Annotated in this window: 58 protein-coding genes (2 of these 58 running past the window's edge); 24 read left to right on the top strand and 34 right to left on the bottom strand. The window is 64.6% G+C overall.

Features of this window, described 5'->3' with window-relative positions; all coding sequences use genetic code 11:
- From BMY84_RS07840 to BMY84_RS07805, 8 genes are all read right to left on the bottom strand, one after another.
- Positions 1–55: the start of an SGNH/GDSL hydrolase family protein gene (locus BMY84_RS07840; RefSeq protein WP_093082645.1), read on the bottom strand. The gene continues 1133 nt to the left of window position 1, outside the view; the window shows 55 of its 1188 coding nt (coding positions 1–55); its start codon is at positions 53–55; its stop codon lies beyond the left edge, outside the window.
- 14 nt (positions 56–69) lie between these two features.
- Positions 70–1581: an MFS transporter gene (locus BMY84_RS07835; protein WP_093082642.1), complete on the bottom strand. Its 1512-nt coding sequence runs from the start codon at positions 1579–1581 to the stop codon at positions 70–72.
- A 97-nt stretch (positions 1582–1678) separates the two neighbouring features.
- Positions 1679–4153, bottom strand: coding sequence for a glycosyl hydrolase 115 family protein (locus BMY84_RS07830; RefSeq protein ID WP_256215136.1), 2475 nt, complete (start codon positions 4151–4153; stop codon positions 1679–1681).
- A gap of 25 nt (positions 4154–4178) precedes the next feature.
- A complete protein-coding gene (locus BMY84_RS07825; RefSeq protein ID WP_093082638.1) occupies positions 4179–5294 on the bottom strand; it encodes a beta-galactosidase BglB in 1116 nt (371 codons plus the stop codon).
- 4 nt (positions 5295–5298) lie between these two features.
- Entirely contained in the window at positions 5299–8298 is a 3000-nt protein-coding gene (locus BMY84_RS07820; protein WP_093082635.1) for a glycoside hydrolase family 35 protein, read from the bottom strand.
- A 4-nt stretch (positions 8299–8302) separates the two neighbouring features.
- Positions 8303–8617 (bottom strand): L-rhamnose mutarotase, encoded by a 315-nt coding sequence (locus BMY84_RS07815; protein WP_093082633.1) that lies wholly within the window; start codon positions 8615–8617, stop codon positions 8303–8305.
- Between the two features lie 71 nt (positions 8618–8688).
- Positions 8689–10200 (bottom strand): rhamnogalacturonidase, encoded by a 1512-nt coding sequence (locus BMY84_RS07810; protein WP_093082798.1) that lies wholly within the window; start codon positions 10198–10200, stop codon positions 8689–8691.
- A 5-nt stretch (positions 10201–10205) separates the two neighbouring features.
- On the bottom strand, positions 10206–11414 hold the full coding sequence (locus BMY84_RS07805) for a rhamnogalacturonan acetylesterase (RefSeq protein ID WP_093082630.1): 1209 nt from the start codon (positions 11412–11414) through the stop codon (positions 10206–10208).
- A 400-nt stretch (positions 11415–11814) separates the two neighbouring features.
- Here BMY84_RS07805 and BMY84_RS07800 point away from each other — a divergent pair, with 400 nt between their 5' ends.
- A complete protein-coding gene (locus tag BMY84_RS07800; protein WP_093082628.1) occupies positions 11815–14784 on the top strand; it encodes a TonB-dependent receptor in 2970 nt (989 codons plus the stop codon).
- A gap of 199 nt (positions 14785–14983) precedes the next feature.
- Here BMY84_RS07800 and BMY84_RS07795 read toward each other — a convergent pair whose 3' ends face one another.
- From BMY84_RS07795 to BMY84_RS07765, 7 genes are all read right to left on the bottom strand, one after another.
- Positions 14984–15757, bottom strand: a complete 774-nt coding sequence (locus tag BMY84_RS07795) for an IclR family transcriptional regulator (protein ID WP_093082625.1) — start codon at positions 15755–15757, stop codon at positions 14984–14986.
- Between the two features lie 160 nt (positions 15758–15917).
- Complete coding sequence (gene pal, locus BMY84_RS07790; RefSeq protein ID WP_093082623.1) at positions 15918–16433, bottom strand: peptidoglycan-associated lipoprotein Pal; 516 nt, start codon at positions 16431–16433, stop codon at positions 15918–15920.
- Positions 16434–16528: 95 nt separating this feature from the next.
- Positions 16529–17863 (bottom strand): Tol-Pal system beta propeller repeat protein TolB, encoded by a 1335-nt coding sequence (tolB, locus tag BMY84_RS07785; RefSeq protein ID WP_093082620.1) that lies wholly within the window; start codon positions 17861–17863, stop codon positions 16529–16531.
- Positions 17860–18876, bottom strand: coding sequence for a cell envelope biogenesis protein TolA (locus tag BMY84_RS07780; protein ID WP_093082617.1), 1017 nt, complete (start codon positions 18874–18876; stop codon positions 17860–17862). The genes tolB and BMY84_RS07780 overlap by 4 nt, the downstream gene beginning before the upstream one ends.
- Positions 18877–18894: 18 nt before the next feature.
- On the bottom strand, positions 18895–19365 hold the full coding sequence (gene tolR / locus BMY84_RS07775; RefSeq protein ID WP_093018937.1) for a protein TolR: 471 nt from the start codon (positions 19363–19365) through the stop codon (positions 18895–18897).
- Positions 19365–20069, bottom strand: coding sequence for a protein TolQ (gene tolQ / locus BMY84_RS07770; RefSeq protein ID WP_093082615.1), 705 nt, complete (start codon positions 20067–20069; stop codon positions 19365–19367). Before tolQ ends, tolR begins: the two co-directional genes overlap by 1 nt.
- Positions 20066–20536, bottom strand: a complete 471-nt coding sequence (locus tag BMY84_RS07765; RefSeq protein WP_093082612.1) for a YbgC/FadM family acyl-CoA thioesterase — start codon at positions 20534–20536, stop codon at positions 20066–20068. The genes tolQ and BMY84_RS07765 overlap by 4 nt, the downstream gene beginning before the upstream one ends.
- A gap of 157 nt (positions 20537–20693) precedes the next feature.
- On the opposite strand from BMY84_RS07765, the gene BMY84_RS07760 reads away from it, so the two are divergent.
- Positions 20694–21572 carry a 3-hydroxybutyryl-CoA dehydrogenase gene (locus tag BMY84_RS07760; protein WP_093082609.1) on the top strand — a complete coding sequence of 293 codons (879 nt, stop codon included), beginning with the start codon at positions 20694–20696 and terminating at the stop codon, positions 21570–21572.
- Positions 21573–21706: 134 nt separating this feature from the next.
- Here the strand turns inward: BMY84_RS07760 and pspF are convergent, their stop codons facing one another.
- Complete coding sequence (pspF, locus tag BMY84_RS07755; RefSeq protein ID WP_093082607.1) at positions 21707–22732, bottom strand: phage shock protein operon transcriptional activator; 1026 nt, start codon at positions 22730–22732, stop codon at positions 21707–21709.
- Between the two features lie 184 nt (positions 22733–22916).
- On the opposite strand from pspF, the gene BMY84_RS29685 reads away from it, so the two are divergent.
- From BMY84_RS29685 to BMY84_RS07720, 8 genes are all read left to right on the top strand, one after another.
- Positions 22917–23090, top strand: coding sequence for a hypothetical protein (locus BMY84_RS29685; RefSeq protein ID WP_177203937.1), 174 nt, complete (start codon positions 22917–22919; stop codon positions 23088–23090).
- Positions 23091–23177: 87 nt separating this feature from the next.
- A complete protein-coding gene (gene pspA, locus BMY84_RS07750) occupies positions 23178–23846 on the top strand; it encodes a phage shock protein PspA (protein ID WP_093018947.1) in 669 nt (222 codons plus the stop codon).
- 4 nt (positions 23847–23850) lie between these two features.
- Positions 23851–24117, top strand: a complete 267-nt coding sequence (pspB, locus tag BMY84_RS07745; RefSeq protein WP_093082604.1) for an envelope stress response membrane protein PspB — start codon at positions 23851–23853, stop codon at positions 24115–24117.
- A 1-nt stretch (position 24118) separates the two neighbouring features.
- Positions 24119–24499: an envelope stress response membrane protein PspC gene (gene pspC / locus BMY84_RS07740; RefSeq protein WP_093082602.1), complete on the top strand. Its 381-nt coding sequence runs from the start codon at positions 24119–24121 to the stop codon at positions 24497–24499.
- 34 nt (positions 24500–24533) lie between these two features.
- A complete protein-coding gene (locus BMY84_RS07735) occupies positions 24534–24824 on the top strand; it encodes a hypothetical protein (RefSeq protein ID WP_093082599.1) in 291 nt (96 codons plus the stop codon).
- A 23-nt stretch (positions 24825–24847) separates the two neighbouring features.
- A complete protein-coding gene (locus tag BMY84_RS07730; protein ID WP_093082596.1) occupies positions 24848–25192 on the top strand; it encodes a hypothetical protein in 345 nt (114 codons plus the stop codon).
- A 91-nt stretch (positions 25193–25283) separates the two neighbouring features.
- On the top strand, positions 25284–25535 hold the full coding sequence (locus BMY84_RS07725; protein WP_093082593.1) for a hypothetical protein: 252 nt from the start codon (positions 25284–25286) through the stop codon (positions 25533–25535).
- A gap of 29 nt (positions 25536–25564) precedes the next feature.
- Entirely contained in the window at positions 25565–25804 is a 240-nt protein-coding gene (locus BMY84_RS07720) for a hypothetical protein (RefSeq protein WP_093082591.1), read from the top strand.
- A 112-nt stretch (positions 25805–25916) separates the two neighbouring features.
- Here BMY84_RS07720 and pheT read toward each other — a convergent pair whose 3' ends face one another.
- The 6 genes from pheT to rpmI form a co-directional block, all read right to left on the bottom strand.
- Positions 25917–28334, bottom strand: coding sequence for a phenylalanine--tRNA ligase subunit beta (gene pheT, locus BMY84_RS07715; RefSeq protein WP_093082588.1), 2418 nt, complete (start codon positions 28332–28334; stop codon positions 25917–25919).
- Positions 28331–29422 (bottom strand): phenylalanine--tRNA ligase subunit alpha, encoded by a 1092-nt coding sequence (gene pheS / locus BMY84_RS07710; protein WP_093082795.1) that lies wholly within the window; start codon positions 29420–29422, stop codon positions 28331–28333. The genes pheT and pheS overlap by 4 nt, the downstream gene beginning before the upstream one ends.
- Before the next feature lie 57 nt (positions 29423–29479).
- Positions 29480–29806, bottom strand: a complete 327-nt coding sequence (locus BMY84_RS07705; protein ID WP_093082586.1) for a GIY-YIG nuclease family protein — start codon at positions 29804–29806, stop codon at positions 29480–29482.
- A 75-nt stretch (positions 29807–29881) separates the two neighbouring features.
- A complete protein-coding gene (locus BMY84_RS07700; RefSeq protein WP_093082583.1) occupies positions 29882–30499 on the bottom strand; it encodes a LysE family translocator in 618 nt (205 codons plus the stop codon).
- Between the two features lie 171 nt (positions 30500–30670).
- Entirely contained in the window at positions 30671–31033 is a 363-nt protein-coding gene (gene rplT, locus BMY84_RS07695) for a 50S ribosomal protein L20 (RefSeq protein ID WP_093018967.1), read from the bottom strand.
- 13 nt (positions 31034–31046) lie between these two features.
- Complete coding sequence (rpmI, locus tag BMY84_RS07690) at positions 31047–31250, bottom strand: 50S ribosomal protein L35 (protein WP_093018969.1); 204 nt, start codon at positions 31248–31250, stop codon at positions 31047–31049.
- A 202-nt stretch (positions 31251–31452) separates the two neighbouring features.
- Between rpmI and BMY84_RS07685 the strand changes: the two genes are divergently transcribed.
- On the top strand, positions 31453–31866 hold the full coding sequence (locus BMY84_RS07685; protein WP_177203936.1) for a VOC family protein: 414 nt from the start codon (positions 31453–31455) through the stop codon (positions 31864–31866).
- Here BMY84_RS07685 and BMY84_RS30095 read toward each other — a convergent pair.
- Positions 31856–31999 (bottom strand): hypothetical protein, encoded by a 144-nt coding sequence (locus BMY84_RS30095; protein ID WP_218146921.1) that lies wholly within the window; start codon positions 31997–31999, stop codon positions 31856–31858. The two genes, BMY84_RS07685 and BMY84_RS30095, sit on opposite strands and share 11 nt — an antisense overlap.
- 162 nt (positions 32000–32161) lie before the next feature.
- On the bottom strand, positions 32162–33013 hold the full coding sequence (locus tag BMY84_RS07675) for an inositol monophosphatase family protein (protein WP_093082576.1): 852 nt from the start codon (positions 33011–33013) through the stop codon (positions 32162–32164).
- Between the two features lie 66 nt (positions 33014–33079).
- Here BMY84_RS07675 and BMY84_RS07670 point away from each other — a divergent pair, with 66 nt between their 5' ends.
- Together BMY84_RS07670 and BMY84_RS07665 are read left to right on the top strand one after the other, a co-directional pair.
- Positions 33080–33520, top strand: coding sequence for a VOC family protein (locus BMY84_RS07670; RefSeq protein WP_093082573.1), 441 nt, complete (start codon positions 33080–33082; stop codon positions 33518–33520).
- Positions 33521–33568: 48 nt separating this feature from the next.
- Complete coding sequence (locus tag BMY84_RS07665) at positions 33569–33805, top strand: hypothetical protein (RefSeq protein ID WP_093082570.1); 237 nt, start codon at positions 33569–33571, stop codon at positions 33803–33805.
- An 89-nt stretch (positions 33806–33894) separates the two neighbouring features.
- Here BMY84_RS07665 and BMY84_RS07660 read toward each other — a convergent pair whose 3' ends face one another.
- Positions 33895–34830, bottom strand: a complete 936-nt coding sequence (locus BMY84_RS07660) for a ribose-phosphate pyrophosphokinase (protein ID WP_093018975.1) — start codon at positions 34828–34830, stop codon at positions 33895–33897.
- A 129-nt stretch (positions 34831–34959) separates the two neighbouring features.
- Here BMY84_RS07660 and BMY84_RS07655 point away from each other — a divergent pair, with 129 nt between their 5' ends.
- The 3 genes from BMY84_RS07655 (at position 34960) to BMY84_RS07645 (ending at position 38681) form a co-directional block, all read left to right on the top strand.
- The gene (locus BMY84_RS07655; RefSeq protein ID WP_093082567.1) at positions 34960–36621 is read left to right on the top strand and encodes an NAD+ synthase; all 1662 of its coding nucleotides are present in this window, start codon (positions 34960–34962) and stop codon (positions 36619–36621) included.
- A gap of 182 nt (positions 36622–36803) precedes the next feature.
- A complete protein-coding gene (gltX, locus tag BMY84_RS07650; protein WP_093082565.1) occupies positions 36804–38132 on the top strand; it encodes a glutamate--tRNA ligase in 1329 nt (442 codons plus the stop codon).
- Between the two features lie 18 nt (positions 38133–38150).
- A complete protein-coding gene (locus tag BMY84_RS07645; protein ID WP_093082562.1) occupies positions 38151–38681 on the top strand; it encodes a YcxB family protein in 531 nt (176 codons plus the stop codon).
- A 3-nt stretch (positions 38682–38684) separates the two neighbouring features.
- On the opposite strand, the gene BMY84_RS07640 is transcribed toward BMY84_RS07645, so the two are convergent.
- The 4 genes from BMY84_RS07640 to hemC all read right to left on the bottom strand — a co-directional run bounded on the left by BMY84_RS07640 (position 38685) and on the right by hemC (position 42076).
- Positions 38685–39434, bottom strand: coding sequence for an esterase/lipase family protein (locus BMY84_RS07640; RefSeq protein ID WP_093082560.1), 750 nt, complete (start codon positions 39432–39434; stop codon positions 38685–38687).
- 125 nt (positions 39435–39559) lie between these two features.
- Positions 39560–40474, bottom strand: coding sequence for a hypothetical protein (locus tag BMY84_RS07635; RefSeq protein ID WP_256215130.1), 915 nt, complete (start codon positions 40472–40474; stop codon positions 39560–39562).
- Positions 40475–40481: 7 nt separating this feature from the next.
- Positions 40482–41153, bottom strand: a complete 672-nt coding sequence (locus BMY84_RS07630; RefSeq protein ID WP_093082557.1) for a uroporphyrinogen-III synthase — start codon at positions 41151–41153, stop codon at positions 40482–40484.
- Positions 41150–42076: a hydroxymethylbilane synthase gene (hemC, locus tag BMY84_RS07625; protein WP_093082555.1), complete on the bottom strand. Its 927-nt coding sequence runs from the start codon at positions 42074–42076 to the stop codon at positions 41150–41152. The genes BMY84_RS07630 and hemC overlap by 4 nt, the downstream gene beginning before the upstream one ends.
- 44 nt (positions 42077–42120) lie before the next feature.
- Between hemC and tsaD the strand changes: the two genes are divergently transcribed.
- From tsaD to BMY84_RS07610, 3 genes are read left to right on the top strand one after another with little or no spacing between them, the layout of a single operon-like run.
- Positions 42121–43155, top strand: a complete 1035-nt coding sequence (gene tsaD / locus BMY84_RS07620) for a tRNA (adenosine(37)-N6)-threonylcarbamoyltransferase complex transferase subunit TsaD (RefSeq protein WP_093082790.1) — start codon at positions 42121–42123, stop codon at positions 43153–43155.
- Entirely contained in the window at positions 43152–44123 is a 972-nt protein-coding gene (locus BMY84_RS07615) for an NAD(P)H-dependent glycerol-3-phosphate dehydrogenase (RefSeq protein ID WP_093082552.1), read from the top strand. The genes tsaD and BMY84_RS07615 overlap by 4 nt, the downstream gene beginning before the upstream one ends.
- Positions 44124–44177: 54 nt before the next feature.
- Positions 44178–45698 carry a lipopolysaccharide biosynthesis protein gene (locus BMY84_RS07610; RefSeq protein WP_093082549.1) on the top strand — a complete coding sequence of 507 codons (1521 nt, stop codon included), beginning with the start codon at positions 44178–44180 and terminating at the stop codon, positions 45696–45698.
- Between the two features lie 95 nt (positions 45699–45793).
- Here BMY84_RS07610 and BMY84_RS07605 read toward each other — a convergent pair whose 3' ends face one another.
- Positions 45794–46795, bottom strand: a complete 1002-nt coding sequence (locus tag BMY84_RS07605; RefSeq protein ID WP_093082547.1) for an adenosine kinase — start codon at positions 46793–46795, stop codon at positions 45794–45796.
- 112 nt (positions 46796–46907) lie between these two features.
- Between BMY84_RS07605 and BMY84_RS07600 the strand changes: the two genes are divergently transcribed.
- Positions 46908–47579 (top strand): EI24 domain-containing protein, encoded by a 672-nt coding sequence (locus BMY84_RS07600; protein WP_093082788.1) that lies wholly within the window; start codon positions 46908–46910, stop codon positions 47577–47579.
- Positions 47576–47950, top strand: a complete 375-nt coding sequence (locus BMY84_RS07595; protein WP_093082543.1) for a hypothetical protein — start codon at positions 47576–47578, stop codon at positions 47948–47950. The genes BMY84_RS07600 and BMY84_RS07595 overlap by 4 nt, the downstream gene beginning before the upstream one ends.
- Positions 47951–48338: 388 nt before the next feature.
- On the opposite strand, the gene queG is transcribed toward BMY84_RS07595, so the two are convergent.
- Positions 48339–49370: a tRNA epoxyqueuosine(34) reductase QueG gene (gene queG, locus BMY84_RS07590; protein ID WP_093082785.1), complete on the bottom strand. Its 1032-nt coding sequence runs from the start codon at positions 49368–49370 to the stop codon at positions 48339–48341.
- Between the two features lie 43 nt (positions 49371–49413).
- Between queG and BMY84_RS07585 the strand changes: the two genes are divergently transcribed.
- The 3 genes from BMY84_RS07585 to msrB are packed head-to-tail and all read left to right on the top strand — an operon-like array spanning position 49414 to position 52073.
- Entirely contained in the window at positions 49414–50391 is a 978-nt protein-coding gene (locus BMY84_RS07585) for an ABC transporter ATP-binding protein (RefSeq protein WP_093082541.1), read from the top strand.
- Positions 50388–51578, top strand: a complete 1191-nt coding sequence (locus BMY84_RS07580; protein ID WP_093082538.1) for an ABC transporter permease — start codon at positions 50388–50390, stop codon at positions 51576–51578. Before BMY84_RS07585 ends, BMY84_RS07580 begins: the two co-directional genes overlap by 4 nt.
- 18 nt (positions 51579–51596) lie before the next feature.
- Positions 51597–52073, top strand: coding sequence for a peptide-methionine (R)-S-oxide reductase MsrB (msrB, locus tag BMY84_RS07575; RefSeq protein WP_093082536.1), 477 nt, complete (start codon positions 51597–51599; stop codon positions 52071–52073).
- Here msrB and BMY84_RS07570 read toward each other — a convergent pair.
- The 3 genes in view from BMY84_RS07570 to BMY84_RS07560 are tightly spaced (at most 25 nt apart) and all read right to left on the bottom strand, a layout consistent with a single transcriptional unit that may run on beyond the window.
- Positions 52060–53835 (bottom strand): hypothetical protein, encoded by a 1776-nt coding sequence (locus BMY84_RS07570; protein WP_143075003.1) that lies wholly within the window; start codon positions 53833–53835, stop codon positions 52060–52062. The genes msrB and BMY84_RS07570 overlap by 14 nt on opposite strands.
- 25 nt (positions 53836–53860) lie before the next feature.
- Positions 53861–54277, bottom strand: a complete 417-nt coding sequence (locus tag BMY84_RS07565; protein WP_256215129.1) for a GtrA family protein — start codon at positions 54275–54277, stop codon at positions 53861–53863.
- 4 nt (positions 54278–54281) lie between these two features.
- On the bottom strand, positions 54282–55641 hold the 3' portion of the coding sequence (locus tag BMY84_RS07560; protein ID WP_093082533.1) for an NAD(P)/FAD-dependent oxidoreductase. The gene runs 176 nt beyond the window's last position; 1360 of the gene's 1536 nt are visible here — the last part of the coding sequence; the start codon falls outside the window, past its right edge; the stop codon is at positions 54282–54284.

Raw genomic sequence — 55641 nt, 5'->3', positions numbered from 1 at the left:
CCGGCGCAGCGGCCAGCGCCAACAGCATCACCACCGGTCCCGCCATAGTCCGCATCACGCCCGTCTCCCTCATTGCGCCGCCGATCCGGCCACCGGGTTGTTGCCCCACAGCCGGTCATAGCGCCAGCCTGACAGATCCTCGACCACATGGGCCGCGCCCGCCGAACTTGGGGTGCGCGCGCCGCTGCGCAGATGCTCGATCTCGCGCATCAATATCTCATGGGTCGCCGGGCTCAGCCGGAAGCGCCGGGACACGAGAATGCCGAACGTCAGGCACCCGACCGTGCCGACCCCCAGCAGCAGGGCCATGGTCAGGATCGCGCCATCGCTCTGGACCGGCGCACCGGACGCGAAACCGCCCGCCTGCATGATGAAGCCCACGCCCGCCACGGCCGCTGCCTGTGTCGCCTTGCGCACGAAGGTCATGACTCCGGCAAAGCTGCCCTCGCGCCGCTGGCCGGTCACGATCTCGTCGACATCAGCCATATAATTATAGGTCGCCCAAGGGATATAATTGAGCGCTCCGCGCCCCAGCCCCACCAATATGATCGGCAGCCAGATCCACGGCGACGTCGCTGGCACGCCCAGCAGCCACAGTGCCAGCAGCGCGAACACCCCCACCGCGCAATCGGCGGCCGCGACCTGATAGGCGCGCGATGGCGACGCTCGCAGCGCCAGATTGATCGCGATGATCACCGCCACGAACTGGACGATATACATGGTGCCCAGCAGCCCCGCCGCGATCGCGGTCGAACCCGCCAGTGCGAAGATCACGAAGAAGGTGAAGGCCGCGTTGAAAATGTCCTGGCTGATATAACCGCCCAGATACATGCCCAGATGCAGGCGAAACGCCCGGATGCGCATGGTCGAAAAGAGATTGCGATACAGCGCCTTCAGCGCCTGTCCGGCCCCGCCAGCTTCGCTTCGGGCAGGCACCGCCTCCAGCGCGCCGGGCATATGCCGTTCCCAACTGAACAGATAGAGCAGCCCGGCCGTCACCATGAACAGGGCCGCGAAGATCATCCCCATATAGAAGAAGGTGTCCGCGCTGTCCCGGCCCAGCGCGTTGATCAGCCATAACGGCAGGAAGCCGGCGAGGATGGCCGATGCCTGCCCGAACAATATGCGTGACCCCGCGAACTTCGCCTTGGTGCGATAGTCGGTCGACATTTCCGCCGCCAGCGTCTCGAACGGGATGATCTCCATCGCATAGACCAGCTCGAACAGCACATAGCTGACCAGATAATACCAGAATCCCTGACCCGGCAGCCACATCAGCGCGAAGCTGGGCAACAGCGGAATGGCGGCCAGAATGAAGAAGCGCCGCCGCCCGAATTTCCGCCCCAGCCATGTCGAGCCGAAATGATCGGAAATATAACCGATCATGGGTGAGGCGAAGGCGTCCAGAATGCGCGCCACGGCAAAGATCGTCGCCGCCTGTCCCGCGCTCAGCCCGCAAAATTGGGTGTAGAAGATCAGCACCCAGCCCGAAATGACCGCCATCGATCCGGCGCCCAGCACATCGTTGGAGCCATAAGCGAGATAATTTTGCAGGCGGACCGGTCGGGTGGTTTCAGACACGTGCTATCTCATCCTCGCCTTGGAATGCGCCTGCGATTCTTATCGTCGGGCACGGCATTAAATGCCACATAGTGGGCATCTATCACGCAATATGAAATTAATGCAAGGCGGGATCGGCGTCCACAGGCAGGAAGCGGATCGCCTCGACCCTCACCCCGCTGTCCTGCGCGTCCACCGCTACCCGATGCTGTCCGCCCGGCAGTTCATCCGGCAGGGGCAGGCTCAGACGATTGTCCAGCACGCCCATCGCCCAGTCGCGACTACCGGTTTCCCGCGCCGCTTCCAGCATCTGTTCCCGCCCGTCGACATGCAGCGTCAGCCGCAAGGGATCACCGTCCCGGTCGGCATAGGTCGGCAGCAAATCCACCACCATCCGCCATCGCCCGACGGGCAGGCTGACTGAAGTTGTCGCGCTCCCGTCCTTGCCGGTCGTCGCCAGCAAAGAACCCTGACGCCCCAGCCCATCGACCAGTCGCCAGCCTGCCCCCGCTACAAAATCGCGCGGCGCAACAACTGTCTCTCTCGCTGTTTCTCTTGCGCCTGGTCGGGGCGCCACCATCGGCGCAACCGCATCGACCGGCGGCAGGATCGGCGGCGTCAGCCGATAGCTGCGCCATTGCCCGTCGGCTGGCTCCATCGCCATCATCCCGCGCCATTTGCCGCCAGCGACCTCCCGATTATAGCGCCGGTTCAGCGCCGTCAGCGTCTCGTCCGCCGCATGGGCGATCGCCCCGCGCCGCATCGCTTCCGCCAGATCCGTGTCGCGCAGCCGGTCATGCGCGTCCGCCGCGAAGAAGCGCCGGTTCGCGGCCGCCGAAGCCTGCACCGGATAGCCCACCAGTTCGAACCAGGCATCGCGCCGCGCCTCCGGCATCAGCTTCTCGATCCGCGCCGCCTCCGCCGCCATCGCCCCGAACGCGGCCAGCCGTTCATCCGCCTGCGGAACCGTCAGCGGGCTTGGCCGGGCTTTCTGACCCGGAAGATAATATTGCAGATGTTCGGGCCGCCGCTCGAAATTCAGCCGGTGATAATCGCGCAGCACCGCCGCGATCGGCCCCGCCTGCGCCGCATCGATCGTCTCGGCGGCCCATTTCTCCACAAACTTATCCACAGCCTGTCCCCGGACTTTATCCACATCCCAGGCAAGGCTCAGAAAATAGTCGGTGGCCAGTTCCGCCGGCTTCAGGTCGCCGACATTGGCCACCCACATGCGCCGCGCGCCCTTGTCCCAGGCGCGGCCCATCTCCTCCCGGATCAGCGCCGGCGGCGTGGTCGACAGCCACAGATAGGATAAAGGCGCGCCCAGATAGGACAGATGATAATAGACGCCCGATCCGCCCTTGCGCGCGCGTTCCGCTGCATCGGGGAAGTGACGGATATAGCCGAAATTATCGTCCGGCCACATCAGCGTCACATCGTCCGGCACCCTCAGCCCCGCGCGATAGACGTCCAGCACCTCCTTATAGGGGGTGAAGATTTGCGGCGAAGCGCCGATCCCGGCCTTGCCCAGCATCGCCCGCTGATCGGTGAAGATGCGCTCCAGCGTGGCGCGTCGCTCTTCGACCGTGGTCGGCCCCACCATCCCGCTGTCATGAATGCCGCGCATCCCCAGCGTCCAGATGCTTTCATAGGCCGCGTTGGTCCCGACCCGCTCCGCCCAGTAGCGGCGCACCCCATCCGGATTTTTCAGATAATCGAAATCCGCCGCCGGTGCGGTCCATTCGCCCACATTGTTGCGCAGCATCGGCTCGGCATGGCTTGATCCCATGACGATGGCATAGCGCTCCGCCAGCGCCGCATTGGCCGGATCGGCGTTGAAGGGCGTCGTCACCTTGTGCATCGCGGGCCACAGCAGATTGGCCTTCAGCCGCAACAACAGTTCGAAGACCTTTTGATAGGTTTTCGGCCCCAAAGGCTTCTCGCCCGGTGCATGGGTGCCCGCTGCCCAGGGGACCAGCCCCCAATCCTCGTCATTCAGGAAGATGCCGCGATAGCGCACCGATGGCGGGCCAAAGCGCCGCGTGCCCCGCGCCACATAGAGCGCATCCCGGTGCAGCGGCGCGACATCCGCCCACCAGTGCCAGGGCGATACGCCGATCCCGCGCGAGAGTTCATAGGCGCCATAGGCCGTGCCGCGCCGGTCGCTGCCGATGATCAGCAATGCCCGCGCCACGCCCGGCGCCGGTCGCTCCACCGGCACGATCAGGAAACTCTCCCACGCGCCCTTCAGTCGGCTGACGTCGATCCGCCGCGCCGCCGCCAGCCGGTCGATCGCGGCATTGCGGCCCAGCGTGCCGATCCACAGCTCCGCCGCGCCGCCCTCCCGCGCGCCCGTCACCGCCTCTATGTCGCTTCGCAAATCCGCGGCGGCGATCCGCACCACCTCATGATCGGCCGGGTCGATCACGATCCGCGCGGCCTGTCCATTCGCCGCCAGCGCAAAGTCGCCGACCTGCGCCTGGTCATGCACCCATGTCCCGGCCAGCGCGGGCGCGCCGCACAAAAATGCCGCCAGCCCGATCAGGCCGGCGGCACCCTTGGGCAGAAAGCGAAAGAGGCGCAGTCCTTCCACAGCCGTCCCCTTGTCGCCGCCTGTTTCAGATATAAGTGCGCAGGAATTCGCCCAGCGCACAGATGGCCAGGCTCTGGCCATAGGGCATGGAGGTCAGCGCGATATCCTTGTAGAATTGCTGCGTGTCGCCCATCGCGGTGCCGAAACTGACCTGCTGCAACTCGCCCGCATCGTCGATATTGGCCAGCACGCCGCGGACCGCCTTGATCCCGACATCCTCATAAGGACGCGGCAGATAACCCTTCCGCACCGCCTTGAGGATACCATAGGCGAACCCGGCCGTGGCCGATGCCTCCAGATAGCTAGTCGGATCGACGATCAGCGTATGCCACAGGCCCGTCTCGGCATCCTGCGTTTCGGCCAGCGTCTTCACCTGTGCGGCGAGCGTATCGATCAGGAAGGTGCGGAAGAAATCACCTTCCGGCAGGTCCAGAATCTCGATGATTTCGGGAATCGCGATCGTCACCCAGCAATTGCCGCGCGCCCACAGCGCCTCGGCAAAATTATGCCGACCGTTAAAGTCCCAGCCATGGAACCACAGACCCGTCTTCGTATCGAACAGATATTTGATATGGACCAGGAACTGCCTTTTGGCTTCCTCGATATAGGCGGGGCGGTTCAGCAGCAGGCCGATCTTGGCCAGCGGCAGCACCGACATCATCAGCGTGTCGTCCCACATCTCGCCGGGGTTCACGTCATTATAGACGATATGCTGGAACCCGCCTTCCTCCGTCTTGGGCAGGCCGTCATCGGCCATCAGCCATTCGGCCCAGACATCCAGATAGGGGATGTAACGCGGGTCCGGCTCATGCTCATACAGATAGGCCAGCGTGATGAACGGGGCCATCGTGTTGATATTCTTGGTCGGCGTGCCTTCGGCAAAGCGATCCTCGAACCATTGCTTGATGATCGTCAGCGCTTTCTGGTCGCCGGTCTGCTCATAATAGCGCCACATGCCGAACAGGCCGACGCCATGGGTCCATTCCCATCCGGCCCATCCCTTGGTGTCGATGATACGACCGTCTTCCAGATGCAGCAGGAATTCGCCCGTCTCGTCCTTGATATTGACCAGATTGTCCATCAACCGGTCGATGGCTTCCACCACCGCGCCGCGCGGGACATCATGATTGAGAGCGGCCACTAATTTACTCCTTGAGGTCTGAAGGTGCAGAAGGGGCGGTAACCATCTGCACTGGCAGACCGCCTTTCACATTATGCAGGGTGACGAGGCGCACGGTTTCGAGCGCATCGCCGGGCGCGCCGTCGGACGTGACCGCCAGCGCGACATGATTTTGGCCCCTGTGGTTCAGGATGCCTTCGGGAATGGGGAAGGTGCGTTGCGGCCCGACATGGGCAATGAACTGCCCCATATTCCAGCCATTGACGAAGATCAGCACACGGTAACGGACCGGCGATCGCGGCTTGCTGGCATCGCCGAAGCTCAGGCCAATGGTCGCGTCCTGCCCCTTGGGGACATTCAGCGCAAAGCCGGTGCGATACCAGTTGGTGCCCGCATCGGCCTGCGTCGCCGGAACGCTCACCTTGCTCCACCGGCTGTCGTCGAAGCCCGGCAGGTGCCAGCCCATCCGTTCGCCATATTGGCCGCCATTGTTGGCCGGGCCGCGCGCCGGATCGGGCAGGGTTTCGCCACCCTGCTTGCCCTGAATCTTCCAGCGGATCGGCACTGCGAAACTGCGACCGCTCGGCCCCCCTTCCAGCGATGCGGAGATCAGCCCGCGCGCTTCCTTGTGGAAATCGTCGCTGTCCAGATCCCAGTTATGACCGTTGTTGCGGACCATGACAGAGATCAGATGCTCGCCGCTCTGGGCCGCGGCGGGCAGGGCGAAGCGCGCCGTGCCGGTGGTGATGGGGCGCGGCAGGCCGCTGGGCGTTTCCGCCTCGCCCACAAACTGCCCGTCGACAAAGGCCTGCACCAGCCCGGCCCCGCCCGCGCCATAATAAAGCGACAGCGCCCTGGCGTCCGGCGTCCCGGTGAAGCGCCCGCGATACCAGACGTCGCCGTCATGAAAGCCATAGGCGTCCATGCTCATATTGGGCTGCCCGTCGGGTCGCGCGGTGGTGCTGGCATAGGGGCGCTGGTCGATCGCCTGCCATGTGCTATCGTCAAAGGCCGGATCGGTTTCCGGCGATCCCTTCGCCATGCGCCAGTCGGTCAGCGTCGGCAGCGCAATGTCGGCAGGCCCCGCCAGCGGCTTCACCGCAACCAGATTGCCCGCGCTACCCACCTTCGTCGCGATCGCCGCGCCATTCCATGTCACGGATCGCACCGCGCCGCGCGCCCAGACTTCCAGCGGGCCTTGCGCCGCCATGTCACCGGTCAGCGCCAGCGTGCCGCCCCTGACCGTGGCGCTGCGCACCAGCGCCGGCCCGCGCACCAGCGCATCGCCCTGCCGCCAGTAGAGCGCACCCTCGGCCTCATCCGCCAGAATCAGCGTCAGCGCCGGTCGCCCGCCGCCTTCGATCCGCAGCAGGGTGCGGCCCTGATGGCTATAATCGATCTTCAAATCGCCCTTCGCCGCGTCGAAGGCGCTGGTTGCCTTGCCTTCCAGCACCGTCACCGTCGGTGCGGAGGCATAGCGCAGCACCGTCTCGCCCGTCTCGCCCGCCCGGCCATAAAGCAGCATCACGCCATCCTGCGACGATTGCAGCTCCGACGTCGAATAGACCAGCCGCTGCCCGTTCAGATTCACGCCCGCGACCAGCCATTTCGCGTCGAAGCCGTTCAGCTGCATCGGCGCCGTATAGCGCCCGTCGGGCAGGTCGGCGGTGAAGCGGAAGGCGTCGTTCGTCTGCCCGTTTGACGGCTTGTGCGTCACCATCAGGAAGCGAGCGTCCGTCTCCGGGCTCTTATTATGATAGATCTGGATGTCGGGCGACGAAATCTCCACCGGCCCGGCCGGAACCATCCCCGCCAGATCGGGGACGGCGGCGATCAGCCCGCCCAGTTGCTTCATTTCCGCCGCTTTCTCGCGCAGGTCGCGCGGCTCGGAAATGGCCGACCCATAATCATAGCTGGTGAACACCACCGGCGCGGGCAACCAGCCCCAGCTTGTGCCGCCATAGGTCATGTAGAAGCTCTGAATGCCGATCCCGTTGGCCAGATTCGCGCCATAGAAGACGCGCTGGAACCGCTTGCCCCGCTGGATCGCGTTGCAGTCATAGCCGCCGTTCGATCCCCAATAGTCGAACCAGCCGCCGCCAAATTCCGCCAGAAATCCCGGCGTGTCGGGGGAGGCGGACGCGCCGCCCTTCGCCCCGCCCGGACCATAATAGCCCCAGTCGGGCGCGGCCACGTCGCGGGTCGGCTTGCCCTCCACCGTACAGGTGCCGCCGGGATAGCCGTCAAACGCATAAATGTCGTTGGGGCCGGTCACGACCTTGTCGACTTTTGGCGTTTTTGGGCTGCTTTCCGGTGTCCAGTAGCCGTTGCGCCCCTGATCATTGTGGAACAGCGGCACGGTGATGCCGTCGGCCCGCGCCTTGGCATAGAGATGGTCCATATAGCGCCGCTGTGCCGGCGTGGTCAGCGCCAGCTCATTTTCGATCTGGTGCAGGATGACGCCATATTTGCGTTTGGGATCGGCGTTGATCTGATGCTTCGCCACGATCGCATTGATATGCGTCAGCCACTCGTCCACCGCCGCCAGATAGGCCGGATCGTCGGTCCGGGCGCGGGCGCGCTGGTTGACCAGCCAGCCCGGAAACCCACCGCGCGACAGTTCGGCATTCACATAGGGGCCGGCGCGGGTGATGACATAGAGGCCTTCTTCCTCCGCCATGGTCAGCAGCCGGTCGATGTCGCGGATACCGCTAAAGTCGTACACGCCCTGTTTCGGGCTGTGATAGCCCCAGTCGAAATAGAGGGCGACGCTATTGAACCCGCTCGCCTTCATCTTTTGCAGGATATCGCGCCACAGATCGGGGGACGGCAGGCGGAAGGGGTGGAATTCCCCGCCCCACACCACCAGCCGCTTGCCGTCGATCATCAGCGACCGGGCGTCGTAGGACACGCGGCCGAACGTCTTGACCGGGGCGGCCAGATTGGCGGTCGGCTTGCCCTGCTGCGCCAGCGCGGGGGAGGCGAGGGCAGAGGCGATCAGCAGAGCGGGGATCAACGCGCGCATCGGTTCAATCCATGTGGAACAGCAGGGGGAGCGGCCATTCCTTCGGCTGGTTGCCGGGCTGCACCTCCATCAGCGGCGCCATATAGTCCCACCAGCGCTGCATCACCGGATGGCCGGGCAGCGTGTCGCGGCTGTTATCGTCATGCAGCTTCAGCACCGCGAACAGGCTCAGCGTCTCTTCGTCCAGAAAGATCGAATAGTCGTAAATGCCCGCTTCCGTCAGTAGCGCGGACAGTTCGGGCCAGATCTCGTCATGCCGCTTGCGATATTCGTCCACCACGCCGGGCTTCAGCTGCATCTTGAAAGCGTGGATGGACATAAGGCTCTCCCTGTTGAACCATATTGTGAAACTATATGCCTATATTTGGGTAACACCGTCCCAAATCATCGTCAACGCCACAGCGGCGTGTTCCGCACGGAAAATCGTGTGACATCCTCCATGACGAAGGGCGGCCGCTGGTCCGGCGCCATCGTCCCGGCGTGGAAGCGGTCGATCAGCAGCCCGTCGGCATGGCGCGCCCACAGCGCCCAGCTTGGCAGCACGCCGAACATGCTGGGTTCGGGATAGGCGTTGGCCAGTTCCGCCGGCACCCGCGCCGCATCCGCCGCCGTCCCGCCACCGCGATAGGCCAGATGCACGTCGCGCAGGGTCACGTCCCGGATCGGATGGCCCGGCAGTCCGGCAATCGCGGCAGGAAAGCGATGATCGATCCCGCGCGCATCCACATCGCTGATCGTCACATCTCTGATCGCGCCGATGCCCGTCCCTTCCGGCCCGCGCCGCCGGTCGCCCAGCCGCAGGAACAGCGGCGCGGTCGTCACGTCCCGCATGGTCAGCCCGCGCGCGACGACATGCTCCATGACGCCACCGTCCACCGTCTCCAGCGCCAGTCCCCGACAGCGGGTGAAGCGGCAATCCTCGATCCGCACATTGCGATATCCGCCATTGCTCTCGGTGCCCAGCTTGATCCGGCCCGTCACCCGGTCCCGGTCGGGCGCGATCTCCTGCGTGGTCCGCTTCGTTCCGTCGACCAGCGATCCCATGTCATATCCCGACACGTCGCAATCGCGGATCAGGATATTCTCCGCGGCGATGGCCCTGCCCAGCGCATGGCTGCTCTTGACCACGATCCCGTCATCATTGGGCGAATTGACCCGGCAACGCTCCACCAGCACATCCCGCACGCAATCCAGATCGATGCCGTCCCGCTCCGTATCGATGGTCAGCTCCTCGATCCGCAGGTCGCGCGTGCCCGTCGCCAATATCGCGAAATGCCCGCCTTTCAATATGGTGAAGCCCGACAGCCTGATGTCGCGCCCGTTCTTCAGCGCGATCGCCTTGTTGCCCAGCCCCTGCATCGCGGCGGCGTCCGGTTCCAGATGGCCGATCTCCGCCGCGCTCATCCCCTGCATCGACAAGGGCCGCTCGCCCGCCTGCTTCTTCCAGCGCGCGCCCGGCCCATCGCGCGTCAGGCCGATCCCGTGGATCAGCCCCGGCCCGATGATCGCCACCTGCTCCACATCCTCGCCCCAGATCAGGCTGTTGTGCCAATGGCTATGGCCGAAATCCTGATAAAGCTGCTCGATCCCTGCTTCGGGCAGGTCATAGTGCCCGGCATGCCGCGCCGGATCGGCCGCCTCGATCACCGCGCCCTCGCCCAGCAACAGCGTGACCCGGCTCTGCAAGCGAATCGAAAAGCACAGATAGCGCCCGCGCGGCAGGATCACGGTCCCACCCCCGGCGCGGGATGCTGCCGCGATCGCCGCATTGATCGCGTCGCTATCGATCGTCCCGCCATCGCCGCGCGCCCCGAAATCGCGCACATCCTGCCGACGCGCGGCATGGACCGGAAAGGGCAGGGCGGCCAGCGCCAGCCCCATCGCCACGTCGCGGCGGCTCATCCGCATCAATTGCCTGCCGGCCGCTGGTCGCTGCGGATCAGGCTGGGGGCGATCGCAACCGCACTGGCGGCGGGCGGCCGGTCGGGCACAAAGGCCGGCATCGCTACATGCGCCGCCAGATCCGGCACCTGCGCCCTGATCCGTTCCGCCACCGCGCTCGCCATCAGCCAGGCGCCATAATTGTCATGATGCGTCTTGTCTTTGCCCCCGTCATTGAAGGCGGTCGGTGCCACCTCCGGCCCCAATGCCTCATAGATGGCCCGGCTGTCGGCATTCAGGTCGATCAGCGGCACGTCCTCCTCCGCCGCGACTTTGCGCACCGCCGCCGCATAGGCGCCCAGCGTATCGATGATCTTCCCCTGCGCATCGAAATTGCGCCGTTCGGGCGATGTCACCAGCACCGGATGCGCCCCGCGCCGCCGCGCCTCGGCCATATAGGCGCGGAGATAGGCGGGATAGGTCGTCGCCGCATCGGCATAGGTTTGCGGCCATTCCGCCTTCTGGTCATTATGGCCGAACTGGATGAACAGCCAGTCGCCCGGCTTCATCCCCGACAGCAGCTTGTCGAATCGCAGGTCGGTCAGGAAGGATTTCAGCGTCGCGCCCGACTTGGCATGATTGGCGACCACGATATTATCGTCCAGCATGGCGGGCAGCATCTGGCCCCAACTCGCCGCTGGCTCGGCATATTGGTCGGTCACGGTCGAATCGCCGGCCAGAAAGAGTGTCGGCGCCGTCACCGGTTCGATCCGGACCGATTGCACCGTCGGCCGACCCAGAAATTCCAGCGTCAGCTTCTCGTCCCATGTATATTCCTGCGCATCGCGCGCATCGATCCGCACTCTGTCCCCGCCCGGTGCATTGGCGGGCGGCGGGGCCAGTGCCGGGGTGCGGATATTGACCAGAAAACTAGGCTCGATCGCCTCGCCCCGGCGGGTGGCGACATGGTTCAGCATCAGGCGCCGGGCCTCGGCCTTGACCGTGGTGTCGCCTGTTTGCCGTCGGTCGCCCAGCCGCACCGTCACCCGATAGTCGCCTTCGGGCAGTGCCACGGAAAACAGGAAAGCCTGCGCGTCGCCGCCCGGCTCCATGCCATGGCCGCCTTTTTCATACAGGCGCTGCCGTTCGGCCGACTCAGGGCGCAGGTCGAAGCTCTGCGTTGCAGGCAGCGAGGCGGTGGTCAGCATCAGCGCCAGGGCAGGGGCGATCGGCATCAGGGCAATCCGAAAGAGGCAAAAATAAGGGGAGCGCCACGGAGCCGCAGCGCTCCCCTCAGATCAACCGCCCGTGCAGGGGCGTGTCGATATATATTCCCTCTAAATAATCCCATTGTCCATATAGAGGGATAAATAATCTGATCCATGATACCGGACCTTCTGACACCAGCCGTTCGGGCAAGGCCGGTCGGCGGTTTCCGGCCGATAGTGGCATCCCCATTGGTGGAACGCCCCACCGCCAACGCCTCAAAAATGGTCCACATTGTGAAATAGAAAATCACATGATGATTTTTCTGGCAATTGTCCGACTAGCGTTATAGGATGACACAAGAGTTCACATAGTGGAACATTCAGGCCGCCACCCGATGCGGGGGCGACCGTGCATAGGGGAGGATATATGATGTCTTTGCGTTCCGCGTTCGCTCGCCGCAGTTCGGCCCTCGCGATCGCCTCAACCCTGCTGGTCGCCGCACCGGCGCTCGCGCAGGATCAGCCTGCCGGAGCCCCGCCCGCGCCGCAAGCGGATCAGCCCGCCGATCAGGCAACGGCCGATATCGTCGTCACCGGTTTCCGCGCCTCGCTCAACAGCGCGCTTGGCATGAAGCGTAACGAGGCCGCCGCCGTCGACTCGATCGTAGCGGAGGATATCGGTAAATTCCCCGACTCCAATCTGGCTGAATCGATGCAGCGCGTGCCCGGTATTGCGCTGGCCCGTGGCGACGGCGGTGAAGGCCGCAACATCTCCGTCCGTGGCCTTGGCGCCGGCTTCACCCGCGTCCGCATCAACGGCATGGAAGGCACGTCGCAGACCGGCTCGTCGGATATCTATGGTGCCGGCAATAACGGCCGCAGCTTCGACTTCAACGTCTTCCCGACTGAAATCTTCTCGGCCCTTTCGGTGCGCAAGACCACCTCGGCCGATGTCGAGGAAGGCTCGCTCGGCGCCACCGTCGACCTTTCCGCACCCAAGCCGATGGACCAGAAGGAAGACTTCGTCCTCGCCGCCACCATGCGCGGCGTCTATAATGAGCTGTCGAAAAAGGCCGATCCGCGCGCCTCGCTGCTCATTTCCAAGAAGTTCGGCGACAGCGGCTTCGGCATCCTCGGCTCGGTCGCCTATCAGAAGCGCAACCTGCGCGAAGTTGGCTATTCGGCGGTGGATATTCTGTCGGCCAACACCAATGGCGGTTTCTGCTCGCCGCTGGGCGCGCCGATCAACACCGCCGGCCAGACGCCCGAGCAGCTTGCCCTGCGCGGCGTGACCGCCGAAAATTGCAGCACGGGCAATCCGCGCACCAGCGATGCCGCCGCCTATCAGACGATCCAGGATCTGCGCCGGGACGATCTGCCGGGCGTCGCAGGCAGCGGCGCCTTCCTGCCGCGCCTGCCGCGTTACCTCAACAGCCAGCAGAAGCAGGAACGCATTGGCGGTTCGCTGACGCTCCAGTTCCAGCCCGACGACGAAACCGACATCTCGGTCGATTTCCTCTATTCGCGGTTCGAAGTGACCCGTCGCGACAATTATATCGCGGCCGTTTCCTTCGCCCGCAACGCCTCCAACCTCGGCCAGCCGATGACGTCGGTGCGGGACATTGAGTTCGATGAAAATGGTTCGCTGGTCTATGGCCTGTTCGACGGCGTTGACGTCCGTTCCGAAGGGCTGGTCGATCACTTCGTCTCGACCTTCAAGCAGGCCAATATCAACTATAAGCGCCAGCTGAACGACAGCCTCGAAGTCAGCGGCATCGTCGGCTTCAACCAGTCGGTTTGGGACGGCAAGAGCCGCCTACAGACCTTCATGGACGCGATCGACACCGACGGTTTCTCGATCGACTATCGCGACGGCGGCTCGACGCCCAAGCTGGGCTTCGGTGTCGACGTCAATGATCCCGCCAGCTTCTCCTATGCGCCGACCGTCAATGGCACGGTGCGTGGCGGCTTCAGCTTCCAGGGCAAGCCGTCGAAGAACACCACCGACAATATGACCGCCGAAACCAATCTGAAATGGACGGTCAGCGACGCGCTGACGATCCGCGGCGGCGCGCAATATCGGCGCAGCGACTTCCTCTCCACCTTCCTGCGCCCCTATAATGCCGACACCGTCGTGCGCGACCTGCCGGCCGGCACCACGCTGGCCGACATCACCACCACCATCAGCGGCGTGGACAAGCTGTGGGGTAATGGCGCGCCGTCCAGCTGGGTGGCGATCGACCCGGCGAAATGGGCCAGCACCTTCGGCTTCGACGATGTCCGCTATTGCGGCGTGGAATGTGGCGGTGGCCGCAGCCGCGTCCGTGAAGAGGTGATGAGCGGCTATCTCATGGCCAATTTCGACCTGGAAAACGCCATCGGCTTCGGCGTACGCGGCGATGTCGGCGTGCGTTATGTCAAGACGGACATGTCCTCTTCGGGCTATATCGCGGTGGCCGCCGCCAGTTCGCCGACCGGCCTGACCGGCCAATATGCCGCCGCCAAGAACAGCTATGACGACTGGCTGCCTTCGGCCAATATAGTGATCGAGCCGATCGACAACCTCCTTGTCCGCTTCTCCGGCGCGAAGGTTCTGGCCCGTCCGGAACTCGGCCTGCTGACTCCCACCAGCGGCGTCAATCCCGTCACGCGCGTCGGCAACATCAACAACCCGTTCCTGGACCCGATCCGCGCAACCACCTTCGACGTCGCCCTGGAATGGTATTTCCGCCCCGGTTCGCTGCTCTCGGCCGCCTTCTTCTACAAGGATATCAAGAGCTTCATCCAGAATGTGAACAGCCAGATTCCCTTCAATCAGCTGGGTCTGCCCGTTGCGCTGCTGGAAAACAGCAATACCTCGCCGGATGAGCTGTTCACCGTGTCGCAGCCGTTCAACACGCCGGGCGGCAAACTGAAGGGCATCGAACTGAACGCCCAGATTCCCTTCACCTTCTTCGACGGGTTCCTGAGCAATTTCGGTGTTCTGGCCAATTACACCCATGTCACCTCGAAGATTAACTACATCCTCGCCAGCGTGAACGGCACGCCGACCGTGACGACCACGGCGGACCTTGTCGGCCTGTCGCCCAACACCGCGTCGGCCACGCTCTATTATGAAGATGACAAGTTCAGCATCCGCACCACCGGCAACTTCCGCGACCAGTTCATCCGCGGCATCCCGGCCTCGCCCGGCAGCGACCTTCAGGGCAATGCCAAGACCTTCTACATGGACGCCTCGGCCAGCTACAATGTCACCGATCGGCTGAAGATCATCTTGGAAGCGACGAACCTGACCGACGAGCAGAACCGTCTCTATATCGACAGCCAGCGTCAGGACACGCTGTTCGAAACCCGGATCGGCCGCACCTTCACCTTCGGCGTGACCTACCGGATGTAATTTTCCCCTCTCCCCAAACTGGAGGGCGCGGCCGGGCAACCGGTTCGCGCCCTCATTGTTTTCGGGGTTTCTGTCCTATCCAACAGTCCCGCCCTATAATGCCGGGCAGGGCATCATGCGGGTCAGATAATTTCCAACATCGGATCGAAAATGTCGAAATGCGCGGGAAATATGCGAAGTTAAGCGCGACAAATCCTATTCATCGCGGCCCGCTATAGCCCACTGCGGCGCTGATCTGCTCGGCCGATCGCATCACCTGCTCGGCCAGCGCCGGGCGGACATCGTCGGTCAGATAATGGGCTGCGCTGGCGATCGATATGGCGACGCAGATCTGCCCCTTGGCGTCGCGCACCGGCACCGCGATCGACCGCACGCCATCGCCCAGTTCGCTGTCGTGCAGCACTTCGCCGCGCGCCTTGTGGGCGCGCATTTCCTCGACATAGGCGGCGATCTGCGGCGCGCTGGCCTTGCCGTCCTTCGCCTCGACATAGAGGCGTTCCCACGTTCCTTCTTCTTCGTCCAGCAACAGCGCCTTGCCCAGACCCGTCTCGGCGATCGGCCGCCGGTCGCCCGGCGCGGTCGCGACGCGCAGCCGCTGCGTCCCCGTCACCCGGTCCAGATGGCGCGACCAGTCGCCCTCGCGCTTGCCGATGAACACGCAGAAACTGGTGCGTTCGGACAGCAATTCCATGAAGGGGCGGGCCACGCGCACATAGTCGATTTGCTCGGTCGCCAGCACGCCCAGTTGCAACAGCTTGGGGCCGAGCGCGAAACCGTCCCGCGTCACCGACAGATAGCTGCGCGATTTCAGCGCCTGCACCAGCCGGTGCGCCGTCGTCTTGCTCATGCCCAGCTTGCGCGCCAGATCGGCGGCGCGGATCGGCCCGTCAATCACCTCATCCATGATGTCGAGCGCGCGCATCAGCGTCTGCGTACCCTTCACCGTTTCCTGCTTTTCGTCGCCGTCCTGCATCTTGTCCTACCCTGATCGCACCAGCTTGGTGGTGCGTCCCATATATAGGAAATGCTATCGGCCAATTTGGGCAGGTTGTCAGCCTCTTTGTTGGTGCCCATGAAAAAGCCCGCCGGTCACAGGACCGGCGGGCTTTTTCGTCTTCAAAGGCGCGAAGCCCTCAATATTGGATGGTCACGGTCACCGCGCGGCGATTCTGCGCCCAGCTTGCTTCGTCCGATCCCAGCGCCGCCGGCCGTTCCTTGCCATAGCTGACGGTGGTGATCCGGCCCGCATCGATCCCCAGTGAGGCGAGGTAATTCTTCGCCGCATTGGCGCGGCGTTCGCCCAGCGCGATATTATAGTCGCGGGTGCCGCGTTCGTCGGCATGGCCTTCGATCGTCACGCGCACCGACGGATTCTGCTGCAACCAGGCGGCCTGGCTCTGGAGCGTCGCCTGATCCTCGGCATCGACATCATATTGGTCCAGGCCAAAGAAGATGCGGTCGGACGAGACGGAGGCCATGAAATCCTCCTGGCTGCCCTTGCGCGGGCCGGTCTGCCCGGTGGGGCCGCTGGGCACGGTCGTACCACCGGTGCCGCCGGGGGCGGGGGGAAGTTCGGCCGGCGGCTTCTTCGAGCAGGCGGCAAGCGCGATGATGGCAGTGGCCATGACCACGGTCCGGGACAATTTCATCGGGGTCTCCTTTTTGCGCTGTCAGCCGCTGGTAGGAACGGCGACAGGGTCCGTGAGTTTCGTTACGCTGTCAAGACGATTAGGTTCCGTATCCCTTAGGGCAGCAACGGCCCCCAGGCCGGGTCGGAACCGCTCAGCGGCGTCGGGATGCGCCGTTCGTTCACGCCCGTCAGGTCGACCTGCCACACTTGACTGCTGCCCTGCTTGCCGGGCGTCGTGCGGAAGAATTGCAGTACGCGGCCATTGGGCGACCAGGTCGGCTGCTCATCCTGCCAGCCATTGGTCAGAATGCGCTCATTGTCGCCGCTGGGCGTCATCACCGCCACCTTGAAGTCGCCCGACAGTTTGGTGAAGGCGATCAGGTCGCCGCGCGGGCTCCATTCGGGCGTCGCATAGCGGCCACCGCCATGGCTGATCCGCCGCTGGCTGGAACCGTCCGCGTTCATGACATAGATTTGCTGCCCGCCCGACCGGTCGCTTTCGAACACGATCTGCCGGCCGTCCGGCGAATAGCTGCCGCCCACGTCGATGCCGGGCGATGTCGTCAGCCGCACCGGCGCGCCGCCATTGGCCGACACGCGATAGATATCGGTATTACCCGCCACCGCCATCGAGAAGAGAATGTTGCGGCCATCGGGCGACCAGCGCGGCGCGAAGGTCGTGTTGTTGCTTTCCGTCACCAGCTTCTGCTGCCCGGTGCCGATGTCATAGATATAGATGCGCACCCGGCTGCCCAGATAGCTCACATAGACGATCGACTTGTAATCCGGTGAGAAACGCGGCGTCAGCGCGATCGACTGGCCATTGGTGATGAAGCGGTGATTGGCGCCGTCAGAATCCATGATGGCGAGCCGCTTGACGCGATTCCCCTTGGGGCCGCTCTCGGCGATATAGGCGATCCGACTGTCGAAGAAGGGGCTTTCGCCCGACAGGCGGGCATAGATGGCGTCGGCGCATTTATGCGCGGCCCGGCGCCAGTCGCGCGGTGCCACGACATAGCCCTGCCGCGTCAGTTCCTGATGCAACGCCACGTCATACAGGTAACAGCCCACGGTAATGTCCGCCTCGCCGCCGGTGGTGCGGACGAAGCCCTGCGCCAGCGCCTGATAGGCGCCCCATTTGTCATAGACCGGGTTCGTCACTTCGGGGAAGGCGATGGCCGGCATGCCGCCCGGCCCCGAAGGATCGAACAGGCCGGACCCTTTCAGGTCCGACGCGATCACTTCGGCGATCTTGCGGCCCAGTTCGCTGGCAGTGCCGGCCGGGGTGGCGACATCCTGCTGCGCGGGCAGGGTGGGCACCGCGATCTTCAGATTGCTGTCGATATTGCCGGTCACATCGACGGACAATTGCGCCATGGCGGGTGCAGCCAGCGCGACCGCGACCATGCCGGCAGCCAGCGTCAAACGGCGAAGGAGTGTCTTGGTCATCGTGCTTTCCTCGCATCCACTCGTAGCTTGAGCCATTTCCATTGCTCATAATATTCGGGGGGCAGGTTGCGGAACGGCGATGCCGCCATCACGGCCTGGATCGCCCGTTCCTTGTAGACGGAAACCTGCGGCCGGTTGCTCGCCGTCTCGCCCTGTACGTCGATGACGGTCGGTTTGCCCAGAACACGCCCGTTCTGGTCCAGCTTAACGTCCAGCAACGCCACAAGTTGCTCGACATCCGCGCCCGACGGCAGCCGCAGATGCGGATAGATCTGCTCGCTGATCACCCGATCCAGCGCCGCCTTCTGCTGCGGTCCCATGGCCGCGGCCGGTGGTGGCGCAGGTTTGCGCGGCGCATCGGCATTGGTGTCGATGCCCTTCAGGAAATCCTTGCCCAGCAACGAACCCTTGGGCTTGTCCGCCTTGCCTTGGCCGGATGCCCGCGCGGGTGCATCCGCTTTTGCCTTGGCATCGCTCTTGCTCGACTTGGCTGGCGCGCTCGCCGCCGCCTTGGGCTTGTCAGGCGCAGGCTTCGCCTTGGCCGCCGGCTTTTCGGGCGCGGGCTTGGCCTTGGGCGCCGGTTTTTCCGGTGCAGGCTTGGGCTTCGGTTTCGCCGGGGTCTTGGCGACCTCCTTCTTGGGCGGCGCCGGCTTTTCCTTGGGCTTGGGCGGCTGCTCCTTCACCACCGGTTTGGGCGGCGGCGGGGCAGGCGTGGGTTTCGGCTTGGGCGGCGCAGGCGTCGGCTCCGGCTCGGGTGCCGGTTCGGGCTGGGGCGCCGGCTTGGCGTCCTCCGTCGGCCCCTGCTCCGGCGCGACGCTGGGCGGGGGCGGCTGGGTCGACACTTGCGGCGCCGTCGATTGCAGCGCCACCTCGTCCACCAGGCTCACGTCCATCGGCGGCGACTTCAGCTTCAGCGGATTGGGAGTGGCCAGGAAACCGGCCGACAGCAGCCCGAACAGCAGGACATGTCCCACCGTCGCGACGCCAAGGCCGATCTTTTCCGCACGATTCATATGGCTGACCTATGGCCCCTATTCTGAACTGCCGCTGTCCGCACCCGCGCCGGACCCGGCATCGGTGCTGACCAGCGAAACCTTGTTCAGGCCCGCCCGGTTGAGTTCACCCATCACCCGCATCACCCGGCCATAATCCAGCGCCGTATCGGCGCGCAGGAAGATTTGCGGCGGCTCGGGCTGACCGGCATGGGCCGATGCGATCTCGGCGAAGCGGTCGGGCAGGTCGGCGTCGCTGACCTGATCCTCGTTGATGAACAGGCCGCCGTCGCGGTCGATCGACACGACGGTCGGCTTGGCGTCCTGATCCAGCCCCTTGGCGCGGGTTTCGGGCAGGTTCACCGGCACGCCCGTCACCAGCAGCGGCGCGGTCACCATGAAGATGATCAGCAACACCAGCATGACGTCGACCAGCGGCGTCACATTGATGTCGGCCATCGGCGCACGCCCGCGCCCGCGACGGCCGGAGGGAGGGCCGGACATCGCCATTATCGTTGGGCCTCCAACTCACGGCTGAGCGTCGAATAGAAACCGTCGGCAAAGCGCGTCAGCCCCGATTCCAGCCGGTTGATGCCATGGCTGAAGCGGTTGTAGGCGATGACCGCCGGGATCGCCGCGAACAGGCCGATGGCGGTGGCGAACAGCGCTTCGGCAATGCCCGGCGCCACTACGGCGAGCGAACTATTCTGCTCCGCCGCGATCGATGTGAAGGCGCGCATGATGCCCCACACCGTGCCGAACAGGCCGACGAAGGGCGCAACCGACCCGATCGTCGCCAAAATGTTCAGCCGGTCGGAAAGCCGGTCGATCTCGGCCGCGATCGCGCTCGACATGGCGGTCGACAGCCGGTCGCGCGTGCCGTCGCGGTCGATCACCCGCTGCGCGGTCGACCGGCGCCATTCGCCGACACCGGCTGCCATTACCTTGGCAGCGGGGAAATCGGTCTTGCCGCGCGATTCATAGAAGCGGTCGATATCTTCCGCCTTCCAGAAATCCGCTTCGAACTTGCGGCTTTCCTTGCTCGCCTTGCGCAGTGTGACGCTGAAGCCGATGATCATCGCCCAGGTCCAGATGCTGGCCAGCAACAGGCCGATCATCACCCCTTTGACGACGATATCGGCCTGAAGGAACAGGGCGAGGGGAGAGATGGTCGCGGCGTCGGTCATCGCGCCGGCAGGCAGGTTGAGGGTCATGGGTGGATGTCTTCCCCTTGGAGCAGGCGATTGAAAATGGCGGTCCAGGCCTTGGGCTGCCGCTGCGGGCGACCCTGCGGCGTCAGCCAGGCGACGGTGACGGTGGCGTCGGTCAACTGTTCCTCGCCGCGCATGACTGACTGATGAATGGCACAGCTTGCCGCGCGCACATCGGCCACGCGGCTGACCACCATCAGGTCGTCGTCCAGCCGGGCCGGGCGGCGATAGCGGATGTTAAGATCGGTAACGGCATAGACGCCGTCGCCTGCCTCATGATTGCTGCGCTGGTCGATACCGGCGATGCGCAGCATGTCGGACCGGGCGCGCTCCATATAGCGCAGATAATTGGCGTGATAGACCAGCCCAGAAAGGTCGGTATCCTCGAAATAGATGCGCAGCGGGAAATGATGCGCGGCGGCAAGGAAGCGTCCGGTCGCCGGCGCTGGCATCAAATCGAAAACGGGCATGCCGGGCTTTTAACCATGGCCGCCGCGCCGCGCAAAGCCGGAAATGATGGGAATGTGCGCATTCCGTCCTTCCTGCCCCTTCGCACCATCGCCACTGGCCGACCGCTGGTGCCGCAGTTAAGGGATAAGCGACGCATTCAAGCATGGAGAGCAGGGTATGACGGATATTCGCACGGTGGGCGTGATCGGCGCCGGACAGATGGGCGCTGGCATCGCGCAGGTCGCGGCGCAGGCCGGCTATGACGTCATCCTGTCCGACATCGACCTTGCCCGCGCGGAAAAGGGCGTGGCCGGCATCGCCAAGTTGCTCGCCCGCGGCGTGGAAAAGGAAAAGATCGGCCAGGCCGACGCCGATGCGGCGCTCGCGCGAATCACGCCGGTCGGCGACATCGCCCCGCTCGCCGATGCGCAACTGGTGATCGAGGCCGCGACCGAGCGGGAAGAGATCAAGCGCGCCATCTTTGCCAATGTCGGCAAGATCCTGGCCGATGACGCGATCCTCGCCACCAACACCTCCTCCATCCCGATCACCCGCCTGGCCCAGGCCGCGCCCGATGCCGGCCGCTTCGTGGGCGTCCATTTCTTCAATCCGGTGCCGGTGATGATACTGGTGGAGGTCATTCGCGGCCTTGCCACCACGCCCGAAACGGTCGCTGCGGTCGAGAGCTTCGCATCGAAGATCGGCAAGACTACCGTCCATGCCTTCGACGCGCCGGGCTTCGTCGTGAACCGCATCCTGCTGCCGATGCTGAACGAAGCGGTCTTCGTGCTGGGCGAAGGCGTGGGCAGCGTGGTCGATATCGATCAGGGCTGCAAACTGGGCCTCAACCATCCCATGGGTCCGCTGACCCTGCTCGATTTCGTCGGCCTCGACACCGCGCTGGAAATCCTCAACGTCTTCCTCACCACCACCGGCGACCCCAAATATCGCCCCGCGCCGCTGCTGGTCAAATATGTCGAGGCTGGCTGGTATGGCCGCAAGACCGGCCGGGGCTTCTATGACTATTCGGGTCCGGAACCCGTGCCTACGCGCTAACCCGCATATTCATTTTCGTCATTCCCGCGAAAGCGGGAATCCATGTCTCAACACTATTTTATGACGCGAAGGCGAGGGGATGGTCCCCGCCTTCGTAAGGATGACGGCGTTGTATAGTGGCGCTTGGGTGCCCTTTACCCCGCACTCAACCCATGTTTCTTCATGCAGTGGCGCAACTGGTCATAGGTCAGGCCCAGCCCCTTGGCGGTGGCGCGCTGATTATAGCGGAACCGGTCCAGCGCGGCACGGATGATCGCCGCCTCATGGCTGTCCACCGCCAGACGCAGGTCGGTAATCTCGTCATAGGCCGTGGGCGCTGCGACAGGCGCGGCGGCAGGCGTATCTTTGGGCGCCGCTTCAGCCCTGGGCATCATCGGCTTTGGCTTCCATGGCGAAGCGAAGGGATCGAAGGTGATGCGGCTGATCGGTCGCGCCGGCTCGTGCCAGCGATAGACGGCCCGCTCCACCACATTGCGCAATTCGCGCACATTGCCCGGCCAGCCATAGCCTTCCAGTTCCGCCGCGCAGGCCGCTGCAAAGCCCGGCCATTGCGGCCAGTTGAGTTCTGCCGCCATGCGCCGCCCGAAATGGTCGGCCAGCACCGACACATCGCCTTCCCGTGCGCGTAGCGGGGGCAGGGTGATGACCTCGAAACTCAGCCGGTCCAGTAGATCGGGCCGGAACCGTCCGGCCTCCGCAGCGGCGGGCAGATCCTCGTTGGTCGCCGCCACGATCCGCACATCCACCCGCTGCGGTCGCGATGCGCCGATCCGTGTCACCTCGCCATATTCGACCACGCGCAACAGTCGTTCCTGCGCCGCCATCGACAGCGTGCCCAGTTCGTCCAGAAACAGCGTGCCGCCATCGGCTTCCTCGAACCGCCCCGGCCGCGCCTTGGTCGCGCCGGTAAAGGCACCCTGTTCATGGCCGAACAATTCAGCCTCGATCAGCGTTTCAGGCAAAGCTGCGCAGTTCATCGTGATCAGCGGCTCGCCCCAGCGCGGCGACAGATGGTGCAACCGCTCGGCGATCAGTTCCTTGCCGGTGCCGCGCTCGCCGATCACCAGCACCGGCCGGTTCAGCTCGGCCGCGCGGCCCGCCTGCTCGACCGCGTCGAGAAAGGCGAAGCTTTGGCCGACAAACTGCGTATTTTTCTCCATGCGCCAACTTATGGTGAAATTTCCCACCTTTCGGCAAGTCAAATTCTGGCCCGGCCTTGCCAGCTGAACCGAGAATGAAGGAAATCCGCCATTTTTTCAAATTGGCACGCTGCCTGCAAAGCTATGGGCAATCCGCAGCGAAATGCGGAAAGCACATGAAGGCCAAGGTTCAGGGAGCTAGAAAATGGAAAAGCAGACCAACAGCGTTCGCGAAATCGGCCAGCTTATGTCGGTCACCATCGCCGCCGTCCTGTTCGGATCGACTTTGATCCTTTCGGCGGTCGGTCCGGCCCGCGCCAGCGAAGGCGTGGTTCTCGCGACGCAAGACACCCCCGCGACCCTGCGCTATCTTGCGTAAGGATCGCAAAACCCGGCCGGGGCGGGAATGCCCCCCTCTCGCCCGCCCCGGCACCTGAAACAAGATACGACCAGGAGTGACGTTAAAATGGGTATTTTCTCCCGCACCCGCGACATCATCGCCGCCAATGTCACCGACTTGCTGGACAAGGCGGAAGACCCGGCGAAGATGATCCGCATGATCATCCTCGAAATGGAGGAGACGCTGGTGGAAGTCCGCGCCTCGGCCGCGCGCACCATCGCCGACCAGAAGGAAATGCGCCGCCACATCGCCAAGCTGAACGCCTTGCAGGATAGCTGGACGGAAAAGGCGCAACTCGCCCTCTCGAAGGATCGCGAAGACCTCGCGAAGGCCGCGCTGGTCGAACGTCAGAAGGCCGCCGACATGGCCGACCATCTCAATCATGAGATCGAGACGCTGGACGAAGCGCTGCGGGCCTCGGAAGAAGACATCGCCAAGCTGCAAGGCAAGCTGCGCGAAGCCCGTGTCCGCCAGAACAGCCTGGTCACCCGGATGCAGAGCGCCGAAAATCGCCTGCGCGTCCGCGAAGCCTATGCCGGCGAGAAGGTCAATGACGCCTTTGCCCGCTTCGACATGCTGGAACGCCGGGTCGATCTGGCCGAAGGCCGCGCCGATGCCGTGACGCTGGGCGGCCAGCCCAAGACGCTGGAGGAAGAGATTGCGGAGCTGAAGTCGGCCGACAAGGTCGATGCCGATCTCGCCGCGCTCAAGGCCTCGATGAACAAGGGAGCCTGATCCGATGGAAGACGTGTTCCTGCCGATCATGGTTTGCGGCATGCTGTTCATCGGCATGCCCTGGCTGATCTTCCACTATGTCACCAAGTGGAAGCAGGCGCCCAAGATCACCGACGAGGATGAGAAGCTGCTGGACGAACTCCACCTTCTCGCCCGTCGCCTCGAAGAACGGCTCCAGACGGTCGAACGGATCGTCGCCGCCGACAATCCCGATTTCCGCCCGCAGCGCCCGTCGTCCGACGACGGCTATGATTTCGACCGGAGGAACTGACATGACCGCCCGCCGCACCAAATTCTACCTCGACAAGGCTAATGGCAAATGGATGGGCGTCTGCTCGGGCATTGCCGACTATAGCGGGATCGACGTTGTCTGGGTCCGGGTCGGCGCGGTGCTCATCACCCTGATGGGCGCCTTCCCCTGGACGCTGATAGCCTATTTCGTCGTCGCCTATTTCGCCGAGAACAAGCCGACCGGCCTTTATGCGGATCGCGATGACGAGAAATTCTGGCAGGGCGTGCGCAGCAATCCGGCGCGCTCCACCCGCGATGTGCGGTCCAAGTTCCGCGATATCGATCGCCGTCTGGCCGACATCGAAATCTATTATACCAGCCGCAACACCCGCCTCGCCGAAGAGATCGACAGCCTGCGCTGAAGAACCGGCCGGGGTATAAACAGGGAGAGTCATCATGAGCTTCGGCAGCCCCCTCTTCGTCCTCGCCATCATCGCCATGTCGACGATGGGCTGGGTCATCACCACCTGGGTCCGTGCCCGCCATGGCTATCCGGTGGAAAATGAATGGTCGGGCGTCGCTCATCGAACCGATCCCGACGCCGGTCGAAAAATCGACCTGCTTTCAAGCGAAAACGAAAAGCTGGTTGGCCGCATCAGCCGTCTTGAAGAGCGCATCGCCGTGCTGGAGAGGATCGCCACCGATCCCGCCACCCGCACCGCGCGCGAAATCGACGCGCTACGCTGACCGACCGGGCAAGGGGAAAGATCATGAATAAGGTTGATATTGCAGATGCGGTCATCATCCCGAACCTGCCGTGGATCATCGGTGGAGGGTTGTTGATTGGCGCCATGGCGGTTGCCGGCTGGATTTTCACCACCTGGCTCCGGGTACGCCACGGCTATCCACTGGAAAATAGCTGGGGCAAGGCCGTCTATCCGCAGAAGAATGAGGAAATGGTCGAGCGCATCAAGCTGCTGAGCCAGGAAAATGCCCAGCTTCGCGCGGAGATCGGATCGATGAAGGATCGCCTGATCGTTGTCGAACGCATCGTCACCGACAGCAGCCACCAGTTGACCCGCGAGATCGAACAACTGCGCAGCCCGGCCAACTGACGGCATCATTCGAAAAGTGGGCACCGGTTTTTCGGCAAAATGATGCCAAACCAAACTGCCCGCGCCATAATCTTATCAGGGAGTGATCAAAATGGGCCCGTTTGAAATGGTCGTCGCCATCGTCGCGATCACCGCCGTCGCCAGCGTCGTCCGCGCCAAATATGGCGTCGTGCGCCACGGCAAGGGCGAAGCACTGATCCAGCGCGGACCCGATCCGGAAACGGAAAGGTTGCGTGCGGAAGTGAAGGCACTCAAGGACCGCGTCGCCGTGCTGGAACGGCTCGCAACGGATGGCTCCACCGCGCTGGAGCGGGAATTCGAAAAACTCCGGGACCGCGACTGATCGTCGTCCGATCGGACAGGGAGGCTTATATGCAAGACCCCTATCTCTACATGACTCTGGCCGGGGCCAGCCTGGTCGGCCTCACCATCCTGACCCTTGCCGGCCTGCGCGGCTGGAATGGCTGGCTGGAACTCAAGCGCGCCGAGCTGATCCGCTACGGCCACAGCGACGACAGCGCGCCGCCCACCGCCGCTGCCCGGATCGAGGTCGCCGACCTCAAGGAACGCATCCGCAAGCTGGAAGCGATCGCGGCCGGCGTCGATCTGTAAGCCGTAACCCACACCCGTTCGGGCTGCCCCGTTCCTGTCTGAAACCGGCACATGCAAAAAAAGGCGCGATGATCGACCATCGCGCCTTTTTCTATGACTCTAAAGAGAGCGTTCAGCCCCGCAGGCTACCGCCCAGCTTCTGCGCGGCCTTGACCACGGCCGCGCTGATCGCCTCCAGCTCTTCCTGCGAAAAGCTCTTTTCGCCCGGTTGCAACGTCACTTCGATGGCGAGCGACTTATAGCCATCCTCCACGTCCGGCCCGACGAAGACGTCGAACAGACGCGCGTCGACGATGCTCTTCTTGTCCGCGCCCTTGACGCTGCGCACCAGCGCATCGGCCTCGACCGCTTCCGGCACGATGAAGGCGAAGTCGCGCTTCACCGCCTGCAAGGCCGGCGGCGCATAAGGCGCGCGCATGAAGCCGCTCTTGCGCTTGCCCGGAATGGCGTCGAGGAAGATTTCGCCCGCGACCACCGTGCCGGATAGGCCGAACTGCTTGGCGAGCGACGGATGCAGCACGCCATATTCGGCCAGCACCACCTTCGGCCCCAGCCGCAACGTGCCCGATTGCCCCGGATGATAGGCGGCCGACGCTTCCCCGAAATTCTGGAGATTGCCCACCGGCGCACCGGCGGCTGCCAGCAACGCGATCACTTCAGCTTTGGCATCGAACGCATCGAAAGCCCGCGCCTTGCCGCTCTGCCAGCCACGCGCTGTCTTCTCGCCCGCCAGCACGAAGCCCACGGTCGCCCGCTCGCCCTGCTTGAAGTAGCGGCGACCCAGCTCGAACAGGCGGATGCTGGTCGCGCTGCGATCGACATTGCGCTTCGTCGCCGACAGCAGGCCGGGCAGCAGCGAAGGCCGCATGACCTTCAGATCTTCGGAGATCGGATTGGCCAGAGTCCAGTCACCGCCGCCCACGGCAGCGGCCTCCTTTTCGGACAGGAAGGACCAGTTGATCGCCTCGGCCAGCCCACGCGCCGCCGCTGTGCGCCGCACCCGGCGCTCGACCAGTTGCTCAGGCGTTGCGGTTGGGCGGGCCACGCCCGGCACGCGCGGCAGCGGGGTGGAAGGCACCTTGCCTAGACCCACGATGCGCACCACTTCCTCGACAATGTCGGGCCAGCCATCGACGTCGCGGCGCCAGGTCGGCACCGTAATGCTCCAGCTTGCCGGCACGCTGACAGGCATGCCGTCCTGATATTCGACCCCGCCGCCGCTCACGCTGACGGCAAAGCCCAGGCTTTCGAGGATGCGCTGCTGTTCATCAGCGGGCACGTCCACGCCGGCCAGCGACAGGCACTGGTCGGGGGCATAGGCCACGGTCTTCGGCGTCGCGGGCGGCGTCCCCGCGCGGGTCGCCTCGCTGGGCGTGCCGCCGCACAGGCTGACGACCAGGCTGGTCGCGATCGACAGGCCATCGTCCAGAAACGCCGGATCGACCCCACGCTCGAACCGGCCACGTGCGTCGCTGGTCAGGGTCAGCTTCTGCCCCGTCACCGCGATCCGCTCCGGCGTGAAATAGGCGCATTCGATCAGCACGTCGGTCGTGCCGTCCTGCGCGCCCGAATGCTCGCCGCCCATGATGCCGCCGATATCGTGCACCGCTTCATCGTCGGCGATGACGGTCATGCTCTCGTCGACGGTGTAGGTCTTGCCGTTCAGCGCCAGCACCTGCTCGCCGATCTTGCCCTTGCGCGCGACCAGGCCGCCCTTCAGGCTCGCCATGTCATAGACATGCAGCGGCCGGCCAAGATCGATCATGATATAGTTGGTGATGTCGACCAAGGTGCTGATCGGCTTCTGGCCGATCGCCTTCAGTCGCTTGGCCATCCAGTCGGGCGACGCGCCATTGGTCACGCCGCGCACAGTGCGCGCGAAGAAGGCAGGGCAGCCGTCCACATCGTCCGTCCGCACGTCCGGTCCCGGACCACCGCCTGCAATCTCCGGCACGATGATGGCGTTCAGCGTGCCGAGGCCCGCCGCAGCCAGATCGCGCGCGATGCCGCGCACGCCCATACAGTCCTGCCGGTTCGGCGTGATGCTGACGTCGATGACCGGATCGTTCAGACCCGCCCAATTGGCATAGACCTGACCCACTGGCGCGCTTTCGGCCAGTTCGATGATGCCGTCATGATCCTCGCCCAGTTCCAGTTCGCGGAAGCTGCACATCATGCCGTTGGATTCGACGCCCCGGATCGCAGTCTTCTTCAGCACCATGCCGTTGACCGGCACCACCGCGCCCTCGACCCCGAACACGCCGATCAGACCCGCCCGCGCATTGGGCGCGCCGCATACGACCTGCAACGGATTCCCGTCACCATGGTCGACGCTCAGCACCTGCAACTTGTCCGCCTGCGGGTGGCGTTCAGCGGTCAGCACCTTGGCGATCTTGAACGCGCCCAGTTTCTCGGCCGGGTTCTCGACGCCCTCGACCTCAAGCCCGATGGCGTTCAAGGTCTTGAGAATGGTGGCCAGATCAGCGTCGGTGTTGAGATGCGTCTTGAGCCAGCTCAGGGTGAACTTCATGCGCCGACTCCTCCCGACAGCGTGGGCACGTCGAGTGCCGAAAATCCATAATGTTTCAGCCAGCGCAGATCGCCGTCGAAGAAGGCGCGCAGGTCGTTCATGCCATATTTCAGCATGGCGAGCCGATCGACGCCGGTACCGAAGGCAAAGCCCTGCCATTCGTCGGGATCAAGCCCGCACGCCTCGATCACGCGACGGTTGACCATACCGCTGCCCAGCACTTCCAGCCAGCCGCCACCGGCCGCATCGCCGTCGCCGCCGATCACGCGCTGGCCATTGGTCAGCGTGTAGCCGACGTCGACTTCCACCGAGGGTTCGGTGAAGGGGAAATAGCTGGGGCGCAGGCGCAGGACGATGTCCTCGCGCTCGAAGAACGCCTTGAGGAAAGTTTCCAGCGTCCATTTGAGGTGCCCCAGCGTGATGCCCTTGTCGATCACCAGACCTTCGATCTGGTGGAACATCGGCGTGTGAGTCGCGTCGCTGTCGCTGCGATAGACGCGGCCGGGCGCGATGATGCGGATCGGCGGCTCCTGCGTCATCATCGTGCGGATCTGCACCGGCGAGGTGTGGGTGCGCAGCAGCATCTTCTTCTGTCCCTCTTCATCAGGGAAGTAGAAGGTGTCGTGCATCGCGCGCGCCGGGTGCGTCTCCGGGATATTGAGCGCGGTGAAATTATGCCAGTCGTCCTCGATCTCCGGTCCGGTCGCGACCGAGAAGCCGAGGTCCGCGAAGACTTCCGCCAGTTCGTCCATCACCTGACTGACGGCATGGACCGACCCTTGCGGACCCAGATCGGCGGGCAGGGTCATGTCGACCTTTTCAGACGCCAGCTTCGCGTCCAGCGCAGCCTGTTCCAGCGCGGCCTTCTTGTCGGCCAGCGCGGCAGTCACGCTCTCGCGCAGATCCTGGATCGGCGGGCCCTTCTCCATCCGCTCGTCCGGCGACATGGGCCCAAGCGTTTTCAGCAGGCCAGTCACGACCCCACTCTTGCCCAGCGCGCCCACCCGCAGCGCCTCCAGCGCGTCGAGCGTGCCGGCGGCGGCGATGTCGGCGATCAGGCCGGCTTTCAATGCGCTAATTTCGGTCATAATTTTCAAACCTTCGTCATTCCCGCGAAAGCGGGAACCCATCTCCTGACCTGCCGGTCAGTCGCTACGTAAAGAGGACAAAGGCTCAAAGCCAAAGTCCAGCGCCAGATCATCCCAGTCAGGATTGCCAGCTTCGATCAGCTCAATCTTCCACTGCCTGTTCCATTTCTTGATCCGCTTTTCCCGCAGGATGGCGCTGTCCATGCTGTCATGCGGTTCGAACCAGACCAGGCGCTTGACGCCGTAGTCTTTCGTGAAGCCTTCGATCAAGCCGTTTCGATGCTTGTAGAGGCGCTTTATAAGGTCAGCGGTGACACCTGCGTAAAGTGTACCGTTTCTGCGGCTCGCAAGAATGTAAGCGGTTGGGTTGATCTCGCGCGACATGGCTATCTCGGGAGATGTTTGACCGAGGCACGTGACTCGGTCAAACCCGCTTTCGCGGGAATGACGGCGGGGAGGTTAAGCCCGCGCGCCCAGCAACGCCCCGCCAAAGCCGATGAACATCAATCCGGTGCCACGGTTGAACAGCTTCTGCCGGTTGGCGGGCTCCAGCCAGCGGGCGAGGCGCAGGCCGCCCAAGGCATAGACGCCGTACCAGAAGCTTTCGATCACCACGAAGCTGACGATCAGGATCGCAAGCTGGACCCAGAAGGGCCGATCCAGTTCGATGAACTGGGGGAAGAGCGCGGCGGCAAAGACGATCAGCTTGGGATTGGACAGGCCCGTCAGCAGCCCGGTGGCATAGAGCGCACGCGCCGAACGCGCGTTGGTCGCCTGCGCCTCGCTATCGCCCACGGGCGCGCGCCAGGCCTTGATCCCCAGCCAGACAAGGTACGCGACACCGGCATAGCGCAGCACATCGAACAGGCGCGGCGACGCCTTCAGTAAAGCGCCAAGACCCAGCGCGGAGGCGATCAGGCACAGCAGCACCGCGCTCATCAGCCCTGCCATCGTGGCGGTCGCCTTGCGCGGGCCATGGGCGATGCTCTGCGTCATCACATGCAGCATATTGGGGCCGGGCGTGGCCGAAATCAGGAAAACTGCCGTAACATACAACCACCAGAGATGCAGCGACATGGGATTGGCCCCCGATGTTCAGGCTCAACCAACCTCCGTTCGCCCCGAGCCTGTCGAAGGGCGCGTGCATAGCTCGAAAGAGGCAGCACGAACGGAGGTCGAGTAAAAACAAAAAGGGCGCCGGAAGCATCTGCCCCGGCGCCCCTTGAGACGATCTTGCGATCAGTCCGCTCAGGCTGCGGGCAGCGCAGCCTTCGCCTGGGCGATGATGGCGCTAAACGCCTCGCCTTCGTGCATCGCAATGTCGGCCAGAACCTTGCGGTCCAGCTGCACGCCGGCCAGCTTCAGGCCATGCATGAACTGCGAATAGGTCAGGCCTTCAGCGCGGACGCCCGCGTTGATGCGCTGGATCCACAGGCCACGGAAGGTGCGCTTCTTAACCTTACGGTCGCGATACGCATACTGGCCGGCCTTTTCGACAGCCTGACGGGCGACACGGATCGTATTCTTGCGACGGCCATAATAGCCCTTCGCCTGATCTAGAATCCGCTTATGCTTCGCCTTCGTGGTTACACCACGCTTGACACGTGCCATGGGTCAGGCCTCCTTACTTCAGGCCGTACGGCGCCCACAGGCGCACGTGACCGACATCCGAATCCGACAGCACGCTGGTGCCGCGGTTCTGGCGAATATATTTCGAGTTGTGGCTGATCAGGCGGTGACGCTTGCCAGCGACGCCGTGCTTGACCTTGCCGGTAGCGGTGAACTTGAAGCGCTTCTTCACACCGCTCTTGGTCTTCATCTTGGGCATTTTCGTCTCCTTGTTCAGCGCGACGATTACAGACAGCCCCGGCAGCCCTAGTTAGCCGGGCGGTCTCACTGAATATCGCGAAGGGCGGCCCTTAGGGGGCTGCGCCGCAAAAGGCAAGCGATTCGGCGCGATCAACCTCTTCTGGCCGGGCGCGCTCCATTCTATCCTGTCACTCCCCGACTCGGGGGCAGGGAGAAGGCAATTGAGCGACACAGTGCACAACATGCCGGGCGTCACCCCGCATCTCACCATCGGCGACGGCAGGGCGGCCGACGCCATCGCTTTCTACAAGGCGGCGTTCGGCGCGATCGAACAGAGCCGCCATCTGGAGGAAGGTGGAACCCGCATCATGCATGCGCACCTCACCATCCATGGTGGCGCCCTGATGCTGAACGATCATTTCCCCGAAATGTGTGGCGGGGCACCGGCCGCGGTTCCGGCCGCGGTCACGCTGCATCTGGAGACGAGCGACGCCGACACCGCATGGAATCAAGCGCTGTCAGCAGGCGCAACCGTCCGCTTTCCGCTCGACAATCAGTTCTGGGACCAGCGCTATGGCCAGGTGACCGACCCCTTCGGCCATGTCTGGTCGATCGGCGGGCCGGTCAGGGCGTGACGTACATTTGCGAGCCTATCAGGACGATCTGCTCCATATCGGTGTCGCGCAATTTGTCCTTCAGGCATTTCGCCTGCCCGACATGATCGTCCGAAGAGCCATGAAAGGCGATGGCCTTCGGGTGTTCCGGCATGATGTAGGCGTCCTTGGCACCGCATTGTGCCTTCGCCTTTTTAAAGACGGTCGGAGAGAAGGGCAGTTTCCGGTCGCACCCTCCAGTGGCCAGCACCAGCGGAAGGCATAATCCCACAGCCCGCATCGCTGATCGGCGTCTCGTCAACACGGCTTGCGCCCCTCAGTGATGATGATCATGCCCATGGTCATGGTCATGGTCATGGTCATGGTCATGGTCATGCCCGGACTGGTGGATCGCTTCCAGCACATCTTCCAGCCGTGCCGGATCGCCCAGCGCCAGCACATGGCCTTCGCTGTCAGCGGTCAACGGCTCGCCATTCCAGTCGCACATCAGGCCGCCCGCGCCCTCGACCACCGGCACCAGCGCCGCGAAGTCATAGCTTTGCAGGCCCGATTCGATGACGATGTCCAGGAACCCCGACGACAGCAGCCCATAATTATAGCAGTCCCCGCCATAGACCGGCCCCTGCCGCGGCGATCCGCCTGATACGGCGGCGACCAGCGCAAGATAATGGGGCACGTCGCCATCGGCGAAGAGGTGCGGGCTGGTGGTGGCGATACCCGCGCCTTCCAGCGCCCGGCACGCCCGCGTCCGCACTGGCTTGCCGTTGAAGGTGGTCGGCTGCCCGCTCATACCGGCCCAGCGTTCCTGCGCGATCGGCTGGTCGATGATGCCGATCGTCGGCCAGCCAGCCTGCGTCAGCGCGATCAGCGTGCCGAAGATCGGCCGCCCGGCGATGAAGCTGCGCGTGCCGTCGATCGGATCGAGAATCCACACCCGCTCGGCATCGGTCCGCACCGATCCATATTCCTCGCCGATGATGCCGTCGTCCGGCCGTTCCTTTTCCAGTATCGCGCGGATCGCCGCTTCGGCGGCACGGTCGGCCTCCGTCACCGGCGATTTGTCCGCCTTGATCTCCATGTCATAGCGCGCACGGAAAAAGGGGCGGATGGCGGCGCCAGCGGCGTCGGCAAGGCGGTTGGCAAGGGCCAGATCGTCGCGGGTCGTCATGCCCTTCGCCTAGCGGTTGCGCCGGCTTTGCGCTAGACTGGAGAATGTCCGGATAAGGAGAGGATCATGCCCGGTTCGCCCGCCATTCCCTGCCTGCGCTATGCCGATGCGCCCGCCGCGATCGATTTTCTGTGCGACGCCTTCGGCTTCACCCGCCACGCCGTCTATCCCGACGATGCCGATCCGACCATCATTCACCACGCCCAACTGATATTGGGGCCAGAGGAGGGGCAGGGGATGGTGATGCTGGGCAGCGTCAAGGATATGGAGGACGAATCGCTCTATACCTGGTCCACCGCGCGCGATCTGGGCGGCATCACGGCCTGCGTCTATGTCGTCGTGGCCGATCCCGACGCCCATTGCCTCCATGCCCGCAACGAAGGCGCCGTGGTGGTGGACGAACCGCATGACAATCCGGGCTATCCGGGCCGCGGCTACACCGCGCTAGATCCGGAGGGCAATGTCTGGAGCTTCGGCAGCTATGATCCCTGGGCAGATCCGGCTTAAGTCTTTGGCAACCTTGCCGTCCTAGCCTGCATCAGGAAAGGGACGGTCATGGCGTTGCTCGGCTGGATTTTAAGCTTCATCTGCCTGCTCGCGGGCCTCGCATTGCGGCAGGACATGCCGATCGGCGGATCGGTGACGATCTCCAACCTGCTGATCGTCTTCGCCCTGCTGACCTGCCCCATGATCTGGCGCGACCTGCCGCTCGGCGTATCGCGCGGCCAGCGCATTGTTACCGGATTGGCGCTCGTCTTCGCCCTGCCGATCATCCTCTTCCCGACGCACTGACGCCATAAACGACAACGCCGGCCGAGCGAACTCGACCGGCGTTCATCGAATGGGCGGGCGACCCATGGGTACCCAGTCCCTGCGTCGGATCAGTCGAACAGGCTCGAAACCGAGCTTTCGTCCGCGATGCGCTTGATCGCTTCGCCCAGCAGCGGGGCGATGGGCAGATGCCGGATGCGCTGGGCGCCGATAACCGCATCGGTGCCCTGGATCGAGTCGGTGATGACCAGTTCCAGCAGTTCCGATGCTTCGACGCGGGCGACCGCGCCGCCCGACAGCACGCCATGGCTGACATAGGCGATGACGTCTTCGGCGCCCTGCGCTTTGAGCGCGGCGGCGGCATTGCACAGCGTACCCGCCGAATCGACGATATCGTCGATCAGAATGCAGAAACGGCCCTTCACGTCGCCGATGATGTTCATCACTTCCGATTCGCCGGCGCGCTCGCGGCGCTTGTCGACGATGGCGAGCGGGGCGTTGTCGAGCCGCTTGGCCAGCGCGCGGGCGCGCACCACGCCGCCCACGTCAGGCGACACGACCATGATATTCTTGTCGCCGAAGCGGGCCTGAATATCGGCCGACATCACCGGCGCGCCGAACAGATTGTCGGTCGGAATGTCGAAAAAGCCCTGAATCTGCCCGGCGTGCAGATCGACCGAAAGAACGCGGTCGGCGCCAGCGGTGGTGATCAGATTGGCAACCAGCTTGGCCGAGATCGGCGTGCGCGGGCCGGGCTTCCGGTCCTGACGGGCATAGCCGAAATAGGGGACGACCGCCGTGATTCGCTTGGCCGACGCGCGCTTCAGCGCATCGATCATGATCAGCAATTCCATCAGATTGTCGTTGGTCGGATAGGCCGTCGACTGGATGACGAACACGTCTTCACCGCGGACATTCTCATGAATTTCCACGAAAACTTCCTCGTCCGCGAAACGGCGGACGCTGGCGTCGGTCAGGGGGATTTCGATATAGTCGGCGATGGCGGCCGCAAGCGGCTTGTTCGAATTGCCGGTCATGAGTTTCATGGCGAAAATCCCCAGGCTAATGGCGTGACGAATTGATGACGATGCGCGAAACGCGGCCCCTTTAGCGGCGCATGTCCGATGTGGAAAGGCGCTTTTGCGCCCTGCGACAAAATGGACTAGGGCGCGGCTATGACCGACAAACTCGTGATCGCGCTCGCGCAGATGTCCCAATATATGGGCGACCCCAAAGCCAATGCCGACGCCATGCTGGAATGGCGCGCACGGGCACAGGGCGCGGACCTGATCGTCTATCCCGAACTGCAACTGATCGGCTATCCGCCCGAAGATCTGGTGCTCAAGCCCGCTCTTGTCGATCAGGCCAATTATCATCTGGACCGGATGGCGCAGGAAACGGCCGATGGCGGCCCGGCGATGCTGGTCGGCACTGTCGTCGCCTCGCAGGGCGTACTCTTCAACGTCGTCGCCCTGCTGGAAAATGGCGCCGTCACCGCGATCCGGCAAAAGCGCGAACTGCCCAATTACGGCACCTTCGATGAAAAGCGCCTGTTCGCCCCTGGCCCGCTGCCCGCGCCGATCCTGTTCAGGGGCGTGAAGATCGGCGTCCCCATCTGCGAGGATATCTGGTTCCCCTTCGTCACCGCCCATCTGCGAGCCGAAGGCGCGGAAATATTGATCAGCCCCAATGGCAGTCCGTTCGAAGTCGACAAGGATGACCGCCGATTGAACATGGTGGCGGGGACGCGCGTGCGCGAAACCGGCCTGCCGCTCGTCTATCTCAACCGTGTCGGCGGACAGGACGAACTGGTGTTCGACGGCGCCTCCTTCGTGATGAACGGCGACCTCTCCCTCGCGCAGCAACTGCCCGACTGGGAAGAGTCGCTGGTGCTGACGACATGGGAGAAATGGGACGGCCAGTGGGTCTGCCTGCCCGGGGACAAGCATGATCTCGATCCCCGCCCGGCCGACATCTACAACGCCATGGTGCTGGGCCTGCGCGACTATGTGAACCGCAACCGCTTCCCCGGTGTGGTGCTGGGCCTGTCAGGCGGGATCGACTCCGCCCTCTCCGCCGCTGTCGCGGTCGACGCGCTGGGCGCCGATCGCGTCTGGTGCGTCATGATGCCCTCGCGCTTCACCTCACAGGAAAGCTTGGACGACGCGGTCGAATGCGCCCGCCTGCTCGGTGTCCGCTACGACACGATTCCTATCGAACCGGCCGTCGCCGCCTTCGACACGATGCTCGCCCCCGTCTTCGAAGGCCGCAGCCGCGACCTGACCGAGGAGAATATCCAGTCGCGCATTCGTGGCGTCACGCTGATGGGCCTTTCCAACAAATATGGCCATATGCTGCTGACCACCGGCAACAAGAGCGAGATGTCGGTCGGCTATGCCACCATCTATGGCGACATGGCGGGCGGCTATTCGGTGCTGAAGGACGCCTACAAGACCACGGTCTTCGACCTCTGCCGCTGGCGGAACGACAATGTCCCGTCGCTAGGCGAAGGCTTCGGCCCGTCTGGCCCGGTGATGCCGGAGCGCGTCATCACCAAGCCGCCCAGCGCCGAACTGCGAGACAATCAGCGCGACGATGACAGCCTGCCGCCCTATGAAATTCTCGATCCGATCCTCTACGGCCTGGTCGAGGAGGAATTGTCGGTCGACAAGCTGGTCGAGCGCGGTTTCGAGAAGGAGACGGTCGCCCGCATCGAGCGCCTGCTCTACATCGCTGAATATAAGCGCCGCCAGTCTCCCCCCGGCGTGAAACTCGGCATCCGCAATTTCGGCCGTGACCGCCGCTATCCGATCACCAACGGCTTCCGCAGCATCTAACCTATGAAAAGGCCGTTCGTCCTGAGTAGCCATTGAGCGAAGTCGAATTGAGCAGGTGAACCATCCCCCGGATGGTTCAGGATTGTCCGGGGGACAATCCGACCTGCTCAACGTATCGAAGGATGCTTCGATATGGGACTTCGACAAGCTCAGCCCCTACTCAGCACGAACGGGTTGGATTTATGACCGTCATCACCCGCTTCGCCCCGTCGCCGACCGGCCACCTCCATGTCGGTAACATCCGCGCCGCGCTCCACAACTGGCTGTGGGCGCGCAAGTCCGGCGGCCGCTTCATGCTGCGCCTCGACGATACCGACCTCGAACGCTCGCGCCCCGAATATGCGGAGTCGATCAAGGCGGACCTGCAATGGCTGGGCCTCCGCTGGGATGGCGAGGAAAAACAGTCCGACCGCTTCGCCCTTTACGAAGCGCGGTTCGAAGCCCTCAAGGCTTCGGGCCATGTCTACCCGGCCTATGAAACCCAGCAGGAACTGGAGCTACGCCGCAAGATCCTGCTCGGCCGTGGCCTGCCGCCGGTCTACGACCGCGCCGCCCTGTCGCTGACCCAGGATCAGATCGCCGCCCATGAAGCCGAAGGCCGCACGCCCCACTGGCGCTTCAAGCTGGACCATGACCAGCCGATCGTCTGGACCGACCTGATCCGGGGCGACCAACGTTTCGACCCCAAACTCCTGTCCGACCCGGTGATCCGCCGCGCCGACGGCTCCTGGCTCTACATGCTCCCCTCGGTGATCGATGATGTCGACATGGGCGTCACCCATGTCCTGCGCGGTGAGGATCATGTCTCCAACACCGCGACCCAGATTCAGATGTTCACGGCGCTCGGTGCGTCACTCCCGGCCTTCGCCCATGAAGCGCTGCTGACCGGTAGCGAAGGCAAACTGTCCAAGCGTCTCGGTTCGCTCGGTGTCGCTCATTTCCGCGAGATCGGGCTGGAGCCATCCGCCATCGCCTCGCTGCTGGCCCGCCTCGGTAGCTCTCAGCCGATCGAACCCTTCGCCGACATACGGCCTTTGATCGACAGCTTCGACTTCGCCCATTTCGGCCGTGCCCCCGCGCGCTTCGATGAAGCCGAACTGGCGACCCTCAACCAGAAGATCGTCCACCTTCTTCCCTATGCCGCCGTCGCCGATCGCCTGCCCGAAGGCGTGGGGGAAGCGGCATGGGATGCGATCCGCCCCAATCTGGAAACGGTCGCGGGCGTGGGCGACTGGTGGCGGATCGTCACCGGCCCGATCGACGCGCCGGAGGTTGCCGAAGAGGACCGCGATTTCCTGACCGCCGCCCACCGCATCCTGTGCGCCGCGGCCTTTGATGCAGACATCTGGCGCACACTCACCAATGCGCTGAAGGAAGAAACGGGCCGCAAGGGCAAGACACTCTTCCTGCCCCTGCGCCGCGCGCTGACCGGTTTGGACCATGGGCCCGACATGGGCCAGCTTCTGCCGCTGATCGGGAAGGAAGAGGCGCTGGCCCGTTTGGCAGCTTAACAGAGGGAAAAGGCGGGCATGGCGGAGCAAATCAGTTTTGAACCAACAGCCGCGGATTTCGTGACTGCCGCTCGTGCCAATTATCTGCGGCAGCTTCGGTCTCGTCGTTTCTTCATTCGCTTGGTGATCGCCTACGCCATGGCTTTTCTGACAATGGCCGCTCTCCTATTCTTTCTTGGAGAAGCGATGGGCGATGCTTTGGCTCAAGGCTTGTATATGGGCGCAATAGCGCTGTCGGGCGTGTTACTCTTTCTTGGTCTGACCTTGATTTTGCTTCCGCGTCGGGTTGCGCGTTTGTTTCGACAAAGTAGATCGCAGCAGGTCGAAATGCTCGTCCGCTGGTCGGATGAAGCCTGCTTTTGGCAATCAGCCAATGGTCAGCAACGGAACGAATGGAGCAGTTATCATCGCTGGTCTGCGGCTTCCGGATGTTACCTGCTGTATCTGAACGACAAGCTGTACCAGTTTGTGCCCCGGCGTTCGCTTACAGTCGATCAGGATCGGGATTTGCGCGACACATTGGAACGAAGCGCTGTGCCTAGCTGGTAGGCCTCAGCCGCGCATCGTCTCCAGCGCCTTGCCTACTGCCGCTATGCCCTCCGGCGCGGCGGCAAAGCCCATATGGGTGCAGTCCACCTCGATCGCCTTGTCCCGCTCACCGGCACGGCCGCGCGCGCATTCGGGCAGGATCACGCCGTCCCGGCGCGACCATAGAGCCACGGTCGGCACTGGCGGCTTTTCTTCCCGCGTGCAGGGGAAGGGCGGCCGGTCGACCGGAAAGCCTGACACCAGCTGATAGAGCCGCCAGGCATGATTGGCGCGCGGATCGCCCGAAAAGGGCGTGCCCATCGACACCACGCCGCCCACCTTGTGGGCAGCAAATTTCGCATATTCGCGGGCATAAAGGCCGCCCAGGCTCCAGCCGACCAGCGTCACCGGCGCGCCATTGCCCCGGCGGATCGCGTCGACCCGCTGGTCGATCCGCTCCAGACTGTCAGGTTTCGGGCCGAAATTGCGCCCCATGTCCCAGCCATGGGCGCGATAGCCCGCCGCTTCCAAAATCGCGCGCAAAGGCTCCATCCGCTGCTCCGAGGCCAGCAGGCCGGGGATCAACAATATATGCCGCCCATCGCCCCGTATCGCGCCCGCCAGCATCGGGGCCTGCGCCCGCGTGCGTGCCAGATCGAACGGCACCGACATATTGGCCAGCAATTGCTGGATGCCCGGCCGCTCGGCCGCGCGCGGACCACCGGTCAGGCGATCTTTCCAGAAACTGGCAATGGCGTCGGCATAGGGGGGCACGAAAGGAGGAACCTCTTTCCAGATGGAAAGATGACATTCCCATGACATGGACCGTCGCGTCCATGGCTTTTGTCGATCAGATCAAACGGTTCGTCGTTTGTGACAGTCGCCGGGGTGGCGCTGCTTCAAGGCGCTGCCGCCGCCGGTACGGTCTGGCTGGCGGCCGGGGTTTCCGGGGCACGCAATTCGCGCGGCTCCAATATCGCGGCGGTTTCGATCAGGTCCAGCGCACGCCGCGCCTCCAGATAGCGCCGTGCCGCCTGCGTCCAGCGATCCGCCGCCGCCTTGCCGGGCATGCGTTCTACTTCAGCCAGCGCCGCGCTCACCCGGCCGCCGTCGATATAGCGCAGCGCCCGCTCCATCGCGGCCTGTGGACGCGGCGATGGTGTGGAGGCCCGGTGGATAGTCACCAGTTCGCGCGCCTCATGCTCCAGCGCCGTCCACCAACTGGCGTCGGCGGGCGTCTTGACCACCTGATCGGCAATATCGTTCAGGCCGCCGCGCAGGTCCGCCAATGTCATCGGCGCACGGGCGGCATTGATGATCGCGGCCACGGCCCGCGGCTGTGCCTGCCCGAAGCGCAGTCGCAATTGCCCCTCGATATAACCAAGCGGCATGCCACTATCGAGCGCCCGGCGGGCGGCAAAGGCCACCAGCAGGCCTTCTGCGCGCGTGGCATTACCCGATGCGGCCTGTGCCTCCACGCTGATCCGGTTCAGCCGCTCGTCCAGTTGCACGACGCGCGCGTCCAGCATCTGCGCCGCATCGGCGGTCAGCGGTCGCATTGTCACGCCCTGACCGGTTGCCAGCGCCCCCATCGTGCCGGGAAGAGGTTGCGGCAAGGCCGCCTGCGGTTGCGGATCGCCCCAGCGCTGCTGGATCTGCGGCCAGGCCCAGACGGTCAGCACCACGCCCAGCGCAAAGGCGAGCAGAGCCAGGATCAGCAGCGGCAGCATGCTACGCCGGCGCGCGGGTGGCGTCGTCATACCGATGCTGGCCACCCCGTCCTCTTCGCTCATGCCGGCCCTTTCGTCTGTCATCGTCTCGTCATTCGCACAATCGGCGGGCCAGGGCCAGCACCTCGTCATCCTGTGGCAGGGCCGCGGCCTGCGCGCTGGCCCAACCGGTGCCGCATGCCGCCAGGGCCGCTGCGCTGATGGCGATGACATGCAGCGTGCCGCGGCGGCTTTCGGGCATCTGCGCGGCCAGCCTTTCGCCTGCCCGCAGCGAATGTACCAACAGAATCGATCCCGGTACGGCCATGTCCAGCAAAGCCGGATCGGGCGGCAGGCTGGCCATGCTATAGACCGCGATCCGGTCGATATGGAGCGATCCCGCCTGTATGGGCGCGACGGTCGTCCCCGCCAGATGCAGCACCCGCCGGTGCCCGTCCGCAGCAATCTGTGTGGCGATCGCGCTGCCATCCATGGTCCCGGCGACGACATCGGAGAAACCGGCCTCGGTCAGCGCCTGCGCTGTCTTCGCCCCGACGGCATAGGCCGGCAAGGCGCGATACCGATGCAGCCCCGGCCCCGCCAGCCGCACGCCATTGGCACTGGTCAGCAGCAGCGCGTCATAATCTTCCGGCGCGACCGGCGCCCATGCCACGACTTGCGGCGCAAACAATGGGTGCACCAGCGCGTCCATACCCAGCCCGCGCGCCTTCTCCGCCGTTCTGCCCGCTGCCGGTTCCGGCCGCAGGATCAGGACGCGCCTCACGCCTCGAACAGGGCGCGCAACGCCGGGCTGGCGCGATCGAGCAAGGTCCGGCCGATCGCCTCTGCCGCCGCATTATCGCCGCGTACCAGCCGCGTCTCTTCCCGCACTGTCTCGCTGCCATCCGGGCTGATGATCTCGGCGCGCAGGAACAGGCCGTCACCCTCGACCAGCGCCAGCGCCGCGATCGGCGAATGGCATGTGCCGCCCAGACCGCGCAGCACCGCACGCTCGGTCATCACCGCGTCATAGGTGTCGCGGTGGTTGATCGCATCCAGTGCCGCCAGCACAGGCCCATTGTCCGCCAGCGCCTCGATGCCAACCGCGCCCTGCGATGGGGCAGGCAGCATCGTCTCGATCGGGATCAGCGTGCCGACATCGCTCTGGTCCAGCCGATCAAGGCCCGCCGCCGCCAGCAAGGTGGCATGGACCTCGCCCATATCCAGCTTGGCCAGCCGCGTCGCCACATTGCCGCGAAACAGGGTGATGGTCGCATCGGGGCGCAATCGCTTCACCTGCGCCGCCCGGCGCGGCGAACTGGTGCCGACCAGCGGATTGGCGGGCAGCGCGGCGAAACTCTCCACCCCCACCAGCTTGTCGCACACATCGGCACGCGGCAGCATCGCGGCGATATGGAAGGCCTCCGGTCGCAGCGTCTCGACATCCTTCATGCTATGCACGGCAAAGTCGATCTCGCCCTCTACCAGCGCCCGGTCCAGTTCCTTGGTCCACAGCGCCTTGCCGCCGATTTCGGCCAGCGCCCGGTTCTGTATCCGGTCGCCGCTGGTCTGCACGGCGACGATCTCGATCGCCTCCGAACCCCAGCCATGGGCGGCGCGCAAAGCCTGCGCGGTCATATGGGCCTGGGCCAGCGCCAGCGGCGATCCCCTGGTGCCCAGGCGCAACGGTCGGTCGGTGAAAAGCATATGCGGCTTGCTCTAATGGCCAGCGTCATTAGATGGAAGCGGCAATGACCATCATTCTCGGCCTGGAATCGAGCTGCGATGAAACCGCAGCGGCGCTGGTGACGGCTGACGGGCGGATTCTCGCGCATCGCCTCGCGACGCAGGAGGAGGCGCATCGTCCCTATGGCGGCGTCGTGCCCGAAATCGCTGCGCGCGCCCATGTGGAAGTGCTGGCCCCCCTTATCGAAGCGGCGCTGGCCGATGCGAAGATGACGCTGGCGGACGTCGACGTGATCGCCGCCACCGCCGGACCCGGCCTGATCGGCGGCGTGATGGTCGGCCTCGTCACCGGCAAGGCGCTGGCCCATGCGGCGGGCAAGCCGCTGGTGGCGGTCAATCATCTGGAGGGGCATGCGCTCTCGCCGCGCCTCGCCGACCAGAGCCTGCAATTCCCCTATCTGTTGCTGCTCGTGTCGGGCGGCCATTGCCAGTTGCTCCATGTGAAGGGGCCGGGCGACTATGTGCGCCTCGCTACCACCATTGACGATGCGGCGGGCGAAGCCTTCGACAAGACCGCCAAGCTGCTCGGTCTTGGCTATCCCGGTGGCCCGCAGGTGGAAAAGGCAGCGGCGCGGGGCAATGCTAAGGCCGTTCCCCTGCCGCGCCCGCTGGTCGGCACGGCCGAACCGCATTTTTCCTTCGCCGGCCTCAAGAGCGCGGTGATGCGCGCCGTCCAGTCCGGCCAATATGCGACCGAAGATATCGCCGCTTCTTTCCAGCAGGCGGTGATCGATTGCCTGATCGACCGCACGCGCAAGGCGCTGGCGCAGAGCGAAGGCGTCACCGCGCTGGTCGTGGCGGGGGGCGTGGCCGCAAACCAGCCGATCCGCGCCGCGCTCGAATCGCTGGCCGCCGATCATGACCTGCCCTTCGTCGCGCCGCCCATGTGGCTGTGCACCGACAATGCGGCGATGATTGCCTGGGCGGGGGCGGAGCGCTTTGCGGCGGGTCTGGTCGACGATCTTACATTTCCCGCCCGGCCGCGCTGGCCGCTCGATCCGGCGGCAGAAAAAGCGCGCGGTGCAGGAGTGAAGGCATGAAAGCGGGAGTCATCGGCGCAGGCGCCTGGGGTACGGCGCTGGCGCAATTGCTGGCCAGCGACAGGCAGGAAGTTGCGCTCTGGGCGCTGGAGCCGGACGTGGTGGACGCGATCAACGCGGTCCATGAAAACCCGCTCTACCTCGCCAATATCCCGCTCTCGCCTTCGATCCGGGCGACCGGCGCGTTGGAAGACCTGAACGATTGCGAGATGCTGCTGGTGGTGAGCCCCGCCCAGCATCTGCGCAGCGTCGTGGCGCAGGCGCCCGCCGACGTGCCGCTCCTGCTCTGTTCCAAGGGGATAGAGGCGGGCACCAGCCTGCTGATGTCGGAAGTCGCGCAACAGGCGCAGCCGACCTCGCCCATCGCCGTCCTCTCCGGCCCGACCTTCGCCCATGAAGTGGCGAAAGGCCTGCCGACCGCCATCACGCTCGCCTGCGAGGATAAGGCATTGGGCCAGCGCCTTGCTGCCCGCATCGCCCGCCCGTCCTTCCGCCCCTATCTGTCGGACGATGTGATCGGCGCGGAAATCGGGGGCGCGGTCAAGAATGTGCTCGCCATTGCCTGCGGCGTTGCGGAAGGGGCGGGCCTCGGCCTCAACGCCCGTGCGGCGCTCATCAGCCGGGGATTTGCCGAAATGACTCGTTTCGGTCTGGCCCGGGGCGCGCGGGCGGAAACGCTGGGCGGCCTGTCGGGCCTTGGCGATCTGGTCCTCACCTGCTCCTCCACCAATTCGCGCAACTTCTCGCTCGGCAAGGGACTGGGCGAGGGGGCAAGCGCCGCCGATCTCCTCTCCAACCGTCGTACCGTGGCGGAGGGCGCCCATACCGCGCCCGTCCTGCGCGATGCCGCCCGCGCGGCGGGCGTAGAAATGCCGGTGGTGGAGGCCGTCTGCGCTTTGCTGACGGATGCTGCACCATTGGCGCAGGTCATCGACGCGCTGCTCGCCCGGCCGCTGCGTCCTGAATAACCCGTCGCGCTGCCGCCGCATTGCGCCTACAACGAACAGATATAGCAACAGAGAATGACACAAGGGGTTGATAGTTCGTTGGCGACAGAGGCGCCCCCATCCAAGGATCAGGATGATATCGCCGCTCTGGCCAAGGGCGGGCGAACCAATGTCTTCGGTTTCCTGCTGCGGCTCGCCGCACGCCTGCCTTTCCTGTTCATCGCCGGGCGCTGGTATGGCGCCGAAGCGCTGGGCCGTTTCGCCTATGCCGTGCTGGTGGTCGAATTCGTCGCCCAGATCGCGACGCTGGGGCTGAAGCGCGGCCTGGCCGGCGCTCTGTCGCAGACGGAGCGGCCGCATAATCATGTCGTAACGGACGCGATGGTCGTGACCTTGCTCGCGGCCTTGTTCGGCTCTGCGATCCTCATCGCCTTCCCGCAGGCGATGTTCCCCAACAGCAATATCAACGGGCTGGACCGGTTGCTGGCGCTGGTGGTGATCGGCGTGGCGGGATCGGATGTGGCGCTGGCCGCCTGCGCCTATCGCTTCGATGTCGGCGCGACCGTACGGGCGCGGTCGATCATCGAGCCATGGGCGATCAGCATCGGCGCCTTCGGTTTCGCTTATTATTCGCTGCGCGATGGCCTGATCCTCTCCTATGCCGTGTCGATGATCGCGGCTTTCATTGCCTCGATCATTCCGATGATTCGCCATTATGGCCTGCCTACCGGCTGGCGCCCCGATCCGGGTCGGCTCTGGCGCCTCGCCCGGCGCAATCTGCCGCTGGCGGCGGCGGATGGTGTGGAATGGGGATCGCGCCGGCTCGACATGGCGATATTGGGCCTTTTCGTCAGCCCGGCGGTGGTCGGCATCTATTATGTCGCGCAACAGGTCGCCTCCCTGCCGCAGAAGCTCAAGACCAGCTTCGATCCCATCCTTGGCCCGGTCATCACCCGCAATCTGGCGGAAAACAACCTGGCCGCCATCGCCAAGCAGGTCAGCCAGGTCGGCTTCTGGATCATTGCCGCGCAGGCGGGCATAGCCTTGGCGCTCGGCATTCCGGGGGAAGCGGTGATGGGCCTTGTCGGCCCGCATTTCGTAGGAGGCACCGGGGCGCTCGCTTTCCTGCTGCTGGCTGAAGTGGTGGCGGCCACGGCGGTCGTTAGCGAATCCGCGCTGGTCTATATCGCCCGCCATCGCAACCTGATGATCTCCCTCGTCATGATCGGCTGTCAGGCGGCCTTCAGCTTCGCGCTGATCTTCGCGGCGCGCGCCCTGCATATGGAACCCATGTGGATCGCCGCCGCGCCCGCGCTCGCGCTCTGTCTTGCGCTGGGACTCGGCGCCTTCGTCAAGGCGCGCCTGCTCTCGCGCCTGCTGGATGCACCGATCAACGCCTGGCGCTGGCCGCTGCTGAGCGCGGCGGGGGTCGCCTGTATCGTCGGCGCAGGCTTTGTCGCCCTGCCGCAGCGTTTCGAATGGGTCGAACTGGCGGTCGGCGTCTGGGCGATATTGGGCGCCTATGGCCTCGTCATCTGGCGTTGGGGCTTCGGTTCGGAAGACCGGGCGTTGTTTCGAAAGCAGAAACCGGCCTGATCTTCTGCCCCTGTCGCCGATGCGGCAGGCTGTAGGACAGCAAAATAGGAAAAAGGCCTGCCTCTCCATGGAGAGGCGGGCCTTTTTTGTTCAGATCAGGCGAACAGCGTGTCGCGGATCACGCCCAGATCATCCTCGGGGCGCGCGCCCCAGTGAGAGATGACTTCGGCGGCGGCGGCGGCGCCCAGGGCCAGCGCATCCTCGACGCTGCGGCCGTCGATATGCGCGGCCAGGAAGCCGGCGGCGAACAGGTCGCCCGCGCCGGTCGTGTCGATGATCTGCGACACCGGCGCGGCCGGCGCTTCATGGCGCACACCATCGACGATGGCGACCGCCCCCTTTTCGCTGCGGGTCGACACCAGCACCGGCACCTTGTCGGCGAAGCGGGCCAGCGCGGCGTCGAAATCATCGACCTGCGCCAGCGACTGGATTTCGCCTTCGTTGGAAAAGAGGATGTCGATCTGGCCATTGTCGATCAGGTCGATGAAGTCGGCGCGATGCCGGTCGATCACGAAATTGTCGGACAGGGTGAAGGCGACCTTGCGGCCCGCGCCGCGCGCCGCGTCGATCGCCGCGCGCATCGCCGCACGGGGCTGTTCGGGGTCCCACAGATAGCCTTCCAGATACAGGATCTTCGCCGACCGGATCAGGTCGAAATCGACCGCCGCTTCGGGCAGGAACTGCGATGCGCCCAGGAAGGTGTTCATCGTGCGCTGCGCGTCGGGCGTCACCAGGATGAGGCAGCGGGCGGTCGGCACTTCGCCATGCATGACCGGCGTGTCGAAACGGATGCCCAGCGCCCGCACGTCATGCGCGAACACCGCGCCCAGCTGATCCTCGTTCACCTGACCGATGAAGCCGCACTTCTTGCCCAGCGCGGCCAGCCCGGCCAGCGTGTTGGCGGCCGAGCCACCGCTGATTTCCTTCGCCTGCGGCATGTCGGCATAGAGCGTTTCGGCCATGGCGGCGTCGATCAGCTGCATGCCCCCCTTGGTCAGCGCATGTTGCGCCAGAAAGGCGTCGTCGCTGCGGGCAAGAACGTCGACGATGGCATTGCCGATCGCAACGACATCAAGAGTGGGTGCGGAAGCGGTCACGCAATATCCTTGTCTTGGGAGGAGAATAAAATTGCGTCGTCTCTACCGGCCCGCGCCGCGCCATGCAACGACGCTGATTGACCTTGCGACGGGGCGGGGCGATAGCAGGGCCATGGTCCTGACCGCCGCCCTGCGCGCTTTTCCTTCCATCTTCCATGGCGCAGCGCTGCGCCTGATGGGCAAGACGATCATCCTGACATTGCTGCTGTTCGCGCTGCTGGCGGCCGCGCTGTGGGCCGGATTCCATGCGCTGCGGCTGTATTTCGGCTGGGGCGGCGGCGAAAGCTGGGGTGCTTTTGGCGAAGCGACGGCGACCGCGCTGGTGATGGTCGCGGCGGGATGGCTGCTGTTCCGCGCCACGGCGATGGCGGTGATGGGCCTGTTCGCCGACGATATTATCGAGGCGATCGAGCAGGAGGATTACCCCCATGTCACCGCCCGCCCGGTCGGCTGGGCGCGCAGCCTGCGCTTTGCGCTTGCCTCGGTCGGGCGGACGATCGGCTGGAACATCGTCGCGCTGCCCGCCTATGTGCTGCTGCTGGTGACGGGGATCGGCACGATCGGTCTGTTCCTGGCCCTGAACGCCTATCTGCTCGGCCGCGACATGGCCGACATGGTGGAGCCGCGTCATCCCACGCTCCCGCCGCTGTCGCGCAGCGGCCGGTGGCTCATGGGCCTCGTTTCGGCGCTTCTGTTCCTCGTCCCGCTGGCCAACCTGCTTGCGCCGATCTTCAGCGCGGCTATGGCGGTGCACATGCTGCTCGGACGAAAGACGAAATCATGAAGACCCTCCGTTCGAGCCTTATTACCTTGCTGGCCCTGCCGCTGGCGGCGTGCGGCGCGGGCACGATCGTTCCCCCGGCAACGCAGATACAGCCGCCACCCGGCCCGCCTGCCAGTGCCTTCACCAAGCAGGGGCCGCTGCTGGGAACGGATGCCCGCCATCTGACGCAGTTGTTCGGCCAGCCCCGGCTCGACATTCGCGAGACGACGGTGCGCAAGCTGCAATTTGGCAATGGCCGCTGCGTGCTCGACGCCTATCTCTACGCGCCCGCGCGCGGCAAGGAGCCGGTCGTCACCCATGTCGACGCCCGCTCCCCGACTGGCGTGGACGTCGATCCCGCCGCTTGCGCCACCGCGCTTCAGGCGAAATAGGCGGACTGACAGGGTCATAGTCCCGAAGTTCACAGTGTCGTCGGGCTGTTTCGACGAAAATCCACAGTTTCGCCCCCATGACGCGCCTGCGACGCGCCCGCGACGCGCCTCCTGGGTCACAATGGTCTGGAGGCAGGGTCACGCCCACGCGCCTGTCGCGCGCCGGCGACGCACCGGTTTGGTCATAGCCGACGGAGGATGACGGCCGGTTCAGGCGGGTGTGGAAAAGATGCTGGTTCATCCATCACGATAGACCAGAGCAAATCCTATTTTGGAAGGGGAATAGGATGGGGTTGCAAGCTCTCGCAATCACGCAAGTCTAGCGCCAATTCCCCTCATCCAACTTCGCCTAGGCTCCTTCGTCGCCAAGGCTGCGTATCCTTCTCCCTCAGGGAGAAGGAGATAATTTCCCGATCGCCCACTCCGCGGCCTCCGCCACCACCGCGTCCGCATCCCCGACCAGTGCCTCCAGCCGCGCCAGCAGCCTTGGATCGCCGCTATTGCCTGCCGCGATGGCGGCGTTGCGGACCATGCGGTTGCGGCCGATGCGCTTGATCGGGGAGCCGGAGAAAATCTCGCGGAAGGTCGCATCGTCCAGATCGAGCAGATCGCCGATTGCCGGCGCGGCCAGTTCCGCCCGGCCGACGAACGCCCGGTTGGCCGCTGCCGCATCGGCGAACTTGTTCCACGGGCAGACGGCCAGGCAATCGTCGCAACCATAGACGCGGTTGCCGATCCCGGCACGCAGTTCCTCCGGGATCGGCCCCTTATGCTCGATGGTGAGGTAGGAGATGCAGCGCCGCGCATCCACCTTGTAGGGCGCGGGGAAGGCGTCGGTCGGGCAGGCGGCCTGACAGGCGGTGCAACTGCCGCAATGGTCGCGCTCCGGCCCGTCGGCCTCCAGCGCCAGTTCGCTGTAGATCGCGCCCAGGAACAGCCAGCTGCCATGGTCGCGGCTGACGAGATTGCTGTGCTTGCCCTGCCAGCCCAGCCCGGCGCCTGCGGCCAAAGGCTTTTCCATGACCGGCGCTGTATCCACGAAGACCTTGAGCGCGCCGGGCTGCTGTTCCACCAGCCAGCGGGCCAGCGCCTTCAGCGCTTTCTTGACGACGTCATGATAATCCTTGCCCTGCGCATAGACGGAAAAGCGCGCCCGGTCCGGCACGTCCGCCAGCGCCAGCGGATCGCGCCCCGGCGCATAGCTCATGCCCAGCATGATCACGCTGCGCACGTCGGGCCACAGGCCCGTGGGCGATCCGCGCTGTTCGGACCGCTCCTCCATCCACAGCATGTCGCCATGATAGCCCGCGTCCAGCCATTCGCGCAGCCTTTCCCCGGTTTTGGGCGCTGCATCGGCGCGCGCGATGCGGCAGGCGGCAAAGCCCAGCCGCAGCGCTTCCGCCTTCAGGCGCTGTTCCAAGGTTTCGGTTTCCACAGACACGGGTCCAGACTATCAGGGCAGGATGATCGGCGACATATCGGCATCGTCCACCGCTGCACCCTCCGCCTATGCCGTCGAAGGCCATGGGCTTGTCAAGACGTTCGGCAGTTTCCGTGCGGTCGACGGCATCGACATACAGGTGCCGGCGGGTTCCATCTATGGCGTGCTTGGCCCCAATGGCGCGGGCAAGACCACCCTGCTCCGCACCCTGCTGGGCATTGTCGACCCGGATGAGGGGTATCGCACCCTGCTGGGCGAGGCGCAGCCTTTGCGCATGGCCCGCGCGGTCGGCTATCTGCCTGAGGAACGGGGGCTGTATCCGTCGATGAAGGCCTTTGAGGCGATCGCCTTCATGGGGGCGCTGCGCGGTCTGCCGCTGCATGTCGGGCGCGAACGGGCGAAAGCGATGCTGGAGGGCCATGGCATGGGCGCGGCGATCGACAAGCCGATCCGCCAATTGTCCAAGGGCATGGCGCAGACGGTGCAATTATTCGGCACCATCATCCACGAACCTCGCCTGATCGTGCTGGACGAGCCATTTTCCGGGCTCGACGCGATCAATCAGGAGAAACTGGAGGCGCTGATCCGCCAGCAGGCGCGCAATGGCGTCACCATCCTTTTCTCGACCCATGTCATCGCCCATGCCGAACGGCTGTGCGAGCGGATCGCCATCGTCGCGGGCGGGCGCATCCGGTTCGAAGGGACGCCGGGCGACGCGCGTGATCGGCTGCGGTCGCAGGTGCGGCTGCGTACCCGCGCCGACGATGGCCCATGGCGCGCCGCGCTGCCCGCCGATATGGTGCGGGAAGAGGATGGCTGGCATTTCGCTCTGCCCGATGAGGGGATCGAGCCATTGCTGCGCGCCCTGATCGACGGGCAGGCGGGGATTGAAAGCCTGTCGATCGAGCGGCCGGGCCTGCATGACGCTTTCGTCGCCATCGCCGGGGCCGCAGTGGCCAAGCAGATGGTGCAGCAGGACGCAGCGGAGGAACCGGCATGAAGGAATTGTGGCGCGCCGCCTTCGTCATCGCCCGACGGGATTTCACCGCCGTCGTGCTGTCGCGCACCTTCATCCTCTTCCTGCTGGGGCCATTGCTGCCGATCCTGATCGGCTTTGCCTTTGGCGGCCTTGGCGACAAGATTTCCAGCACCGACCTGCGCCCCGTCGTCGGGCTGGCGCTGACGGGGCAGGATAATGCGGCGATCGAGCGGGCGCATGACCGGCTGAGCCAGCGCATGGGCGACCAGAGCCTGCCGCGCCTGCGCCGCGTGCCCGCAACGCCCAGCCCGCGCGTGCAACTTGCCCGGACCGATAGCGAAGTGGTGGCGATCCTGAGCGGATCGATCGCCCATCCGGTGCTGACCGGCAAGGCGGAGGATCTCGACAAGCTACAGGGCGATATCGGCCTGCTCTCCACCGCCGCGCAGGCGGAACGGACGCTGCGCTTCATCACCGTGGAACGGCAGGAAGTGAGCAGGAGTCTGGGCGCGCAGGCGCAGGGGCGCCTGATCATCGGCCGCATCGCGCAGGTGGTGATGTTCTTCCTCACCATCCTGCTGGCGGGCATGATCCTGTCCAATCTGGTCGAGGAAAAGACGAACAAGATCATCGAGATATTGGCGGCCGCCGTGCCGATCGACGCGATCTTCCTGGGCAAGCTGATGGCGATGCTGGCGATGAGCTTCGTGGGCATCGCCTTCTGGGGCGGCACCGCCTTCGCCATATTCGAGGCGATCGGCGGCCATGCGACGCGGCTGCCGACCCCGGCGGTGGGCTGGCCGATCTTTCTGATGCTGGCCGTCCTCTATTTCGGCATGGCTTATACGCTGCTCGGCTCGCTGTTCCTGGGCATCGGCGCGCAGGCGGCGACAGTGCGCGAAGTGCAGACGCTCAACATGCCGATCACCATGGGGCAGATGCTGATCTTCTTCTTCGCCAGCTATGCGGTCGACCATATGGGTTCCCCGGCGGAGGTGGCGGCCTGCATCTTCCCCTTCAGTTCGCCCTTCGCCATGATCGCGCGGGCGGGGCAGGATGCGACACTGTGGCCGCATCTGGTGGCTTTGCTCTGGCAGGCGGCCTTCGTCGCTTTGATCATCCGGGTCGGCGTGTTGCTGTTCCGCCGCCATGTGATGCAGTCGGGCGGGCGCTGGTGGAAGAATCTGTTCAGACCAGCGACAGGCTGACGCCTTTAGGAAGGGAACATGAACCGGCGGCATTTCCTGAGTGGCGTCGCGACCGGCGCCTGTGCTCTTGTCCTTTGGCAACTCCTCCCCGACGCGGCGGAGGCGGCCTATCCCTTTACCCTGAGCGATGCGCAATGGCGCAAGAAGCTGTCGCCCTGGGCCTATAAGGTGCTGCGACAGCAGGCGACCGAATATCCCGACACCAGCCCGCTCAATCGGGAACATCGCGCCGGGCTGTTTTCCTGTGCCGGCTGCGACCAGAAACTCTTCAGTTCGAAGACGAAGTTCGACAGTGGCACAGGCTGGCCCAGCTTCTGGGCGCCGCTGCCCAAGGCGGTGGGCACCAGCCGCGATCTTGGCCTGGGGGAAGTCCGCACCGAAGTCCATTGCGCGCGCTGCGGCGGGCATCTGGGCCATGTGTTCGACGATGGTCCACGGCCGACCGGCAAACGCTATTGCATGAACGGCGTGGCCATGGCCTTCAGTCCCGCCTGATCTTGTAGAGGCGCAGCATGCCCTTGCCCGGCATCGGTTCCAGCCAGTCCGGCACCTTGCCCTGCGCCAGTTGCGCGGCAAGGCCATGGGGCGCCAGCTTCACATAATAGCGATATTCGTTGAGGTCGCCGCAGGTCAGCAGATAATCCGCGCCCTTGCCGCCATTGACGCTGGCGATGACGGCGCGCGCCGCATCCGGCCGGGCGATAAAGCCGCGAATGACCGTGCTGATACCGCTGGCATTGCGATGATGGCCGGTCGCGACGATGCGATGATCGGTGCGGATCAGGATGGTGGGGCCGATGTCGAGCGGCGCGAACAGCATCGACGGGGGCAGGGCCTGCACAGCGGGCATCGCCATGTCGGGCTTGCAGACCGTGTCCTTCTCCTGCGCCTGCGCCGCGTCGGCCGGGCTTTCGAGCAGGGTGGCGGTCCCCACCCAGGCCGCGCTCAGCCCGAACGGGGTCAGCACCACCAGCGCCGTCGTGCCCAGCACGCGGCAGATGGCATGGCGCGATGATTGGGCCTTGGCGAACAGCGCCAGCACCAGCCAGGTCAGGCCCGGAATGCTCATCAGATGCGCGACCGACAGCGCGCGCATCACCATCACTGCGACCAGCGTGGCGCCCGCCAGCACCAGCGCCATGGCCAGCCAGCGGGTCAGCGCCTCGCTATCCTTGCGGTTGGCATAGGCTGCGATCAGCGTCGCCACCAGTCCACCGACCGGCGGCACGATGATCCCGCCCATGCGGAAGATATCCTGTTCCCAGACCGGGCGCCCTTCCATGATCGACACATACCAGACCCGATAGGCCAGCGGCCCCAGCGTCTGGAACGGATCGCCCGACAGACAGGGGCCACCCACGATCAGCAGCGTGACGGCCGCCGCCCCCGCGCCCAGCGCGCCGACGATCAGCCGGTGCCGCCAGTCGGCATGGCCGATCAGACGGCAGGCCATCGGCATCGCGATTGCCAACGCCAGGATCGGGAAGAGATAAGGCACGGTCAGCGCGTCGCACTGCACCGCCTGGAGCGGGATCAGGCCGCGCGTCGCGACCGCCAGCAGGAGGCCCGCCGCGCCGAGTGTGATCGCGGCCCAGAGCAGCCGGTCCGCCTCGCGCGCCGATCGCAGATAGAGGATACCCGCTATGCCCAGGAACAGCGCGACATAGGGCAGGCCTTCGCTGGAAATGGCCAGCCATGTTGCCAGCGCGCAGCCCATGACGATGCCGCCCCGCCGCGCGCGGGGATCGAACAGGCCGTAGAGGGCAAAGCCCGCCAGCATGATCTGCCAGCCATGATGATCGATGCGGAAGGGGCGAAACTGGACCAGAATGGAGGGTGTCGTCAGCAGCATCAGCGTGCCGAGTAGCGCAGCAGGACGACCGCCGATCCATTTATTGGTGCCATAGGTGGCAAAGGTCAGCCCAGCCAGCAGCATCAGCGGCACGATGATCGTGGCGAACAGTTCGGCGCCGATCGGCCCGGTCAGCGGCCGGGCGATCAGGATTATGGCGGCGATCGGCAGGTCGACGATCCGCGACCAGTGCATCGGCGCGCCGGCCGGGGGATTGACGCGATATTGCGTCACGTCGAACCAGGGTTGGCCGCCGATCCAGTTGCGCACCTCCTCCAGCCGCAGGGCGTCGTCCGGATCGAAGAAACTGAGCGTCGTCAGATGCTCGGCACAGCCGATCAGCACGATGCAGCAAAGGAGGAAGGCGATACAGGCGATCCGGCCGGGATTAGCCAGCCAGTTCATCGGCCAGCTCTTTTGGGCGCGGTCTTCAGGCAGTGCCGAAAACGCCATATTTGCGGATCGCATAGACGGCTCCAAAACTGACCGGGATGGCGAAGAGCTTCGAGATCGCCTGCCCAAGTCCCAGACGAGACAGAAATTCGATGATGATGATCGTCACCAGCAGGCCCACGGCGGCGCTCGCGACGAAGGCGATGCGTTGCGTGTGGCTGGGACGCTCGCAGGCGAAGACGAAGCGCGTACTGATCACCCAGTGCAGCAACAGCCCTGCGCCATAGCCGCCGGTCGCCGCGATCGCATTGGGCAATCCCGCGCGGGACAGGCCCAGAAACAGGGCCATGTCCAGCGACAGGGCGCAGATGCTCGCCAGCAGATAGCGGGCGATCATGAACTGCGCGCCGATCGTGCCGGCGCGTCGTGCGACAGCCCGAAACAGCGCGCTCACCGGCTCAGGCGGCCTTCAGCCGGGCCGGGACAGCGCGGACGCTGGACAGGGCGGCCTGCGTGTCTGCATGCGTCGCCGCATCCTGACCTTCGTCGCCCGCCTCATGATATTCGGCGTCCTCATTGACCTGCCACACGTCATGGACGCGCTTGCCGGCCACGATGTTGCGGACGGTCAGCATCGCCGTCATCATCGCATGGTCCTGATTATTATAGCGGTGCATGCCGTTGCGGCCGACCATGTGCAGCGTGGGATAGCGCGTTTCCAGTTCGGTGCGCATCGCCAGCACATTGGCGGCATAGGCGTCGTCATAGACCGGATAGGCCTTTTCCTGCCGCACCACCGCGCCGCCGACCACATCCTTGGGATCGCACAGGCCCAGCGCCGCCATTTCCTTCGTCGCCAGCGCGATCAGGTCGGCATCGTCGGATACCCACAGGCCGTCGCCTTCGAAGCAGAAATATTCCAGGCCCACGCAGGCCAGCGTCGGGTCCGGCACCATTTCGGGCGACCAACTGCGGAAATTCTGGATGCGGCCGACCTGCACCTTGGGATCGTGGATATAGATCCAGTTGTCGGGGAAGATATCCTCGCCCTTCACCATCAGCGCCACGGTCAGGAAGTCGCGATATTTGAGGTCCATCGCTTCGGGCAGGGTCGCTGGCAGCGGATGGATGCGGCCCGCCAACTCGCGCATCGGCGCGGAGCTGATGACATGGGCGGCGTTGATGACGACATCGCCATCCGGCCCTTCGGCCACCAGTCGCCAGCCATCGCCCGTCTGGTCTTCTTCCAGCCGCTTGAAGCTGTGCGCCATCAGCACCTGATTGCCGCCCTCGACCACGCGGTCGCGTGCGGCTTCCCACATCATGCCGGGGCCAAGGCGCGGATAGCGGAAGGTTTCCAGCAGCGTCTTGGTCGCCATACCGTCATTGGGCTTTTTGTTCAGGCCCAGCGAGCGCTTCAGGCCGTCCGTTACCGCGCCCCAGAGCGACAGGCCCTTGATGCGCTGTGCCGCCCAGTCGGCCGACATTTCGTCGCAGGGCATGCCCCAGACCTTCTCCGTATAGGTCTTGAAGAAGATGGAGAAGAGCTTGTGGCCGAAGGCGTTGACGGTCCAGTCCTGGAACGACTTGATATTGCGGTTGGGGAACAGCTTCGCCTTGGCAAAGCTCGCCATGCACAGGGTCGAGCGCCATACGCCCAGATTCCACAGCGCCTCGAACGCGCGCAGCGGATAGCTGTAGAATTTGCCTTCATAATAGATGCGGCTCATGCGCGGACGCTGGATGAAGTCGTCGGGCAATATCTCGTTCCACAGGTCCACGACCTGCTGCGATTTGGAGAAGAATCGGTGCCCGCCA

The organism is Sphingobium sp. AP50 (genome assembly GCF_900109095.1).
In the GTDB taxonomy this organism is placed as follows: domain Bacteria; phylum Pseudomonadota; class Alphaproteobacteria; order Sphingomonadales; family Sphingomonadaceae; genus Sphingobium.
This window is presented reverse-complemented; position numbering and strand designations above follow the sequence as displayed.

Excerpts from the sequence above, each read along its gene's own strand:
- BMY84_RS07670 (WP_093082573.1), top strand. The coding sequence starts at position 33,080 with ATGCCCGGTTCGCCCGCCATTCCCTGCCTGCGCTATGCCGATGCGCCC.
- BMY84_RS07635 (WP_256215130.1), bottom strand. The coding sequence starts at position 40,474 with ATGACAGACGAAAGGGCCGGCATGAGCGAAGAGGACGGGGTGGCCAGC.
- BMY84_RS07725 (WP_093082593.1), top strand. The coding sequence starts at position 25,284 with ATGGGCCCGTTTGAAATGGTCGTCGCCATCGTCGCGATCACCGCCGTC.
- pspB (WP_093082604.1), top strand. The coding sequence starts at position 23,851 with ATGGAAGACGTGTTCCTGCCGATCATGGTTTGCGGCATGCTGTTCATC.
- BMY84_RS07735 (WP_093082599.1), top strand. The coding sequence starts at position 24,534 with ATGAGCTTCGGCAGCCCCCTCTTCGTCCTCGCCATCATCGCCATGTCG.
- msrB (WP_093082536.1), top strand. The coding sequence starts at position 51,597 with ATGAACCGGCGGCATTTCCTGAGTGGCGTCGCGACCGGCGCCTGTGCT.
- BMY84_RS07800 (WP_093082628.1), top strand. The coding sequence starts at position 11,815 with ATGATGTCTTTGCGTTCCGCGTTCGCTCGCCGCAGTTCGGCCCTCGCG.
- BMY84_RS07820 (WP_093082635.1), bottom strand. The coding sequence starts at position 8,298 with ATGCGCGCGTTGATCCCCGCTCTGCTGATCGCCTCTGCCCTCGCCTCC.
- pheT (WP_093082588.1), bottom strand. The coding sequence starts at position 28,334 with ATGAAGTTCACCCTGAGCTGGCTCAAGACGCATCTCAACACCGACGCT.
- BMY84_RS07665 (WP_093082570.1), top strand. The coding sequence starts at position 33,569 with ATGGCGTTGCTCGGCTGGATTTTAAGCTTCATCTGCCTGCTCGCGGGC.
- BMY84_RS07585 (WP_093082541.1), top strand. The coding sequence starts at position 49,414 with ATGATCGGCGACATATCGGCATCGTCCACCGCTGCACCCTCCGCCTAT.
- BMY84_RS07655 (WP_093082567.1), top strand. The coding sequence starts at position 34,960 with ATGACCGACAAACTCGTGATCGCGCTCGCGCAGATGTCCCAATATATG.
- gltX (WP_093082565.1), top strand. The coding sequence starts at position 36,804 with ATGACCGTCATCACCCGCTTCGCCCCGTCGCCGACCGGCCACCTCCAT.
- BMY84_RS07570 (WP_143075003.1), bottom strand. The coding sequence starts at position 53,835 with ATGAACTGGCTGGCTAATCCCGGCCGGATCGCCTGTATCGCCTTCCTC.
- BMY84_RS07615 (WP_093082552.1), top strand. The coding sequence starts at position 43,152 with ATGAAAGCGGGAGTCATCGGCGCAGGCGCCTGGGGTACGGCGCTGGCG.
- pspC (WP_093082602.1), top strand. The coding sequence starts at position 24,119 with ATGACCGCCCGCCGCACCAAATTCTACCTCGACAAGGCTAATGGCAAA.
- pspF (WP_093082607.1), bottom strand. The coding sequence starts at position 22,732 with ATGGAGAAAAATACGCAGTTTGTCGGCCAAAGCTTCGCCTTTCTCGAC.
- BMY84_RS07675 (WP_093082576.1), bottom strand. The coding sequence starts at position 33,013 with ATGACGACCCGCGACGATCTGGCCCTTGCCAACCGCCTTGCCGACGCC.
- BMY84_RS29685 (WP_177203937.1), top strand. The coding sequence starts at position 22,917 with ATGGAAAAGCAGACCAACAGCGTTCGCGAAATCGGCCAGCTTATGTCG.
- BMY84_RS07720 (WP_093082591.1), top strand. The coding sequence starts at position 25,565 with ATGCAAGACCCCTATCTCTACATGACTCTGGCCGGGGCCAGCCTGGTC.
- pheS (WP_093082795.1), bottom strand. The coding sequence starts at position 29,422 with ATGACCGAAATTAGCGCATTGAAAGCCGGCCTGATCGCCGACATCGCC.
- BMY84_RS07810 (WP_093082798.1), bottom strand. The coding sequence starts at position 10,200 with ATGAGCCGCCGCGACGTGGCGATGGGGCTGGCGCTGGCCGCCCTGCCC.
- BMY84_RS07580 (WP_093082538.1), top strand. The coding sequence starts at position 50,388 with ATGAAGGAATTGTGGCGCGCCGCCTTCGTCATCGCCCGACGGGATTTC.
- BMY84_RS07815 (WP_093082633.1), bottom strand. The coding sequence starts at position 8,617 with ATGTCCATCCACGCTTTCAAGATGCAGCTGAAGCCCGGCGTGGTGGAC.
- hemC (WP_093082555.1), bottom strand. The coding sequence starts at position 42,076 with ATGCTTTTCACCGACCGACCGTTGCGCCTGGGCACCAGGGGATCGCCG.
- pspA (WP_093018947.1), top strand. The coding sequence starts at position 23,178 with ATGGGTATTTTCTCCCGCACCCGCGACATCATCGCCGCCAATGTCACC.
- tolQ (WP_093082615.1), bottom strand. The coding sequence starts at position 20,069 with ATGACCCTCAACCTGCCTGCCGGCGCGATGACCGACGCCGCGACCATC.
- BMY84_RS07645 (WP_093082562.1), top strand. The coding sequence starts at position 38,151 with ATGGCGGAGCAAATCAGTTTTGAACCAACAGCCGCGGATTTCGTGACT.
- BMY84_RS07760 (WP_093082609.1), top strand. The coding sequence starts at position 20,694 with ATGACGGATATTCGCACGGTGGGCGTGATCGGCGCCGGACAGATGGGC.
- BMY84_RS07610 (WP_093082549.1), top strand. The coding sequence starts at position 44,178 with ATGACACAAGGGGTTGATAGTTCGTTGGCGACAGAGGCGCCCCCATCC.
- tsaD (WP_093082790.1), top strand. The coding sequence starts at position 42,121 with ATGACCATCATTCTCGGCCTGGAATCGAGCTGCGATGAAACCGCAGCG.
- rplT (WP_093018967.1), bottom strand. The coding sequence starts at position 31,033 with ATGGCACGTGTCAAGCGTGGTGTAACCACGAAGGCGAAGCATAAGCGG.
- BMY84_RS07600 (WP_093082788.1), top strand. The coding sequence starts at position 46,908 with ATGGTCCTGACCGCCGCCCTGCGCGCTTTTCCTTCCATCTTCCATGGC.
- BMY84_RS07730 (WP_093082596.1), top strand. The coding sequence starts at position 24,848 with ATGAATAAGGTTGATATTGCAGATGCGGTCATCATCCCGAACCTGCCG.
- BMY84_RS07765 (WP_093082612.1), bottom strand. The coding sequence starts at position 20,536 with ATGCCCGTTTTCGATTTGATGCCAGCGCCGGCGACCGGACGCTTCCTT.
- BMY84_RS07660 (WP_093018975.1), bottom strand. The coding sequence starts at position 34,830 with ATGAAACTCATGACCGGCAATTCGAACAAGCCGCTTGCGGCCGCCATC.
- tolR (WP_093018937.1), bottom strand. The coding sequence starts at position 19,365 with ATGGCGATGTCCGGCCCTCCCTCCGGCCGTCGCGGGCGCGGGCGTGCG.
- tolB (WP_093082620.1), bottom strand. The coding sequence starts at position 17,863 with ATGACCAAGACACTCCTTCGCCGTTTGACGCTGGCTGCCGGCATGGTC.
- BMY84_RS07705 (WP_093082586.1), bottom strand. The coding sequence starts at position 29,806 with ATGTCGCGCGAGATCAACCCAACCGCTTACATTCTTGCGAGCCGCAGA.
- BMY84_RS30095 (WP_218146921.1), bottom strand. The coding sequence starts at position 31,999 with ATGCCGGAACACCCGAAGGCCATCGCCTTTCATGGCTCTTCGGACGAT.
- pal (WP_093082623.1), bottom strand. The coding sequence starts at position 16,433 with ATGAAATTGTCCCGGACCGTGGTCATGGCCACTGCCATCATCGCGCTT.
- BMY84_RS07780 (WP_093082617.1), bottom strand. The coding sequence starts at position 18,876 with ATGAATCGTGCGGAAAAGATCGGCCTTGGCGTCGCGACGGTGGGACAT.
- BMY84_RS07595 (WP_093082543.1), top strand. The coding sequence starts at position 47,576 with ATGAAGACCCTCCGTTCGAGCCTTATTACCTTGCTGGCCCTGCCGCTG.
- BMY84_RS07700 (WP_093082583.1), bottom strand. The coding sequence starts at position 30,499 with ATGTCGCTGCATCTCTGGTGGTTGTATGTTACGGCAGTTTTCCTGATT.
- rpmI (WP_093018969.1), bottom strand. The coding sequence starts at position 31,250 with ATGCCCAAGATGAAGACCAAGAGCGGTGTGAAGAAGCGCTTCAAGTTC.
- BMY84_RS07805 (WP_093082630.1), bottom strand. The coding sequence starts at position 11,414 with ATGCCGATCGCCCCTGCCCTGGCGCTGATGCTGACCACCGCCTCGCTG.
- BMY84_RS07795 (WP_093082625.1), bottom strand. The coding sequence starts at position 15,757 with ATGCAGGACGGCGACGAAAAGCAGGAAACGGTGAAGGGTACGCAGACG.